Below are 55,543 nucleotides of genomic sequence, written 5' to 3'. Positions count from 1 at the left end.
TGATCCCCATTGCCTGGTACCGCCAGCAGGTCGCGGTGAGTTCGCGCCTGGCCGGCGTGAGCCTTGATCCGCTGGAGCGTTCCTACCGGGTCGCCTCGATGAGGTGGAGCGCATGAACAAGACCCGCACTGCATGGGCCGGCATCCTGCTGCGCCGTGCCATCCAGATCGTCGCGCTCGGCCTGCTGGTGGGGGCCGTGTGCTTCTTCATGGCGCGATCGCTGCCCGGCGACATGGCCACCCGCATCGCCGCGGGACGCTATGGCTACGACCTCGTGAACAACGCCGCCGCCGATGCCGTGCGCATCGAACTCGGGCTCGACCGGCCCCTGTGGCTCGCGCTGCTGGCATGGTGGGGCGACATCGCACGCCTGGACCTCGGCACTTCGCTGGTGACCGGCGCTTCGGTGTGGCGCGAAGTGGCGCATCAGCTGGGCGCGACCATCGACCTGGCGGTTGCGTCGGTGTTCATCGCAGCCATCGTCGGCTTGCCGCTGGGCATCTGGTCGGGCCTGCATGCGGGCGGCTGGATCGACCGGCTCACCTTGGCGCTGGCCGTGGTGTTGCGCGCGCTGCCGCCGTTCCTGCTCGCCGTGCTGCTGATGGTGCTGGTCGCGGTGCGGCTCGGAGCCTTGCCGGTCGCCGGCGACGACCATGCGGCCGGCCTGCTCCTGCCGGCGCTGACGCTCGGGCTGGGTCTGGCGGCGGGGCTGGCGCGCGTCGCCCGGGCTGCCATGCGTGAAGCGGCGGCATCGGCATCTTTTGAATTTGCCCGCACGAAAGGGCTGTCGGACCGGCAGGCGCTGCTGCGCCACGGCCTGCGCCAGGCAGCGGCACCGGTGGTGGCGTACCTGGGCGTGCATGCGGTCTTTCTTGTGGAGGGCGCGGTGGTGGTCGAAACCTTGTTCGCCTGGCCGGGGATCGGCCATGCGCTGGTGCATGCGGTGTTCGGGCGCGACGTGCCGATGATCCAGGGCACCGCGCTCTGCATGGGCCTGTTGTTCGTGGTGTTCAACCTGCTGGTGGATGCGGCCTGCCTCGCGCTCGATCCGCGCCGTCGCATGGGGGTGGACGCATGAACGGCACGCTGCTCGACATCCCGATGCGCACGGCCCGGGAATCGCGGCGCGCGGAAGTGCGCCGTCGCACGGGCCTCGCCATCCTCGCGATGGTGGCGATGTTTTCGCTGTTCGGCCCCGCGGCGATCGGCATCGACCCCGCACGCCAGACGCTGGCCGACTCCCTGCTGCCGCCAGGCGCGGCGCACTGGCTCGGCACGGACGTGCTGGGCCGCAGCGTGCTCTCGCGCCTGGCGCATGCGGCGCAGCTCTCGCTGGGGCTTGCCTTGCTCGCCGCCGTGACCGCGGCGGTTCCCGGCGTGCTGCTGGGCGTTGCGGCCAGCTGGCGTGGCGGTCGGATCGAACGGGGCTTGGTCATGCTGGGCGATGCGGTGCTCTCGGTGCCGGGCCTGCTGCTGGTGCTGCTTTTCGCCGCGCTGGCGCCGGGGCGGTACTGGGCGCTGTACATCGGTCTCTCGCTGTCGCTGTGGGTCGAGTACTTCCGCGTGGCCCGCACGGCCAGCCGGCCGGTGCTGGCGGGCGATGCGGTGCAGGCTTCGCGCCTGCTGGGCTTCGGCCCGGCCTATGTGCTGCGCCGGCATCTGCTGCCCGCGCTTGCGCCGGTGCTGGGAACCTTGCTGGCTTTCAGCGTCGCGCAGGCCGTGCTGGCGCTGGCCGCGCTGGGCTTCATCGGCGTGGGGCTGCAGCCGCCGACACCCGAACTGGGGCTGATGATGATCGAGTTCCTTCCTCACTACGAGGAGGCGCCGTGGCTCATCGCGGCACCGGTGGCGCTGCTGATGCTGCTGGTGCTCGGGATGATGCTGCTTGCCGCGGACGGGGAGACGGCATGAGCGCCTCTGTCCTGCTCGCGGTCGAGAACCTCTCCGTGCATGTAGACGCCAGGCCGCTGCTGCGCGATGTGTCTTTCAGCCTGCGGCCCGGTGAAGCGCTGACGCTGCTCGGTGAAAGCGGTGCCGGCAAGTCGCTCCTGGCGCAGGCCGTGATGGGCAACCTGCCCGCGGCATTGCGTGCCGGCGGCCGTGTCGTGCTCGATGGCGTCGAAAGCCGCGCCGAGGATGCGCGGGCGCGGCGGCCGCGTTGGGGACGCACGCTCGCCCTGCTGCCCCAGGAGCCCGCCCTGGCGCTGGACCCGTTGATGCGCATTGCGCCCCAGCTGTCCGAAACGCACGAACTGGTCCGGGGCGCCGCCTTCGAGGAGGCCGAGTCGGCGGCGCTGAGAGACCTCGGCACCGCAGGCCTGGCCGCTTCGGCGCGGCAGTATCCGTGGCAGCTCTCCGGCGGCATGGCGCAACGCGCCGCCGCGGCCGTGGCCTGCGCGGGCGGCGCACGCATCCTGTTGGCGGACGAGCCCACCAAGGGCCTCGACGGCCATTGGCGCGACCACGCCGTGGCGATGCTCCAGGCGGTGCAGCGCGCCGGCGGTTGCGTCGTCGTCATCACGCACGACCTGCGCGTGGCGGAGGCGCTCGGCGGACAGCTGATCGTGCTGCGCCATGGCGAAGTGGTGGAGCAGGGCGATGCCCGCACCGTTCTCGCGAACCCGCGGCATGCGTTCACGCGGCGGCTGGTCGCGGCCGATCCGGCGCATTGGCCTCGGCGTCGGACGGCAGTGGCGGGCGCGCCTGTGCTGAGCGCGCAAGGCCTGTCGAAGGGCTTCGGCGGCAAGCCGCTGTTCGACGGCATCGATCTTCAGATCCGCGCCGGCGAGCGTTTCGTGGTGCAAGGCCCGAGCGGAACGGGCAAGAGCACGCTGGGCAATGTGCTGCTGGGCCTGCTGCCGGCCGACCGCGGCATGGTGCGGCGTGCCGAAGGGCTGTTGCCGACCGCCTTCCAGAAGCTCTACCAGGACCCGGTCGCGTCTTTCGCACCCCGCATCAGCCTGGCGCAGTCGCTGCGCGACGTGGCTGCGCGCCATCGCTGCGCCTGGCCGGCCGTGCTGCAGCAGCTCGACCGCTTGGGCATGCCTGCCGACCTGCTGGCGCGCCGGCCCGCCGAGGTGTCCGGGGGCGAGCTGCAGCGCATCGCGCTCGCGCGCGTGCTCACCGTGCAGCCTGCCCTGGTGTTTGCCGACGAACCGACTTCAAGGCTGGATCCGGTGTCGCAGCAGGAGGCCATGGGCGTGCTGCTCGATGCGCTGGACGAGCGTGGCGCTGCGCTGATGCTGGTGACGCACGACGACGACATCGCGAATGCCGTTGCCACGAATCGCTGGAGCTTTGCGGGGGCTTGACGGGAGAACAGCAGTCGGGGCGCACGGGCCTGGAAGCGGCCGTGACTGACTACTGAAGTGCGGCGGTCGCCGGCGTTGTCGACGGAAACACCGCCGGGCCCACAAGCTGCAGATCGCGCGGCTCGCACGGCGCGGAAATCCACTTGCCGTCGAACCTCACCCGGACGTGCTTGTGGTTGGCGCTGGCGACCGTGCCTAGGCGGCCTTCGCAGAAGACGCGATCGCCCCGCTGGAACGATGCGCCGAACCGATTCTTGATGTCCTTGAAGCTCATACCCGGCCCGTGGAGATTGAAGGTCGCCATGGTCGTGTCGGCCCGGAAGTCCTGTTGTAGGCCGCCCCGCCGCAAAAGGTAGGACGTTCTGCTTACATCGGGAAGGACGGCGCCGGGCAAGAAAAAGCCCGCACGAGGCGGGCAAGGGCAGCCCCGAGAAGGGGAGGAGGGAGAAAACAGAGGCTGCCGAAGTGAAGTCTAACGTATTACTGTTTGCGGGGCGAGTGAGGCATGTCCCGATTGCAGCATCGGGCGAAACACCCGCCGGCCGGGGTCAGCGACGGACCTTGCCGTCTTCCGTGAGCATCGACAGCTCGACGTAGTTCGACGCCTTGTGGTCGCGGGCGCTGAAGTCGACGTGGAAGCCGCCGAAGTCGATGCTCTGCATCGATTCGAGCCCGGCGACCAGCGAGTCCCGCGTGGCCGGCTTGCCGGCGCGCTTGAGGCCTTCGGCGAACACCTTGGCCGCCACGTAGCCTTCCATGCTCGAGTAGTTCGGCTTGGCGTCGCCGCCGGCCTTGCGCACGGCTTCTGCGTACTCGCGCGAGATCGCCATGCTCGTCGAGAACGGCGAAGGCATGACCTGGCTGATCACGATGCCGCGGGCGTCCTTGCCGAGTTCGTCGGCCAGTGCCTGGGTGCCGACGAACGACACGTTGAAGAAAGTGCCGCCGTAGCCGGCCTTGCGCGCTTCGCGGATGAACGCCGCGCACGCCTTGTAGGCGCCCACCTGGATCACGGCGGCGGGGCTTGCGGCCATGATGTCCTTCACCGCCTTGGCCACGTTGACCGAGTTGCGCTCGACCGTGCCGACCGCGACGGGTGCCAGGCCGATGGGCTTGAGTGCATGGAGCACACCGGCGAGGCCGGCCTGTCCGTAAGCGTCGTTCTGGTGGAACACCGCGATCTTCTGGATGCCGAGCGAGGTCAGCTGCTTGACGATCAGCGCGGTCTCGTCGTCGTACGAAGCGCGCACATGGAACACGTTCTTGCGGAACGGATCGCGCAGTGCCTCTGCACCGGTGAACGGGCCGAAGAACGGGATCTTGGCCGCATCGACCAGCGGCATCGCGGCCATGCAGGTGGGCGTGCCGACATAGCCGAAGAGGGCGAAGACGTCGTCCTTGATGAGCTTGTCGGTGTTCGCCTTGCAGCGCTCCGGCTCGTAGCCGTCGTCCAGCGTGCGCAGCTCGATGGTGCGGCCGTTGACGCCGCCGGTGGCGTTGAGCGCATCGAAGTAGATGCGCGCGCCCTGGTTCATCTGCAGGCCCAACTGCTCGGCCGGGCCGCTGAATGCGGCGGACTGTCCGAGCACGATGCGTGCGGGTTGGGCGAAGGCGGGGAGCGCGACCGCGGCGCCGGCGGCGGCAAAGCGCTTGATCGCATCTCTGCGATGAAGAGGGGTTTTCAGGAAAGGCATTGGATGGATGTCGAGCGGTCGAAGCGCCGGCGGAAACTGACAGGACTTCGCCATTCTTGTAAGAAGGTAAAGCAGTGTAACCGCGTGTTCGGGTAAACCCTTGGGTTTGGCCGGCTATCGCACCCCGAACAGACCCGCCGCATTCCCCCACGCCACGCGCTGCGCCACGGCCGGCGGCAGGTCGCCGAGCCAGTTGCGGTAGCCCTGCATGATCTCGTCGTACGAACTCCAGCGCTGGTTGACCCAGGTGTCCGAACCCACGATGAACCGGTCGGGAAACGCGAGGATCAGCTCGCGCCACGGCGCGCACAGCCTGCCGCCTTCGCAGGTGAGCCCGGGGCGGTACGAGAGTTCGCCCATCAGCTTCGGATAGCGCTCCAGCATCTGCCGCACCCGTGCCACCGGCGCGCCGCCGATGCCGGTGTGCGCCCAGATCAGCCGCAGTTCGCGGCCCTGGGTGGGCGAGTGCGCCATCAGCAGGTCGACCGCCTCGTCGTCCACGTGCGCGAGCACGGCGAGCTGGCGCTGTTCGGCCAGCACCATGAGCTTTTTCGCGACGGGGCCGTTGGCGTTGGCGCTCTCGTACAGGTGGAATTCGCCGATGCCGCGGTAGGGGCCGCTCGCAGTGCCGCGCGTGAGCTCGGCCTGCACCATCTCGTGGATGGTCTCGTCGCGGAACCAGTTGGTGTAGTCGGCGCGATTGCGGTAGAGGCGCACGAAGGGCACGACCGTGACGCCGGCCTCACGTGTTTCCCGAAGGGCCGCGAGCGTGCGCGTGCCTTCGTTGGGCCGCGAGTTGCCGACGATGGCGCGCACGCCGTTGCGCTGCATGCGCGCGAGCGCCTCGGCCGGCGGAAACGGGCCGCTGCTGCCGTTCCATGCCTCCTCGTTGTAGTGGAGATGGGCGTCGAAGATCGGCCCGGTGTAGTCGGCCGCGTGGGCTGCGATGGCGAAGACTGCACCGCAGGCCAGCAGCGCAACACGGGAGACGGAGAAGGGAGCCATGGGTGTTCCTTGCGAGAGTGCCCGATCGTCGATGCAGAATCCATTTCGATCAACGGAGCCTTCCCCGATGCCTGCTGCACCAGACCCCCGATACCGCACGCCGTTCGAAACCGGCAACAGCAACCAGACCACCACCTGGGCCGAATGCGTCGCCTTCTACGAACGGCTCGCGAAGGACTTTCCCTCGGTGCTGCGATGGCAGCAGATCGGCACCTCGGACAACGGCATCCCGATCCACGCCGGCATCGTCACAGCCGATGCGCAGTTCGACCGCGAAGCCCTGCAGCACCAGGGCCGACCGGTCTTCTTCAACAACAACGGCATCCATCCGGGTGAGCCCGAGGGCACCGACGCCTGCATGGCGCTGGTGCGCGATTTCTGCACGCAGCCCGCGCGGCTTTCCGCATTGGGCGGCACGGTCTTTCTGTTCATCCCGGTCTACAACGTCGACGGTTGCCTCAACCGGCAGAGCACCTCGCGCGTGAACCAGCTGGGACCGGAATCGTTCGGCTTCCGAGGCAACGCACGGCATCTGGACCTGAACCGCGACTTCATCAAGTGCGACAGCCTCGCCGCGCAGGTGTTCAACCGCTTCTTCACCGCATGGGACCCGGACGTGATGGTCGACACCCACACCTCCAACGGCGCCGACTACGCCTACACGATGACGCTGATCCCGACCCAGCCCGACAAGCTCGGCGGCGGGCTCGGGCAGTTCCTGCGCAGCCGCATGCTGCCGGCGATCTACGGCGGCATGGACGCGCGCGGATGGCCCACCTGCCCCTACGTGAACTGCGTGGCCGAGACGCCCGATGACGGCATCGCCGACTTCCTCGACACCCCGCGCTTTTCGACCGGCTACGCGGCGTTGCACCACACCATCGGCTTCATGCCCGAGACCCACATGCTCAAGCCCTACGCCGACCGGGTGGCGGCAATGCGCACGCTGGTCGAAGTGGTGCTCGATTTCACCGTCGTGCATGCGGCGCAGATCCAGGCGCTGCGGCGCGAGGCCAGGGCCGGTGGCGCGCAGCAGGCGCACTGGCCGCTTTCGTGGCGTTCGGACCAGAGCCGGCCGAACAGCTTTCGCTTCAAGGGGTACGAAGCGATCCATTCGCCCAGCGGCCTGGGCAATTACCAGCGCCTCGCCTACGACCGCAGCCAGCCTTGGGAGAAAGACATTCCGTACTTCGACCGCTGCGTGGAAGACGCAACCGTCGCCGCACCCAGGGCCTATCTGGTCCCGCAGGCCTGGCGCGAGGTGATCGAGCGGCTGGAATGGAACGGCGTGGCGCTGCGCCGGCTCGAGAAAGACCAGGTCTTCGAGAACGCCCGGGTGTACCGCATCGAACGCGTCGCCCCGCGCCCCGGGCCGTACGAGGGCCATATGTTCCATGACGAAGTCGAACTCGCCGCGCACACCGAAAGCGTTCAGGCGCGCGCCGGCGACGTGTGGGTGCCGCTCGACCAGCCGAAGGCCCGCTACATCGTCGAGACGCTCGAACCCGCAGCCCACGACAGCTTCTTCCGCTGGGGCTTCTTCAACAGCGTGCTCGAAAAGAAGGAGGCCTTCTCGGCCTATGTGTTCGAAGACACGGCGCACCGGATGCTGGAAGACGAGCCCGACCTGAAGGCCGGCTTCGAAGCGTGGAAGCTGCGCAATCCCGACAAGCTCGGCGACCCGCAGGCCGTGCTCGGCTACATCTTTGCGCACGGACGGCGCCATGCGGAGCACGGCTGGCGGCGCTACCCGGTGGCGGGGCTCGGCTAGCCGAATCTCAGCGGGGCGCAGCCCCCGCCGCATTCGGCCGCGACGACGGCTCCCACGAATCCGGCGTGGTCGCGACCAGCCCCTTGAAGTCCTTCCACGGTCGCGCCCCCGGCACGGTGCGCCCGCCGACCACCACGACCTTCGCATACGCCACCATGCGCTCGCGCAGGTAGCGCCGGTCCGGCTCGGGCCAGGTCTCGATCGAGTGCGGCCCGCGCGCCAGCACGATCTCCTTCACGCCGCGGATGCGGTTGTAGGCCGCGACGGTGCCTTCGAGCGTTTCCGCGCGGTCCCACAGGCCCTTGCCGAAGAAGGCCGCGGGCCAGCGGTCCATGCCCGCGAGCGTGGCCGAGTTCGGATAGAAGACGATGTGATGGTCCGCCGCCATGCCGCCGAGAAACAGGTTGCGGTCCGCGAGATCGGGCGCGTCGCCCACGTAGCCCGCGCCGGCCGCGAACGACGACAGCAGGATGGCGCCACGGATGTTCCGCAGCCCCCGGGGCTTGGCGCAGTTGACCTCCGGCAGGTCGAAGCTGCAGGTGGCGACGTAGTTGGTGGTCATCGCCCATGCGGTCGACATCGAGCCGCGCGAGTAGCCGCCCAGCACCAGCGGAATCTCGTCGGCCTTCATGCCCGCGAGCAGCCGGCCGCGCGCGGCGGTGCCTTCGAGCACCTCGCCCGAAGGCGTGAGCATGCGCAGGCCGCGGCCGTCCTGCAACTGGCCGAGCGTGCGGAACACGTCCTCGCCTTGCTCCAGCGTGTTGGTGTCGCTGAACCCGCCCGAGAGGCCTTCGCCGCGGCGGTCGTAGGCCAGCACATCGAAGCCGGCCTGGTTCAGCGCATGCAGGTTCTCGCGCCACCAGCGCTGGCCCATGGTCTCGGTGGTGGCGTTCGGAAACTTGACCGGCGTGGTCTTGCCCGTCTTCTCGTCGGTGCGGTAGGCGACTTCGTCGGGATGCTGGATCGCCGTGAGCTGCCCGCCGCCGCCCGGCGCCATGATCGCCAGCGCGCGCACCTTGCGGCCCTTGCCGTCGTCCACGCCAGCGCCCTCGATGTACCAGCCGCGCAGCTTGATGTCGGCGGTCTTCTTCAGGTCGATTCGCTCGAAGGCATCGGGCGGCACGGTGAATTCGACCGTGTAGGTGCGGCTCTCCGCTTCGGCAATGCCTTCGCGGTAGGGCGCCTTCGCGAAGAAGGCCGGCCGGCGGATCTGACGGAGGTCGACCTGCCCCTCGGGATCGATCTTTCCGGACGGATCGACCACGCCGGTCGCGCGCGTGGCGCGTTCCTTGTTCGGCGGCAGCCAGCGCTGCATCTGCGCATCGATGCGCTTGAAGCAGGCCGGGTCTTCCTTGCAGGCGCGCCACCGGGCCTTGAGCTTCTCGTCGGTGAATTCGCTGATGTGATAGTCGCCGCCGCCATAGCTGGCCGGCGTGGGGTTGGCCGTGAGCAGCAGCGGCACGCACACCGTGCCGCCCGCGCCCTTGGCGCCCTGGGGCAGCAGGTAGCCGGGCAGCATCGCGTTGCGGTCGGTGCCGACCCAGGCGGTGCAATCGGTGGGCGGCGGCGTGCTGTTGTCCGCCTGCCGCTTGGCCTCGGTGGTGCCCGTGCAGGCCGAGAGCGCGAACAGTGCGCCGAGGCCAATCGCGCAGAGACTTCGTTCGAGGCGAGGCGACAGGGTTCTCGACATGGATTCCGGTTCTTTGAGGTGTGTGCGGGAAGGGGCAGGCGCGTGCGGAGGCTATCGCCACCGCCGAGCCATTCTGCGGGGAGGGCGTGACGAATGGCCGGGGCGCGGAGCGCGTTGTCGTGCGGGAGTGCTCCTACCGCAGAAGCTGCTTTCCGGCGCCTGCGACCTGCGACGACGGTGCCGCCGCAGCGGCAGCGGTCGGCGAATGCTGCAGCGCGGCGGGCAGCCGGTTGTCCAGCCAGTCCATGCGCCAGGCCAGCACAAGCAGCGCCAGAGCGAGCACCACTGCCGCCGCTACGCCGGTCGTGCCGTGCCGCTCCCGGTAGGGATCGCGCGCCACCCGCCGCGCGCCCGGCGGCACATGCGCGGTCTGCGAGAGCAGGCCGCCCAGCCGCACGTTGACCTTCATGCGTCCGTTGATCGCCCAGCCGCTGGCATCCAGGATCGGCCCGAGGCTGCGCTGGCGCAACTTGAGCCAGGCGATCAACATGCTCGGGCCGGAGATCGCCGCCACGATGCCGATCAGCGCCACCGGTATCCACTGCCCCAGGTCGATGAACTTGCCGAAGATCGCAACCAGCACCGCGCTGATGCTCCCCAGCGCCACGCCGATCGCGGCGACCGTGCCGACGTCCACGCGGCCCGCGGGGCGGCCCGGTGCGGCGGGCGCCTTGGCGGTGCCGGGGGCCTGGTCGGCCGTCGTTAGCTTCGTCGCGAAGCCGGTCAGCGTGCCCTGGCCCACCGCCTCGCTGGCGGCGGCGCGCTTGGCGACCTGCTCCTCGATCACCCGCACGAATTTCTTGTAGGGCGAGAAGAAGGCCTGCGCCACGCTGGTCGGGTTCTCGATCAGCTTGGTGATGGTGGCGTCCCAGTCGCGGCCCTGGCGGTCGTAGAACAGGCCGTTGCGGCCCACGAAAAGAAAATCGATGTCGCCCGCGGTGAACGCCGCGACGATGCTCATCTTCTGCCCTTGGCGCGTGCAGTCGCAGTACGCAAGGCAGGTCTTCGCGAGGCCCGCCAGCACGGCGTGCCTGGCCGTGTCCTGCACCTGCACCGTGAGCTCGCAGCTGCGGCCGTCGAGGTACAGCGTGCCGGCCTGGAAGATCGCGCCCTCGCGCCGGTAGAAGGCCTTGAACGACACGAAGTTGTTGAGCAGCACCACCAGGTCGCGCTGCAGCCGGATCAGCTTTTCGAGGTCCACGAGCAGCTTGTTGTGCGTCTCGGCGGCTTCGTCGTCATGGAGCAGGGCGAACAGCGCCTCGCGGGTCTGGAGAAAAGCGTCGAGCTGCGCGAGCGACAGCGAAGCCGCTGCGTTGTCCGGGCGCTCGGCCATCAGCGCCTGCAACGGCGCGAGCTGCTGCTTGATGGCCAGCCATTCGGTTTCCGCGAGTTCGTCGCGCGCGCCCTGCAACGGCGCGACGGTGCGCTCGGCGAACACGGCAATGTCTGGGGTCCACGCGGGGTTGATGCGGTTGCCGTGCAAGGGCAGCACGCAGCGCGGCGTCACGGGTGCGAGCGGCAGGTCGGCAATGGGGTCGGCACGCAGGTCGAGCGTGTTTGCGCCGAGCGCGTCGTAGGCTTCGGGCGAAGGGTTCAGCGCCGCCACGGCCTGCACGTCGAAGGCGGCAACGCGGCAGCGCGCAAAGAAGTCGTCGAGCTTGGCCTGCACCTTGCGCGTGGCATCGGCGGCGGCCAGGGTGGGTTCGCCGAGCGGCATCAGCGTCCTGTCGTTCGCATTCGCCTTGGCGTGCCAGTCGCGCGCGGCCTTCACTTCGGCGAAGAAGGCTTCGATGCGCGGACGGTCCACGCCGGGCGTGGCCTTGTGCCGGTCGGGCACGCTGCCGTGGGTGCGCATGATCTCCTGGACCGTCGCGCGCACCGCGTCGTCCTGCGTCGTCTCCGGCGTGATGACGCCGTCGCCGTTGAAGCGCATCGCGGACAGCAGCTCGCCGCGGTCGGCGATGTCGGCCAGCGTGAGCGTGGCGGCGTCGGGCTTGCCCTGGATCTGCAGCAGCCGATGCGCTTCCTCGCGCAGGCGCGCTCCGTCGGCGTTGCCGGTGTCCAGATCGTCCAGCGCCAGCACATCGCTGCCCTCGAGCAGCACGTCCGGATTGCGCAGACGTGCGCACACCCACTCGCAGGCCGCGACCACCTCGGGCGGCCGCACGCGGCCATCGCCATCGGCATCGATGAGATCGAGGGTGCGCGCATCGAAGTCGATGCCGCGCGTCGGGCAGGCGAGGGCGACCCACAGCTTCTGGTCGAGCTCTCGCAGGCGGGCAATGTCCTCGCCGGAGCGAAAGATGACCTGGTCGGCACCTCCGACCCGGATGAATTGCCAGCGGTGCGGCGCCTGTGTGTTCGTCGGCGGCGCTGCACTCATCAGGAAACTGCAACCTTCTTGTGTTCTCCGAGGTTCTTCGGCGGCTCGCCGGTCACGGCCGCCTTGGCCATCTTGAACAGCTGGACCATCTTGCTGTCGTCCACGTCCCAGTATTCGGCGCGCAGCACGCTCACGGCCAGAAGGCCCAGGTTGGTGTCGGTCGGCCCCTCGGGGAACCAGGCCTTGGCCATCGTGGTGAACAGGGCTTCCTTCTTTGCCGGGTCTTCGAGCAGCACCGCGTGGCCCGAGATGGAGACGTAGCTGTCGTCGTCGGTATTCGCGTAGGAGACGTTCACGGTCGGATCGGTGGCCACGTGGCGCGCGATGTCGCCGTCCTTCGGAACGAAGAAGTAGAGCGTGGCGCCTTCATCGACGTCCTTGTTCTGCGTGGTCAGCGGATGGCTGTGCAACTGGCCGTCGTCGTGGCGGTGCGTGAGCATGCCGAAGCGGGTGTCCTTGATGAGCTCCCAGAGCTTGCTGGTGTTTCCGGTGGTGGCGGTCATGGTGGTTCTCCGTTGGTTGGTGAGTAGAGGCACCACCGTAGGGGAAGGCGCGGAGCCCGCGTGAGGACACACGGCGCGCCGCCATGTCGTCCGGCGCCGACACCCGCGCGCCGGACGACGTGGTGGCTCAGGCCGGCTCGCCCATCAGTTCGGCCATCAGCTCTTCCTTGCGTGCCGCAAGCTGTTCGCGCATGGCGACCAGGTCCAGCTTGGTGGCGCGCGCCTTGGGGAACATCTCGTTGCGCTCTTCCTTGACGTGGTGATCGATGTATTCGCCGAGCACCTTCACCTTGGCATCGAACATCTCGTCGACCTCGGTGGCGTCCTGGATCTGTGCGATGAGATCCTTGGCGGTGGCATGCTCCACCTCGGCTTCGTCGAGCAGGTCGGTTTCCTTGATCGCTTCGCGCACGGCGGGATAGAAGATTTCTTCCTCGATCTGCGCATGAACCGTCAGTTCCATGCAGATCTGGTTGGCGAGTTCGCGCTTCTTGTCGGTGGCGCTGGCGGCCTTGGACTCCATGAGTTCTTCGTAGGCGGTGAACATCTTCTTGACGTTCTTGTGGTCGGTGTCGAGAAGGCTGCATGCATCAGGTTGTGCGCGCTTGGTGGTGGGCATCGTGGGCTCCTGGTTGGGTGGTGGGGAAGGCAAAGATGCGCAGCGCCGCACAGGAGCGGCGTAGGAAATTTCCGCGTGCGCATGCAAGGCGCGGGGCAAGGGGCCTGCTCAACCTTCTTCGGTCTTGAAGAGCCCCCGCACGTTCAGCGCCGCGAGGCACACCTGCAGCGCGATCAATGCCCACGCCTGCGTGTGCACGCCCCACACGACCCACAGCACATTGCTGGCCAGGAAGACCCAGAAGCCGACGTTGCGCCGCCCCTTCGCGTTCGATGCCACCAGCCAGGCGGCGGTCACCGAGGCGGCGAAGGCCGGCCATTGAATGAAAGAAAGGATGTCCATGCTGGGCGTGCTTGTATGTGGATGTTCGGGGACCGTAGCGCAGCAAGCCACCCTCGATCAGTGCTTCTTGCCGACGCACGACGTGGGCCGGTTCTCACACGCATCCGTCCGCGAGCGCCGCAGATTGAAGGCGTTCACAAGGAAAGACAGGTCCCCATGGAAGCCACATCACCGCCGTTCGACGAGCGCATCGTCACGTTCACCTACCGAGGCTGGATGTTCCTCTGCCGCGCCGAGCGCAGCGACAACCTGACCTACAGGCCCGTGGTGCGCTGCCAGGGCCGCTCGGACAGTCCGGAAGACATCGAGCTGCCCAACGACACGGACGAGATCGCCTACGGCACCGAGGTAGAGGCGCTGCGCCATGCCGAGCAGCAGGCGGTGCGCTGGGTGCACGACCGCACCAGCGACGGGCAGGGGCAGATGTAGAGAGCTTAGGGGCGGGTCAGCCCCTGCCGTGGACCAGGCGTTCGAACACGTCCTCGGTGCCCATCTGGCCGCCCTTGAGCATGATCTCCATGCCGTCGAGCCGGGCGTCGTCGCTGTGCACGCGGCACAGCGAGGCACCGGCGCCCATGTCGGCGACGTAGGAGAGGCCCCAGGCATCGAGCGCTTGCACACCATGGCTGGAGGTGTCGCCACCGGCCACGCCCACGCGGCGCAGCGGAATTTGCGCCAATACCCGGACCAGCAGTTCGCCACCGGCGTGTGCGAGCGCTTGCGCGTTGACGTCCGGTGAGGGCGATACCTGCTCGGGTGGACGGGTGCAGGCGAGGACGTTGTGGCCCCGAGCGAGCGCCTGTGCGATCTCGAGGGCATGGCGCTCCAGGGTCGGCGCGTCGCGCTGTGCGAGCCGTGGGGCGTCGAGCCACACGATGTCGAATGAAGGCGCTGCTGCCATTTGTCGCGCCGTGACCGGCGAGAGGCTGCCCGCAAGTACCAGCACGGGGCCTGTCGCCGGCGCCACGACAGGCTGCGTCGTTTGCGCATCGGCGCGCGTGCCGAGCGCGCTGGCCAGCGCATCGACCACGCTGCTCGGGCCCACTGCCAGCAATTTCTCGCGTTGGGCGTACGCCCACAGCACCTCGCCGATGGCTGCCAGTTGCACCGCATCGGCCACGTCGAACAACACGGCCTCGGGCGGTGTTGCGGGCAAGGGCGGGCGCAGAGTGCGCTGCAGCGCTTCGCCAAGCGCATCGCCGCCCTTCGACGCGACCGTGAAAGGAATGGAGCGCACGTCGGCCATGCCCTGCCCGGCCAGATGCACGCGCAGGTCGGCCTCGTGCATCGGCGTCACCGGGTGCCGGCTCATCGTCGGATGGCGGTCGATGCGGAACACCTCGCCGCCTGCGCCCGCCGCGGCGAACAGGTTTCCGAACAGGCAATGCCGGCCGAGGTTCGGTTGCCCACCCACGATGGCCGTCCACGGCTGCTCGACCGCACCGCGCAATGCACGCACGGCGGCACCGATGGAGCCGATATGCGGCGCGCTGTCGAAGGTCGAGCAGGTCTTGTAGTGCAGCACGCGCGCGCCGAGCGAGCGGAACAGCGCGGCGACGGGTGCGAGTTCGGCCTGCATCGCTTCGGGCGTCATGGCGCGCGCTGCGCCAGCGATGCCCAGCACGTCGAGCAGGCCGGCGCGTTCGAGGCGCGCGGCATCGGGCGTTTCCAGGAACAGCAGGGCCCGGAGCCCGGCGCGAGCCGCGGTGCCCAGCGTGTCGGTCGCGCCGGTGAAATCGTCGCCGTAGTAGACGACGGCCGGAGCGTGCGTCATGGGTTGCCGAAGAAGGCGAGGGCGCGCGCGAGTTCGGGGGCGTGCTTCGCGGCGTCTGACAACGACGTGCCTGTGCGCGCGGCCGACCAGGCCTGGCGGATGCTGGTCACGCCCGCTTCCGCGCCGTCCGGGTGCGCGAGGATGCCGCCACCGGCCATGAAGAGCAGGTCGTCGCTGCCGATGGCGGCCCAGGTGGCGGGCACGGTGCCGGCCCACTGGCCCGAAGAGAACGCGGGCATCACGCAATCGTCTGCTGCATCGGTCAGCGGCGTGAAGCAGTCGCGCGCCGATTCGATGACTTCGCTGTCGGGTTGCGAGAACTTGCCCTGCAGGCCGTGCACATGCATGTGGTCCACGCCAGCGAGGCGCCAGAGCGTCTGGTACGCCTGGAACGAGATGCCCAGCAGCGGATGCCGCGACAGCGCGCCATACCCATTGCGGTGGCCGTGCAGCGCGAGACCCGTGTGGCGCCGCAGCGTCTGGATGCCCGAATGCCCGCACCAGTTGACGCTGGCCATCACGCAGGAGCCGCCTTCGCGTTCCACGAGATCGGCATGCCGCTTCATCGCATCGGTCTCGTCGGTGATGTTGAAGGCCGCCATCACGTGCTTGCCGGTGCGCTCCTGGTGGGCGCGCAGGACCGCCATCACGGCGGGCACGCGCTCGGCGAGCGGGGCATGCGCGGGGTCGGCGCAGACCTCGTCGTCCTTGATGAAATCCACGCCCGCGGCGCAGAGCCTCGCGACCAGCGCAGCGGTCTCCGCCGCCGAGAGCCCCACGTTAGGCTTGATGATCGTTCCGACCAGCGCGCCGCTCGCCACCCCGGTGGCGCGCCGTGTGCCCGCGATGCCGACGCGCGGCATCTCGAACTGCGCACGGTACGCGGCCGGCACCTGCAGCGATTCGAGCCGCAGGCCCGTCACTTCGCCCAGGTCGTACAGGTTGCCCGACACCGTCGCGGCGAGCGTCGGCAGATTGGCGCCGATGTTCGCCACGGGGAACGAAATATCGACATGCGCGCGCCGCCACGGGCCATGTGTGCCCTTGCGTTCGAGCAGTGCGTTCGGCAGGCTCGGCGATGAGGCCGGCTCCAGCTCGGTGATCGCCTCGACCGTCGCACGCGCACGTTCGCGCAGCGCATCGGTCTCGCCCTCGACCCGCGTGAAGGTGCCGCACGATTGCTCGCCGGCCATCACCTCGGCGACGGCGACCGGGTCCACCGGCGTCTCGATGAGATAGCGCGCGCGGATGCGTTCGGTCACGGTCACAGCTTGCTCAGGTCGGGGAAGGGCCGCACAGGCTCGCTGCCGTCCCAGCCTTCGGAGGCGCTGCGGATCAGGTCGAACATCTTGCCCTTCGGCCCCGCCACTTCGGACAGCTCGATCACCGTGCCCGGGTGGTACTCGGTGTCGAAGTAGATGAAGCGGCCGCGCTCGCCCACTTCGCCGCTCATCACCGGCTTGAAGCCCTGCGCGGTGAGGCGTGCGAGATCGGCGTCGTAGTCGGCCGTCCAGTAGGCGACGTGCTGCAGGCCGGTGCGGCCGGCCTGGAGGAAGTCGCGGTACATCGAGGGCACGTCGTTGCGCGTCTGGATCAGCTCGACCTGCACATAGCCCGAGTTGGCCAGCGCCACCGAGTTGTGCGGCTCGTGCGCCTTGCCGTTGTAGCGGTAGTTCTTGATGGGCACCTTGGGGTTGTAGAACCACGGGCCCACGCCCAGCTTGGTGCTCCAGTAGTCCATGGCGGCTTCGATGTCGTGCACGACATAGCCCAGCTGGCGGATCTCGCCGAGGAATCGACTCATTGCGGTTGGCTCCGGTGATGTGAGTGTGTTGTTGTGATCAGAACTTGAGGAAGCCGGTCGAGAACCACGGGAAGGCGGCCACGATGACCAAGCCCACCAGCATCGCGGCGATGTAGCCCCATATGTGCTTGATGCCTTCGTCGGGGTTGACCTTGCTTACGGCGCAGGCGCCGTAGTAGCCGACGCCGAAGGGCGGCGCGAAGAGGCCGATGCCCATCGAGAAGATCACGACCATGGCGTAGTGCACCTCGTGCACGCCGGCCGCCTTGGCGATGGGGAAGAGGAGCGGCCCGAACAGCACGATGGCCGGAATGCCTTCGAGCACGCTGCCCAGCACGATGAAGGCAACGATCGATACGGCCAGGAAACCATATGCGCCGCCCGGCAGCGCGCCCATGATGCGCGCCAGGTCCTGCGAGAAGCCCGATTGCGTGAGGCCCCAGGCCATGGCCGTGGCGCAGCCGACGATGAAGATGATGGCGCCCGAGAGCGAGGCGGTGTCGATCAGCATCGGCTTCAGCCGCTTCCAGTCGAACTGCCGGTACACGAACAGGCCGACCAGCGCCGAATACACGATGCCGATGGTCGACACCTCGGTGGCCGTGGCCACGCCCTCGACCACCGCGGCGCGGATCACGAAGGGCAGCAGCACCGCGGGCAGCGCGACCATCAGCAGCTTGCCGATTTCGCGCTTGCTGTAGCGCTGCACGCCGCTCAGGTCTTCGCGGCGGTAGCGCCACCACACGACCACGCACAGCGCCGCGCCCAGCACCACGGCCGGCAGCAGCCCGCCGGTGAACAGCGCGGCGATCGAGATGCCCGTGACCGAGCCGATGGTGATGAGCACGATCGACGGCGGAATGGTCTCGGTCTGCGCCCCGGTGGCCGAGAGCAGCGCCACCAGGTCGCCGGGCTTGGCGCCGCGCTTGACCATCTCGGGAAAGAGAACAGGCGCAATGGCCGCCATGTCGGCGATCTTGGAGCCCGAGATGCCCGACACCAGGTACATCGCGCCGATCAGCACGTACGAGAGGCCGCCGCGCACATGGCCCAGCAGGCTTGCGAGGAACTGGATCATGGCGCGCGCCATGCCCGTCATCTCGATCAGCGCCCCCAGGAAGATGAAGAGCGGCACCGCGAGCAGGATCAGGTGCGACATGCCTTCATCGAGCCGCCCCACCATCACCAGCAGCGGCGTGCGCGTGGTGAGCGCGAGGTAGCCGAAGGTGGCGAGCGCGAACGAGAACGCGATGGGCACGCCCGACAGCACGGTGGCGGCCACCACGACCACGAAGAAGATCACCAGGTTGAACTTGCCCAGCGTCGCGAAGAGCGGCGCCGCGAGCCAGAAGACGGCCACCAGCGCGGCCATGCCGAGCACCGCGACGGCGATCTGCCGGCCGGTGCACACGCGCACGAGGCGCAGCATCGCCATCACCAGCATGATGCCGATGCCCGCCGGAATGGCCGCGGCGCGCCAGGCGTTGCTGATCTCCAGCGCGGGCGTGACGATGAACGACTCCTCGTGCGCGTAGTCGATCGAAGGCCAGATGATGAGCACCAGGAATGCGACCGACGCCGCGATGGCAAACGCATCGAGCATGGCGCGCGTCGAAGGCGTCACCTTCTGCAGCAGCGCCGTCATGCGCATATGCTCGCCGCGCCGCAGCGCCACCACGGCGCCCAGCATCGAGAGCCAGAGGAAGAGGATCGATGCGAGCTCGTCCGACCACACCAGCGGCGCATGGAACACATAGCGCGACACCACGCCCGCGAACAGCACGCAGATCTCGGCCAGCACCAGCAGCGCGGCCACGGCCTCGACGGCGCCGCCGATCACGCGGTCGGCGCGCCCGGCGATGCCGCTCAGCGCATTGGCCGAAGGGCCGGCACCGGTGAAAGGCGCCGCCTCGAAAGTGGATTCATGCACCATGGCCGCTCAGGCCAGCTTGCCGACGGTGCCTTCGAGCAGCGCCCAGGCCTCGGGGCCGAAGCGGCCCTTCCATTCGTCGTAGAAGCCCGATTCGCGCAGCTTCGCGCGGAAGCTGTCGGCAGTCGGGCGGTTGATGGTGAGGCCCTTGGCCTGCAGGTCGCCGACGACCGATTCGTTGAGCTTCTTGATGTCTTCACGCTGCTGCATGCCGGCATCGTTGATGGCGCGCGCGACGATGGTCTTCAGGTCGTCGGGCAGCGCGTCCCATGCGCGGCCATTGACGATGAACCAGTAGCCGTCCCAGATGTGGTTGGTGAGCGAGCAGAACTTCTGCACCTCGAAGAGCTTGGCGACCTGGATGATCGGCAGCGGGTTCTCCTGTGCATCGACGATCTTCGTCTGCAGCGCGGAGTACACCTCGCTGAACTGCAGGCTCGCGGGCGCGGCGCCCAGACCCTTGAACATCGAGATCGACAGCGGGCTCACCGGCACGCGGATCTTCAGGCCGTCCATGTCCTTGGCGGTGGACACCGCGGCCTTGCTGCTGGTGGTCTGGCGAAAGCCGTTGTCCCACATCTTCTCGAAGGCGTAGAGGCGCGACTTGGCGATGGCGCCGCGCACATGCGCGCCCACCTTGCCGTCCATCGCGGCCCACACCTGGCCGTAGTCGTTGAACGCGAAGCCCACCGCATTGATGGCCGCCACCGGCACCAGCGTGGCGATGACGAGCGCCGAGGGCGTGAAGAATTCGATGCCGCCCGAGCGCACCTGCGCGAGCATGTCGGTGTCGCCGCCCAGTTGGTTGTTCGGGAAGATCTTGATCTCGACCCGGCCCTTGGTTTCCTTGGCGATGCGGTCCGCGGCTTCCTGCGCGCGCACGTTCAGCGGATGGCTCAGCGGGAGGTTGTTGCCGTACTTGTACGAGAACTCCGCGGCGCGCGCGATGCGCGGCACGGCCGACACGATGCCGGCGGCGGGGAGGGCGGAAAGCGTGCGCAGGGCACTGCGGCGGGTCAGCGAGTTCATGTTTTGTCTCCAGGATCTTCGGAATGCGGTTGATGCAATCTGATGCATCAGTGGATTCGGGCCACAGCGAAGATAAAAGCATGCATCATCCGGGTCAAACTTGATCCTGATGGTTTTTGATGTATGCGGGATAACCCTTCACCTCCTTCCGATGCACGTCGCGCGCGCGTGGTGGACATCGCGCGTGCGGCGCAGGTGTCCACTGCCACCGTCGATCGCGTGCTCAACCGCCGTCCCGGCGTGCGCGACGCCACGGTGCAGCGCGTGCTCAAGGCCGCGGGCGAGCTCGACTACCTGCCGGGGCCCGAGCTCTATGCGGCGCTGACGCCGCCGCCGCTGCGGCTGGTGTTCCTGCTGCCTGCGGGCACCAACCGCTTCATCCGCATGCTGGGCGACATGGTGGGTTACTCGCAGGAGCACTGGGCGCCGTTCAACGTGCAGTGCCGCACGGTGTTCATCGAGAGCTTCAACCCGCATGAGCTGGCGGATGCGTTGCGCAAGCACGGCCAGCGTTGCGATGGCATTGCGATGATGGCGCTGGAGCATCCGGCGGTGCGCGAAGCGGTGGCTGCACTGGCGGCGCGAGGGCTGCCGGTGGTCACGCTGATCTCGGACCTGTCGAACTCCGGGCGCGCGGCGTTCGTGGGGCTCGACAACCGGGCCGCGGGCCGCACGGCCGGCTATCTCATCGGCCGCTTCATCGGCGCGCGCGCCGCGAAGGTCGCGCTCATCGCGGGCAGCCTGAGCTACAAGGCGCACGAGGAGCGCGAGGCCGGCTTCCTGCACGTCATCGAGGAGATGTTCCCGCGGCTCGAAGTCGTGGGCCTGCGCGAAGGCCAGGACGACGCGGGCAAGAACTACCGGCAGACCCGCGCGCTGCTGGAGCAATACCCGGACATGGGCGGCATCTACAACATCGGCGGCGCATCGGACGGCGTGGCGCGTGCTTTGAAGGAGGCGGGGCGCGAGCAGAAGGTGGTGTTCATCGGCCATGGCCTCACGCCGGACACGCGCGCGCTGCTGATCGACGGCAGCATGGACGCGGTCATCACGCAGAGCCCGCACACCACGCTGATGAGCTGCGTGCGCATCTTCACCAACCTGCGCGACAAGCGCGAGGCACTGAGCGGGGTGGAGACCACGCGCAGCCAGGTGATCTTTCGCGAGAACCTGCCCTGAGCCTTCAGCTGGGCGCCGTCATGCGCTGCAGCAGCGGCTGGCGCGCCAGCACTTCGTCCCGCGGCCCATGGTCGAGCACGCGGCCGGCTTCCATCAGCAGCACGGTGTCGAAGCGCTCGAGCAGGCTCAGGCGATGGATCGATGCGATCACGCAGGCGTTGGGGAAGGCATTGGCGATGCGTTCGAGCACGCGCGCTTCGGTGTTGGCATCGAGCGCGCTGGTCGGCTCGTCGAGCAGCAGCAGCGAACTGCCCTCGGCCGCGAGCACGCCGCGTGCGAGGCACAGGCGCTGGCGCTGTCCGCCTGAGAGGTTGAAGCCGCGCTCCGACACGGCCGTGTCGAGGTCGCCGTGGTTCGCCTTCAGCACCTCGTCGAAGGTGCTGGTGTGCAGTGCGGCGAGCAGCCGCGCATCGTCCGTGGGCTGGCCGAAGGCGAGGTTCTCGCGCACGCTGGCCTCGAAGAGTTCGGTCTCCTGCGGGATCAGCGTGGCGAGCCGGCGCAGCTGTGGCCAGTCGACCGGCTGGCCATCGAGCGTGAGCGTGCCGGCGTGCGGCGCGTAGAGGCCGGCGAGCACGCGCAGCAGCGTGCTCTTGCCGCCGCCGCTCGGGCCGACGAGGGCCACGCGCTGGCCGCGGCGCAGGGTGAGGGCGACGTTGTGCAGGCCGCTGCGTGGCGGCTCGGCCGCATCGGCGACCGGCTCGCCGCGCGGCGCGTACTTCCACTGCAGCGCATCGACGCCGAGTTGCGCCCAGGTTGCATCGGCGTCGATGCGCTCGCGCTCGGGCACCTGCTCCGGAGAGGTCGCGAGCACATCGCCCGACGGGGCCTGCCATATCGGCTCGGCGCTCGAATAGTCGGTGTGCATGCGGGCGAAGAAGCTGAAGTTGGCGGCCACTGAAGTCACCACGCCGGCCGCCTGCTGCGCGTACTGGTAGATCATGAACACCGCGCCCAGCATCACCGCCTGCCCCGGGGTGCGCGCCTGCCACACGTAGATGACGACCAGTCCCCAGGTCAGCGCCAGTCCCATCAGGTCGACCGCGAACCACTTGCCTTCGTTCAGCACCACCGTGCGCTTGAGCGGCAGCGAAATCGCCGCCATGCGGCGGCGCAGCAAGAGGCGCGACGCACCTTGAAGCCGCAGGCCGATCACGGTCGATGCGTTGCCCAGGAAGTCGAGCAGCTCCGACACATAGCGCCGGTCGGCATCGTTCTCGGCGCGCGCGAGCTTCATCAGCGCGCGGTCGATGCGCACGATCACCAGGCCGATCAGCACGTAGCCCACGAGGGCCGTCGCGCCGCTGGTGCGCGACAGCAGCGCCAGCGCCACCAGCGGCCCGACGAAGTTGACCGCGTTGGTGAGCCAGATGAACTGGTTCTGCGCGAAGTCCGCGAGCGCGCGGCTGGCCTGGTGCACGCGGTGCTGCAGCTCGCCCGAATGGTGGCCGTCGTGCCAGGCCAGCGGCGCGGCGGCGATGCGCGCATAGAGCTCGTCGGCCAGCCGCTCGCGCACCTTCAGGCCCACGTTGCGCTCCAGGATGCGGCCCGGCCCGTGCAGTGCCCAGGCGCCCACGTACACCGCGGCCAGCGTGCCGATCCAGCGGCCCGCGCCAGTGAAGTCGCTGCGCTGCAGCGCGTTGATGGCCTGGCCCGCAAGATAAGGCAGCGTGAGGCGGATCAGTTGCGAGGAGGCGAGCAGGGCGGTGGCGGCGAGCAGTTGCCCGCGTGCGCCGGCCGCGAAGTGCCACAAGGCGGCGTAGAGCGCGCGGATGGCGTTGCCGGGGTCGTTGGTTTCTGTCGCCGTCTTCTGCATGCGTGGTCAGCCCGCCTTGCGGAACGTGAGGTTGATGCGCAGGCTGCCGAGGGCGGGATGAGGCTGGTCCTTGAGCGGCAGCACGCCGTGATAGCGCAGCCGGTCTTCACCGCCCCAGACCACGACGTCGCCATGCTGCAGCGGGATGCGCGCGGCCTTGTCGCCGCGCTCGTGCCCGCCGAACAGGAACACGGCGGGCATGCCGAGCGATACAGACACGATGGGCGCGCCGTAGTCATGCTCGTCCTTGTCCTGGTGCAGCGAGAGGCGCGCGCCGGGTTCGTAGCGGTTGACGAGGCATGCATCGGGCACGAAGCCCTCGAAGCCCGCGGCCGAGGCGGCCTCGCGGGCGAGGCGCAGGAACGATTGGGGCATGGCAGGCCACGGCTTGCCGGTGTCGGGATCGGTGGCGCTGTAGCGGTAGCCGCGGCGATCGCTGGTCCAGCCCAGCGCGCCGCAGTTGGTGAGCGCGACGGACATGGTGAACCCGCCGGGGGTGACGAGGTGGCGGAAGGGGGCGTCCTCTGCAATCGCCTTGACCGCGGAGAGCAGCTCGTCGGCAAAGGGCAATGCGAAACCGGGGAGGACGAAGGCGCCGGGTCCGAGGGGTTCGCGCGCTTCGCGGGGCGGGTCGTCGAACAGGTCGAGCGTCATGCGGCAGGCCGGCCCGGGCGGGCCGGCGAGAAAACGCCTAGCGAACCGTCGACATCACCGTCGCCCGGCACCGCGGCTGGTCGCGGGGCGCGAGCAGGTTGCAGTTGTTCAGTGCACGCTCCTGCATGTCGCTGAGCTTCGGGCGTTCCTGTTGGTACTGCGGCTGGCGCTGGTACTCGGGCACATAGACCGGGGCGGGCTCCTGCCAGCGCTGGCGGCTTTCGTATTCGCGGCGTTGTTCGTACTCGCGCCGCTCGTACTCGCGGCGGTCTTGCCGCTCGCGGTCGTTCCGCAGACGCCGCATGCATGAGTTGAAGTCGAGGCCCGACTGTCCGCTGGCGCAGTAGCGGCGGTCGTTTTCATGGACGTAGTCGCCTTGCGCCATGGCGGGGACAGAGGTCATGAGACCGAGGAATGCCAGGAGAGCGAGTTTTTTCATGATGCGTGGCCTGTCTGTGATGCCGTTTGTCTGGTCAGTATGAGCGGTCTGCCGTGGGCTGAATGTAGCCGGTCGTCCTGCGCGCACGTAGGGTCGAAGGTGCCTGCGTTCGCGCGTTGCATGCTTAACGCCTGGACGCCGCGGCCGGTCGACGTGCCTGATCGGCCCGGCCGGCGATCTGGCGCCGCCGCGTGGGTGTACGCATAACTTTGTGCCTATTCGCATCCCATGAAGACGTGAAGTAGCCCTAAGGGATTCACTTATTGAAACAACTGGCGAATTCCCTATGGTCGAGGCCATCATGGACACCGTTCGCCTCGACATTCGTGTGCCAGCAGGCTGGGCGTGCTGGTTCGAGCTCGCCCGCACGCCCCGCGGCACGTATGCGGGGCTCGCGGAGCTGAGCCACCAGGGCATTGCGCAATGCGTCCTGGTGATCACCCAGCAGCTGTCGTCCGAGGCGGCGGTGCAGCGCGCGACGGTGCGGGCGGACCACTTCGTGCGGCAATGGATGCCGCAGCGCGGCCAGGTGCCCGACGCCTCCGGCCCGACCGTTCCCGGCAGCGCCTGAGCGACGCGCGCGGCGGGCCGCGCTCATGGTAGAAACCGCGAGCCGCGGAGGTCCTCCGTTCCGCCTCGTGCGCCTGCCACTCCTTTCTCGCTTTCATGTCCCACATCCCTGACCGGGCTGAAAAACCGCGCCCCCGATGGCTGGCGTGGTTGTTCGCCTGCTTCGCAGCGCTCTGCATGGCCGGTTGCGCCGGCCTTCCCACCGACGTGCAGCGCAAGCCCTCGGTGGCGATTGCCGACGGTGCGGACACCATGCTCGGCCGCCTCGTTCAAGCGGCCGCGCCGCCCGGCGAACCGCTCAGCGGGTTCCGCCTGCTGCCGATGCCGCAGTTCTCGCTGCATGCGCGTATCGAGCTCGCGCGCCGCGCGCAGCGCTCCATCGACGTGCAGTACTACCTGGTGCAGAACGACGAGACCGGCCGCTACCTGCTGCGTGCGCTGCGCGATGCGGCGGACCGCGGCGTGCGCGTGCGCCTGCTGGTGGACGACCTCTACACCGCGGGTGCCGACCCGCTGTTCACCAGCTTCGCCTCGCATCCGAACGTCGAGGTGCGCCTCTTCAATCCGTTCCCGGCCGGACGCGACCGCCTGGGCACGCGCTGGGCCGCATCGCTCTTCGACTTCGACCGGGTGCACCGCCGCATGCACAACAAGCTGTACGTGGTGGACAACACGATGGCGGTCATGGGCGGGCGCAACATCGCCAACGAGTATTTCCTGCGCGACGGGGGTTCGAACTTCATCGACATCGACACGCTGGTCGCGGGCGCGGTGGTGCCCCGGCTGTCGTCGCTGTTCGACATGTACTGGAACAGCCCCTACGTGTACCCCATCGAATCGCTGGTGCCCAGGGGCAACGAGTCGCAGGAGGAGCTGCGCGCGCTGTTCGACCGGCTCACCAGCGGACCCGAGACGCTGCATCCCGAGGAACCCGGCTCCACCGACCTGCTGGGCAACAACCCGCTGGCCAGGGACCTGGATGCCGGCACCCTGAAGCTCACCTGGGCACGCGCCGAGGCCTATGCCGACCCGCCGGCCAAGGCGCTCGCTCCCACGCCGGAGGGGCGCGGACTGCCGGCCGACCAGGCGACGGACAGCGTGCTCTACAACGTGCGCCGGTATCTGCGCGGGGCGCAGAGCGAGATCATGCAGACCACGCCCTACCTGATTCCAGGGCGCGGCGGCATGGAGTCGATCCGCATCATCCGCGGCAACGGCGTGAGCTACAGCATCGTGACCAATTCGCTGGCCGCCACCGACGAGTCGCTGGTGCACATCGGCTACCGGCGCTACCGTGCGCAGATGCTGCGGCTGGGCGTGGAGCTCTACGAGCTCAGCCCCAAGCGGGTGGAGGAGACCAGGCGCTTCGGCATGTACGGCTCGGCAAGCGGACGGCTGCATGGCAAGTCGGCCGTGATCGACCGCAAGACGGTGTTCATCGGCTCGATGAATTTCGACCCGCGTTCGGAGCTGCACAACACCGAGATCGGCATCTTCATCTTCAGCCCGCAGATCGCGCAGCAGCTCACCAGCCTGATCGGGTTCATCCGCCTGGATGGCGCCTACCAGCTGCAGCTGGGGCCCAGGGGCGGCATCGAATGGGTGAGCCCGGCATCAGGGGATGCGGCCGACACCATCCTTCACACGGAACCGGAAACGCATTTCTGGTCGCGCTGGAAGCTGGAACTGATGGCACCGCTGGTGCCGGAGAGCCTGCTCTAGCGAGGCTGGGCGAGGCGGAGGAAGGCCCGCGCCTACTGCTGCAGGCGCCCGTTGAGGTAAGGCTCGGGATCGACGGCGGTGCCGTTCTTGCGGATCTCGAAGTGCACCTTCGCGCGATCGTTGTCGCGGCCCATCTCGGCGATCTTCTCGCCCTGGCGCACGACCGCGTTTTCCTTCACGAGGATGGTCTGCGCGTGGGCGTATGCGGTGAGGAAGGTGTCGTTGTGCTTGACGATGACCATGTTGCCGTAGGAGCGGAGTTCGCTGCCCACGTACACCACGCGGCCGTCGGCCGAAGCGACGATCGGGTCACCGACGTTGCCCGCGATGTCGAGCCCCTTGTTGCGCACGCCGTCGAAGCGGGCGATGGTGGTGCCGCTGGCGGGACGAATGAAGAGCGCCTGTTTCGCCGGGGGCGGCGTGACGGTTTGGCCGGGCCGTGCCGGCGCCAGGGGCGTGGTGTCGCAGCCGGCGAGGGCTGCGGCAATCAGTGCTGCGACACCGGTGCGGAAAAGAAGAGTCTTGATTTGCATGGCGCTGTTGGAACGGGTTCGTTGCGGAGGGTTCCTGCGAACTGGCACGCCGGGCGCGCCACGCGGACGATGCTAGCAAACTCGTACGCACCTTCCGGAAGAGCGGAATGCGCGAAGGACTTATCGCTATTTGAGCGGGATCGGCGTGCCGCGATCGATGGGCACCGCGGTCACGCTGTTCTTCGGCGAGCCGTCGATCAGCAAGTCGGAGTAAGTGAGGTAGACCAGCGTGTTGCGCTTGGCATCGACCATGCGCACCACGCGCAGGCGCTTGAAGAGCACCGAGAGCCGCTCGCTGTACACCTCCTCGCGCTTGGGCAGCGGCTGCGTGATGCTGACCGGGCCGACCTGGCGGCAGGCGATGGAGGCCTCGGCCTTGTCTTCTGCCACGCCGAAGGCGCCGGCAATGCCCCCAGTCTTCGAGCGCGAGACATAACAGGTGACGCCATTGACCTTGGGGTCGTCGTAGGCCTCGATCACGATCTTGTGGTCGGGACCGATGAGCTTGAAGGCGGTGTCGACTTCGCCCACCGTCTCTGCCCTGGCCGCCGAGGCCGCCAACGCAAAGCCGAGGCTGGCGCCACAGAGGAGGGTGGCGCGGAGTGTCTTTTTCATGGGCTGTGGTGTGTCAAACGATGCTGAGTTCGTGCACGCGGTCGAAGCTGCCGCGGCGGCGGTCTTCGAAGAAGTGTTCCAGCGCCTCGCGCACGGTGCGAAAGGCGATTTCGTCCCAGGGGATCTCTTCCTCGGTGAAGAGCTTCGCCTCGATGGTTTCGTGGCCGGGGTCGAACTTGTCGTCCAGCAGCCGGGCGCGGTAGAAGAGATGAACCTGCCCCACGCGCACCACGCTGATCACCGCGAACAGGCCCTGCATCTCGAAGTTCGCGCCGGCCTCTTCGTCGGTCTCGCGCGCAGCGCCCTGGGCGGTGCTCTCCTCGAGCTCCATGAAGCCCGCGGGCAGCGTCCACTTGCCCCAGCGCGGCTCGATGTTGCGCTTGCACAGCAGCACCTTGTCGCCCAGGACCGGGATGGTGCCCACCACGTTCAGCGGGTTCTCGTAGTGGATCGTGTGGCAGGCCGGGCAGACGGCGCGCGGCTTGGTGTCGCCGTCGTCCGGGATGCGGTAGACCACCGCGGTGCCGCAGTTCTTGCAATGCTTGATGGGGACGCGCAGGAGCATGGGCGGTGCTGCCGTCTTCAGGCGATCTTGACGGTCAGCGTCGGCAGGCCGGCGACCTTGCCGACGAGCGTGTCGCCCGAGACCACGGCCGCCACGCCTTCGGGCGTGCCGCTGTAGATCAGGTCGCCGGGTTGCAGCTCCCAGGCGGCCGACAGGTGCTCGATGGTCTCGGCCACGTTCCAGATCAGCTTGCTCACGGTGCTGCGCTGGCGGTCGGTGCCGTTGACCTGCAAGGAGATTTCGGCGTTCTCGGCATCGCCGGCCTGGGCCACCGGCACGATCGGGCCGATGGGCGCGCTCTGCTCGAAGCCCTTGCCGATGTCCCAGGGGCGGCCCTGCTTCTTCATTTCGCCCTGCAGGTCGCGGCGCGTCATGTCCAGGCCGACGGCGTAGCCGTAGATGTGCTTGTGCGCATCGGCCGCCTTGATGTTTTTACCGCCGGTGCCGATGGCAACCACGAGTTCGATCTCGTGATGCAGGTTCTTGGTGAGCGAGGGGTAGGCCATGATGCCGGTCTGGCCTTCGTCGACCACCACCAGCGCGTCGGTGGGCTTCATGAAGAAGAAGGGCGGTTCGCGGCCGGTGAACCCCATTTCCTTGGCGTGATCTTCGTAGTTGCGGCCCACGCAGTAGATGCGGTGCACCGGAAAGCGGGCCGGCTGTCCGGCCACCGGAACCGAAACGGTGGCGGGCGGGGCGAAAACAAACTCGGAAGCCATTGCGAGGTGTCCTTTTCAGCGAAACGGGAGGGAGACCGGCAGTGTGCCAGAGGCTGCGCGCGGTTGCCGGGGCGCCGGACCCGGGATTTGGGGGCGGCTCACAATAGGCGCCTCGCGTTTTTCCGGATCTTTCCGCCACATCATGCCCATCCGAATAGGCAAAGCCGGCAAAGCCACGGCCCTCAACGAACTCGGCCGCCGGCGCGACGACGAGGGCGACCAGGACGGCGCCCTGGAGGCCTATGCCCAGGCAAGCGCGATCCATCCGGGTTGGGCGGTCCCCTGGTACAACGCCGGCCTCATCCACAAGTACCGCGGCGAATGGGCGGCCTCGCTGCAGGCCAATGCCCGGGCCGTGCAATGCGAGCCAGGCAACGAGGGCGCGCTGTGGAACCTGGGCATCGCCGCCACCGCGCTGGGCGACTGGGCCACGGCGCGCCGTGCATGGCGCCAGTACGGCATCGGCATTCCGGACGGCGAGGGGCCGGTCGACTACTTCGTCGGACTCACGCCGATCCGCGTGCACGGTGACGAGGGCACCGAGGTGGTCTGGGCCGACCGCATCGATCCGGCGCGCGCCATCCTGCGCAACGTGCCCACACCTGCCTGCGGCCACCGCTATGGCGATCTCGTGCTGCACGACGGCGCGCCCAACGGCTACCGGCTGAGCGGCGAGCGCGAGATGGCGGTGTTCGATGCGCTGGAGCTGATCGCACCGTCGGAGCATTCGACCTACGAGGTCTCGGTGGAAGGCGCGACCTCGGAAGACATCGAGGCGCTGGTTCAGCGCTTCAAGGCCGCGGATGGCTTCGCCGAGAACTGGACCGGCAGCATGCAGATGCTCTGCCGCGCCTGCTCCGAAGGACGGCCCTACGGCGAGGGCCGGCACAACCACGGCGCCGACGAGGCGCCCGGCACGCTAGGGCCGTGGCGCCTGGGCATCGCCTCCCGCGACGAGGCCAGTGCCCGACGCATCCTCGACGAATGGCGAGCCGCGACCTCATCGAAGCCCGAACTGCACGACTTCCGCTGCGTGCTGCCGGCCACACCACGTTCGTAGCTCGGCGCTATCCTTGGAAAACCATGAAGCTGCATAACTATTTCCGCTCCTCCTCCTCGTTCCGCGTGCGCATCGCCCTCAGCCTGAAGGGCCTCGACTACGAGTACGTTCCCGTGCACATTGCGCGCGGCGACCACCGCACCGGCCCGTACGCCGCTCTCTCGGCCGACAAGCTGGTGCCGATGCTCGAAGACGAGGGCGAGCGCTTCTCGCAGTCGATGGCCATCATCGAATACCTGGACGAGACGCACCCCGAACCGCCGCTGCTGCCGAGCGACCCCGTGGGCCGCGCCCATGTGCGCGCGCTGGCGCAATCCATTGCCTGCGAGATCCATCCGCTCAACAACCTGCGCGTGCTCAAGTACCTCGTGAAGGACCTCAAGCTCGACGACGCAGCCAAGACCGCCTGGTACCGCCATTGGGTGCGCGATGGCATGGAGGCCTTCGAGCGGCAGCTCGCGCTGTATCCGGGCAGCACCTTCTGCTATGGCAACACGCCGACGCTCGCCGACTGCTGCCTGGTGCCGCAGGTCTTCAACGGCCGCCGCTTCGACTGCGATTTCAGCGGCCTGCCGCGCAGCATGGCCGCCTTCGAGGCCTGCATGGCGCTCGACGCCTTCCAGCGCGCGCAGCCTTCGCAAGCACCCGACGCGGAAGCCTGAGATTGAACGCTGCCGTCATCGATCCGCGCTGGCTCGTGCCCGACTGGCCCGCACCGGCGAACGTGCGGGCCGTGTGCACCACGCGCGAAGGCGGTGTTTCACGCGGCCGCTACGAGAGCCTGAACCTCGGCGATCACGTGGGCGACCTGGCGGCCGATGTCGCCGGGAACCGCCGTCGCCTCGGGCAGGCGATTGCTGCGCGGCCGGTGTTCCTGCAGCAGGTGCACGGCACGGGTGTCGTGACGCTCGATGCCGAATCGGACCTCGTGCGCGATGCCGCGGTGGCCGATGCCTGCACTGCCACGGCGGTCGGACTGGCCTGCACGATCATGGTGGCCGACTGCCTGCCCGTGCTTTTCACCGACGAGTCGGGCCAAAGGGTGGCGGCCGCGCATGCGGGCTGGCGCGGCCTTGCGGGCGGCGTGCTCGAGGAAACGGCCCGGTGCTTTGCGCCCGAGCCGCAGGCGGGGCCGGCGCATGGCACCGGCACGGTCATCGCATGGCTCGGCCCGTGCATCGGCCCGAAAGCCTTCGAGGTCGGTGCGGAAGTCAAGGCTGCATTCGAGGCGCATGCGCCGGAAGCTGCAGACTGTTTCAAGCCTGCGGGCGCGCCGGGCAAATGGCTGGCGGACCTGCCCGCGCTCGCGCGTCAGCGGCTGCGCGCGGCCGGTGTCGACGCGGTGTATGGCAACGACGGCGGCGATGCGTGGTGCACCGTCAGCAATCCGTCACGTTTCTTTTCGCACCGGCGGGACGGCATCAGCGGGCGCTTCGCCGCGCTGGTCTGGAAGGCCTGAGCCGTCCTTCGCCGCCTTCTCGCTGGCCGCGCGGCGCGCTGCTTCCTGCGCCTGGGCCTCGCGCTCCTTGATCGCGCGGCGCCGCCCTGGCGCCCCCATCAGGTAAACCACCAGTGCCACGGGCGCCAAACCGTACAAAAGAAATGTGAAGATGGCGCCCAGCACGGTGCCCGTGGTGTTGGTGGCTTCGGCCACCGACATCATCACGACGACGTAGAGCCAGCCGATCACGATCAGATGAATGAACACTGGAAGTTTCAGTCGGTAAGAGAAAAGAGCGGCGTTGTCGGTGCCGTGCGAATGCAGGATACTCAAAACACGCACCCATCCGGATTCGATTCAGGCGAGGACCAGGAGACATGATGAAGCAACAAGCGACGGGGGCGGATGCATTCGCGCCCTTCCAGCAGGCACTTTCAGAGGGATGGACCCAGGCGCTGGCATCGTTCCAGCAGTCCCTCACGAAGGGGGGCTCGGCCTTCGATGTCGGCGGCACGCCGCTGTGGCAAATGCCGCAGGGCGCAAAGATGCCCGATCTGCCGAAGATCGCCATCGACCCGCAGAAGCTCCAATCCATCCAGCAGCAATATGTTGCGGAGGCCACGGCGCTCTGGGGCCAGGGTTTCCAGGCCAAGCCCGAAGGCGACAAGCGCTTCGCCTCCGAGGCCTGGGGCAGCAACCCGCTTGCCGCCTTCTCGGCGGCCGTTTACCTGCTCAACGGCCGCACCATGCTCAGCATGGCCGAGGCCATCGATGCCGACGAAAAGACCAAGGCGCGCCTGCGCTTCGCGGTCGAGCAATGGATGGCGGCCTCGTCGCCCAGCAACTCGCTCGCCTTCAATGCCGAGGCCCAGAAGAAGGCCATCGACTCGCAGGGCGAGAGCATTGCCAAGGGCATCCAGAACCTGCTCAACGACGTCAAGCAGGGGCACATGAGCATGACCGACGAGAGCGCCTTCGAAGTGGGGCGCAACGTCGCCACCACCGAGGGCGCGGTGGTGTTCGAGAACGAGTTCTTCCAGCTGCTCGAATACAAGCCGCTCACGGCCAAGGTCTACGAGCGGCCCTTCCTGCTGGTGCCGCCGTGCATCAACAAGTTCTACATCCTCGATCTGCAGCCCGAAAACTCGCTGATCCGCTATGCGAACGAGCAGGGCCACCGCGTGTTCGTGGTGAGCTGGCGCAACCCCGACGAATCGCTCGCCAAGGCCACCTGGGACGACTACATCGAGAACGCCGCGATCCAGGCGATCCACACGGTGCAGGACATCAGCGGGAGCAAGCAGATCAATGCGCTCGGCTTCTGCGTGGGCGGCACCATCCTGAGCACCGCGCTGGCCGTGCTCGCGGGTCGCGGCGAGAAGCCCGCCGCATCGGTCACGCTGCTCACCACCTTCCTCGACTTCAGCGACACCGGCATCCTCGACATCTTCGTGGACGAGCCGATGGTCGCGTACCGCGAAATGCAGCTGGGCAAGGGCGGCCTGCTGCCCGGCGGCGACTTGGCTTCCACCTTCAGTTTTTTGCGCCCCAACGACCTCGTGTGGAACTACGTGGTCGGCAACTACCTCAAGGGCGAAACGCCGCCGCCCTTCGACCTGCTCTACTGGAACAGCGACGCCACCAACCTGCCGGGCCCGTTCTATGCCTGGTACCTGCGCAACACGTACCACGAGAACAAGCTCGCCAAGCCGAATGCGCTCACGGTCTGCGGCCAGAAGATCGACCTGGGCAAGATCGACATCCCGGCCTACATCTACGGCTCGCGCGAAGACCACATCGTGCCGATTGGCGGCGCGTATGCCTCCACGCAGCTGCTGCCGGGCAAGAAGCGCTTCGTCATGGGCGCCTCGGGCCACATCGCCGGCGTGATCAATCCGCCCGCCAAGAAAAAGCGCAGCCACTGGATTCGCGAAGACGGCAAGTTTCCGAAGACGCAGGCTGAATGGCTCACCGGCGCGACGGAGCACCCCGGCAGCTGGTGGACCGACTGGGCACAATGGCTCAAGGGCCATGGGGGCAAGCAGATCGCCGCGCCCAAGGGCTACGGCAACGGCAAGGTCTACAAGGCCATCGAGCCGGCACCGGGACGCTACGTCAAGGCAAGAGCCTGACCCGGCAACACCCACTTCAAATCACCTCAACGGAGAACTCCATGGAAGACATCGTCATCGTTTCGGCTGCCCGCACGCCGGTCGGCAAGTTCGGCGGCTCGCTCGCCGGCATCTCGGCCACCGAGCTGGGCGCCCTCGTGATCAAGGAAGTGCTGGCACGCGCCAACCTCACGGCCGACCAGGTCGGCGAGGCCATCATGGGCCAGGTGCTGGCGGCCGGTGCCGGCCAGAACCCCGCGCGCCAGGCGTGGCTCAAGAGCGGCGGCGCCAAGGAAACCCCGGCGCTCACTATCAACGCCGTCTGCGGCTCGGGCCTGAAGGCCGTGATGCTCGCGGCCCAGGCCGTGGCCACGGGCGACAGCGAAATCGTGATCGCCGGCGGGCAGGAAAACATGAGCGCCGCGCCCCACGTGCTGCCCAACTCGCGCAACGGCCAGCGCATGGGCGACTGGAAGCTGGTCGACACCATGATCGTGGACGGCCTGTGGGACGTCTACAACCAGTACCACATGGGCATCACCGCCGAGAACGTCGCCAAGAAGTACGGCATCGACCGCGCCGCGCAGGACGAGCTGGCACTCGGCAGCCAGACCAAGGCCGCGGCCGCGCAGGATGCCGGCAAGTTCAAGGACGAGATCGTTCCCGTGAGCATTGCGCAGAAGAAAGGCGACCCGATCATTTTCGACAAGGACGAGTTCATCAACCGCAAGACCAACGCCGAAGGCCTGGCAGGCCTGCGCCCCGCCTTCGACAAGGCCGGCGGCGTGACCGCGGGCAATGCCTCGGGTCTGAACGATGGCGCCGCTGCCGTGATGGTGATGACGGCCAAGAAGGCCGCCGCCCTCGGCCTGAAGCCGCTCGGCCGCATCGCCAGCTACGCCACCGCCGGCCTCGATCCGGCCATCATGGGCATGGGCCCGGTGCCCGCATCGACCAAGGCGCTGCAGCGCGCCGGCTGGAAGGCCGCCGACCTCGACCTGCTCGAGATCAACGAAGCCTTCGCCGCACAGGCCTGCGCGGTGAACCGCGAAATGGGCTGGGACGTGAACAAGGTCAACGTGAACGGCGGCGCCATTGCCATCGGCCACCCGATCGGCGCATCGGGCTGCCGCATCCTGGTGACGCTGCTGCACGAAATGCAGCGCCAGAACGCCAAGAAGGGTATTGCCTCGCTGTGCATCGGCGGCGGCATGGGCGTGGCGCTGACGATCGAACGCTGAGAAGGCGCGAATAAACCTGCTGCGCACCCCGATCTCGCATCTGCGGTCCTCACCGTACCTGGGTACGGTTCCGGTCCTCGATGCGACCTCGGGGCGCTCGCGACGGTTTCTTCGCACCTTCTCCAGGCCGCTCAGCGCGACATCGACGGCCGCTCGCCCATCGCAGCGCGCCAGCGCACGAGCTCTGGGTGCTGCTCCCCGGGCTTGACCCGCACGATGCGCGCGAAATCCACCGCCACCACGGCGGTGATGTCGGCCAGGCTGAACCGGTCGGTGGCGATGAAATCGCGGCCGGCCAATCGCTCGTTCAGCGTCTCGAAAAAATGCTGCACGCGCGCGAGCCCGCGTTGCGCCAGCTCCGGAATCTGCGCGTAGTTCACCGGCCCGGGCAGCGCTCTGTCGGCCATGGCGGCCGAGCCGTTGCGCAGCGTCTCGGCAATGGCCAGCAGCCCCTCGAACTCGATGCGCCAGTTCCAGCTGGCGATCTCCGCTTTTTCGGCGGGCGTGCGGCCCATCAGCGGTGGCTCGGGGTAGCGCGCCTCCAGCCAGGCCGCGATGGCGGCGTTGTCGGTGAGCAGGCCGTCTTCTTCGGTGTGCAGTGCCGGCACCGTGCATTGCGGATTGATCGCGCGGTAGGCCTCGCCCAATTGCTCACCACGAACCAGATCGACCTGCACCGTCTCGTGGGCAATGCCCTTCTCTGCAAGCAGGATGCGCGTGCGGCGCGGACTCGGCGCCGTGGCGCAGTCATAGAGAATGATCATCGTCTGTCCAACTCCCGGAATTCATTGCATGAATGGCACGACCGCCTACACGCCGCCCACCGTCTGGTCCTGGAACAAGGAAAGCGGCGGCCGCTTCGCGAACATCAATCGCCCGATCGCAGGTGCCACCCATGAGAAAGACCTGCCGGTGGGCAAGCACCCGCTGCAACTCTATTCGCTGGCGACGCCCAACGGCGTGAAAGTGACGGTGATGCTCGAGGAGTTGCTCGCGCTGGGCCACACGGGCGCCGAGTACGACGCCTGGCTGATCCGCATCAGCGAGGGCGCCCAGTTCGGCAGCGGCTTCGTGGCGGTGAACCCGAACTCCAAGATCCCCGCGCTGATGGACCGCAGCGGCGCCACGCCGATCCGGGTGTTCGAGTCCGGCGCGATCCTGCAGTACCTGGCCGAGAAGTTCGATAGCGCGTTTCTTCCGACCGAGCGTGCGCCGCGCGCCGAATGCCTCTCGTGGCTGTTCTGGCAGATGGGCAGCGCCCCGTACCTGGGCGGCGGGTTCGGGCACTTCTATGCCTATGCGCCGACGAAGATCGAATACGCCATCGACCGCTTCGCGATGGAGGTGAAACGCCAGCTCGACGTGCTCGATCGCCGCCTGGCCGAAAGCCGCTACCTTGGCGGTGACGATTACACGATTGCCGACATCGCCGTCTGGCCCTGGTATGGCGCGCTCGCCAAGGGGCAGCTCTACGAATCGGGCGAGTTCCTGCAGGTGAGCGAATACAAGAACGTGCTGCGCTGGAATGACGAGATCGCGAAGCGCCCCGCGGTGCAGCGCGGCCGCATGGTCAACCGCGCCTGGGGCCAGCCCGAGAGCCAGCTGCACGAGCGCCACGACGCCGGCGACTTCGAGACGCGGACGCAGGACAAGCTCGGGGCTGCGAGCTGAGCGCCGCGCCAGTTGTTCACCGCCTGATTTTTAAGCAAAGTGTGGAATCTCGTTATAAAACAACGAGTTAAATTCGTTTTACAAGGCTCCACATGACTTGTCCCCAAAGTTGTGCACAGAAAATGGGGATGAGATCGCGGGCCTGAGATACCGCCTGCAAGTTGGCGCAATAACACAGGAAAAGGCTTTTTCAGGCGTTCGCCGAAGCCGTTTCGCCCGCCGCATAGTGCCGGCACAGCGTGTCCACCAGCGCCTGCGCATAGATCGGCAGCGCCGCCCGGCTGCGCACCAGCAGATAGCGCTCGCGCACGCACCACGCATCGCTCAGGTCGATCAGCGCGAGCTGCATGCTCTCCTGGTTGCGCCGCGCCGCCGATTCGGGCACCACGCCGATGCCCACGCCGCTGCCGATCATCCGGCACATCGCATCGAAGCTGCCCAGCTGGATGCGCAGCTTCTGGCGCTTGCCGAGGTTGTCGGTGATCTGCGCCAGAAAGGTCTGCAACGTGCTGCCCTGCTGCATGCCGATGGCGTCTTCGTCCAGCGTCTCGACGAATGAAATCTTTCGGCGCTTGGCGAAGCGGTGCTTGCGCGAAGTGACGAGCACCAGCCGGTCGGTGCTGAAGTGGATCGCCTCCAGGCCCAGCGTGTCGACGCGGCCCGCGACGATGCCGATGTCGGCGCGGCCGTCGAGCACGCCGCGCGGGATCTGAGCATTCGGTTTTTCCTGAAGGTCGACGTTGATGCGCGGGTTGCGCGCGAGGAAGCCGGGCAGGATCTCGGGCAGGAAATCGGTCACCGCCGTGGTGTTGGCGAACACGCGCAGGTGGCCGCGCAGGCCGCCGCCGTATTCGAGCAGGTCGTCGCGCAGCTGCTCGGTCTGGTGCAGCATGAGGCGGGCATGGTGAAGAAAGGCTTCTCCCGGGGGCAGCAGACGCACGCCGCGCGCTTCGCGCTGCAGCAATTGCAGGCCCGCCTGCGTTTCGAGCGCCTTGATGCGCGCGCTGGCCGCGGCGAGCGACAGGTGCTGCCGCTCTGCCGCCCGCGTGAGGTTGCCGAGCTCGGCGGTGGCGACGAAAAGGCGCAGGTCGGTCAGGTCGAAAAGCATGGGGCATCGTAGCCAAGCCTTCGGAAATCCAGAAGCCTGGGTTCCGAAATCGCAGATTGCGCGCGGTGCCATGGCGCACGACCATGCGGCCATGGAGACAAAGACGATGACATTCCGCGCCCTCGCGCTTCTTTCGCTCGCCGCCGCAGCCACGCTGATCGCCGCGAGTCCTGCAACCGCACAGCCCTATCCCTCGCGTCCCATCACGCTCGTCGTGCCGCAGGCGGCCGGCGGCACCAACGACATCGTCGGCCGCCTTGTCGGCCAGAAGCTCGGCGAGGTGATGAACAACGCCAGCGTGGTCGTCGACAACCGGCCCGGCGCGGGCGGCAACATCGGCACGCAACTCGTCGCGAAAGGCCCGAAGGACGGCTACACGCTGCTCATGACCATCAGCAGCAGCCAGGCCATCAACCCGGCCCTCTACAAGAACCCGGGCTTCGATCCGGTGAAGGACTTCAAGCCCGTGGGCCTCGTCGGCGCTGTGCCCAACGTGCTGCTTGTCAACCCTTCATTCCCCGCCAGGGATTTCAACGAATTCCTGAAGCTCGCACGAGCCAAGGGCGCCAACTACCAGTACGCCTCGGCCGGCAACGGCACGCTCAACCACCTGCTCGGCGAAATGCTCAACAGCATGGCCGGCATCTCGATGCAGCACGTGCCCTACAAGGGCGTGGCGCCGGCACTCAACGACGTGCTGGGCGGTCAGTTGCCGATCGTGTTCGCGAGCCTGCCTTCGGCGCTCTCGCACATCAAGGCCGGCAAGCTGCGCGCGCTGGCGGTGAGCGGCGACAAGCGTTCGGCGGTGCTGCCCGACGTACCCACCATCGCCGAGGCGGTGCCGGGCTACAACGGCACGCTGTGGATCGGTCTGTTCGCGCCCACGGGTGTGCCGGCCGACGTGCTCGCCACGCTGCAGGACGCGACGCGCAAGGCGCTGGCCGCCAAGGACCTGCGCGACAAGCTCGACCAGCAAGGCGTCGAGATCGCGGCGCCGACCACGCCCGAGCAATTTTCGAAACTGCTGCAGGACGATCTCGTCAAGTGGGCGCGGATCGTCAAGGCCTCTGGCGCTGCGGTCGACTGAATGAAGAATCCATGAATTCTGAAAACCCCACCCCTTCGATCGACGCCAACGCGCTCGCAGAGCTCCAGGCCTGGCAAGGCCGCAGCGAAACGCTGGCCGACGAGATCACCGCCGCGCCGGTCCGCGCGCTCTCCGCCACGCTCGACCGCGACGATGCGCCGCCCGCAACCGGCACGCGCCTGCCCGCGCTCTGGCATTGGCTTTACTTCCTGCCGCACCACCGTCAGTCCGAGATCGGCGAAGACGGCCATGCCAGGCGCGGCGGCTTCGTGCCGCCCGTGCCGCTGCCGCGCCGCATGTGGGCGGGCGGGCGGTTGAGCTGGGAGACGGGCAATCCGCTGACGGTGGGCGACAGCATCGAGCGCACCTCGACCATCGCCTCGGTCACTCACAAGGCCGGCCGCACCGGCGAACTGGTGTTCGTGCTCGTGCGCCACAAGGTGCGCAACGAACGCGGCCTCGCGCTGACCGAGGAGCACGACATCGTCTACCGCGCCGCTGCCGCGCCCGGCGAGAAGGCGCCGCCGCCCACGCCCGCGCCGCAGGACGCCGTCTTCAGCCGCGAGATCGTGCCCGACGACGTGCTGCTGTTCCGCTACTCGGCGCTGACCTTCAACGGCCACCGCATCCACTACGACCGGCGCTATGTGACCGAGGTCGAGGGCTATCCGGGCCTGATCGTGCACGGCCCGCTGATCGCCACGCTGCTGGTCGACCTGCTGCGGCGCAACGTGCCGGGCGCGCAGCTCGCGCGCTTCGAGTTCCGCGCCGTGCGGCCGACCTTCGACATCGCGCCGTTCCGCGTGCACGGGAAGCCGGGCGTCGATGGCAAGACCTTCAGCCTCTGGGGCGAAGACGCCGATGGCTGGCTCACGATGCAGGCCACGGCCGTGCTCGCCTGAGGAACATCCATATGACAAGACCCCTCGACGGCATCACCGTCATCTCGCTCGAACACGCCATTGCTGCGCCGTTCTGCACCCGGCAACTGGCGGACCTCGGCGCCCGCGTCATCAAGGTGGAGCGCCCCGAGGTGGGCGACTTCGCACGCGCCTACGACGGCCGCGTGGGCGGCGAAGCCTCGCACTTCGTCTGGGTGAACCGCTCGAAGGAAAGCCTCACGCTGGACCTGAAGCAACCCGCCGCGCTCGCGGTGCTGCAGGAGTTGGTCGCCGATGCCGACGTGCTGGTGCAGAACCTCGCACCGGGCGCGGCCGCGCGCATGGGGCTCGGCGCCGAAGTGCTGCAGGCGAAGCATCCGCGCCTCATCGTCTGCGACATCTCGGGCTATGGCGAAGACGGCCCGTACCGCGACAAGAAGGCCTACGACCTCTTGATCCAGAGCGAAGCGGGTTTTCTGTCGGTCACCGGCACGCCCGAAGACCCGTGCAAGTCCGGCAACTCCATCGCCGACATCGCGGCCGGCATGTACGCATACACCGGCATCCTCGCGGCGCTGCTTCAGCGCAGCAAGACCGGCAAGGGCTCGCACATCGACGTGTCGATGCTCGAATCGCTCGCCGAGTGGATGGGCTACCCGATGTACTACGCCTACGAAGGCGCGCCGCCGCCGCCGCGCAGCGCCGCGTCGCACGCCACCATCTATCCCTACGGCCCGTTCCCCGCGGGCGACGGCGGCACGGTGATGCTGGGCCTGCAGAACGAGCGCGAGTGGCGCGCCTTCTGCGAGAAGGTGCTGCTGCAGGCGGGGCTCGCGAGCGATGCGCGCTTCGACAGCAACGCGCGCCGCAACGAACACCGCGAGGCCTTGCGCGCCATCATCGTGGAGACCTTCGGCGCGCTGAGCACGGCGCAGGTGCTCGAACGCCTCGACGCCGCTCAGATCGCCAACGCCCGCATGAACGACATGGCCGGGCTCTGGGCGCATCCGCAGCTGCAGGCCCGCGATCGCTGGCGGCAGGTGGGCTCGCCGGCCGGCGACATTCCGGCGCTGCTGCCGGCCGGACGGCAGAGCGCCTTCGACTACCGCATGGATGCGATCCCGGCCGTCGGCGAGCACACCGAGGCGATCCTGCGCGGGCTCGGGCGCAGCGATGCGGACATCGCGGCGCTGCGCGAGGCGAGGGCGGTTTGAAGACGCCGCTCGCGCTGGCGCGCACCTTTCTCTTCGTGCCGGCCGACCGGCCCGAGCGCCACGCGCGGGCGCTGGCCATCGGCACGGGCGGGGTGATCGTCGACCTGGAGGATGCGGTCGCGCCCGAGCGCAAGGCGTCGGCGCGCGACGGCCTCACGGCTTCGTTCGCCGCATTGCCCGAAGCCGACCGTCAGCGCCTGCTGGTGCGCATCAACGCCAGCGGCACGCCATGGCACGACGACGACCGCACGGCGGTGGCTGCGCTGGTTGCGCAAGGGCTGATCGCAGGCGTGGTGCTGCCCAAGGCGGAGCGTGCCGGCGACCTGCGGCGGCTGGCAGATGCCATTGGCCCGGATGGCCTGCTCGTGCCGCTCATCGAGTCGGCGGCGGGACTTGCAGCAGTGGATGAACTCGCAGCGGCGCCGCAGGTACTCCGGCTCGCTTTCGGCAACCTGGATTTCCAGGCCGACCTCGGCCTCGCCTGCGATGCGGACGAAGCCGAACTGGTGCCGGTGCGATTGGCACTGCTGCTGGCCACGCGCCGCGCCGGCCTGCCCGCGCCCATCGACGGCGTGACAGCCGATTGGCGCAACGCGCAACGCCTCGCCGCCGACACGGCGCGCGCGCGTCGCGGCGGCTTCGGCGCCAAGCTGTGCATCCATCCCGACCAGGTCGCACCGGTGCACGCCGCGCTCGGCCCGAGCGCCGACGAGCTCGCATGGGCGCGCCGCGTGATCGACGCGATCCAGTCCGCGGGCGGCGGCGTGGTCAGCCTCGATGGCCGCATGGTCGATGCGCCGGTGGTGCGCCTGGCCGAACGCCTGCTCGCGCTCGATGCGCAGTCGCCGCCCTGATTCCGAACGAAGAAGACAGATCCAACGACCTAGGAGACAAAAAGTGAACCTGAAGAAGAACTGGAAAACACGAACCCTGCTGGCAGCATCGCTGGGCGCCTGCCTCATGGCCGCGCAATCGCCCGCCACCGCGCAGGCCCCTGGCCCGACAAGCCCATCACCATGGTCGTGCCGTACTCGGCCGGCGGCCCCACCGACGTGGTGGCGCGCATGCTGGCCATTCCCATGGGCAAGTCGCTGGGCCAGACGGTGATCGTCGAGAACACCGTGGGCGCGGGCGGCACCATCGCGCCGGCGCGCGTGGCCCGCGCGGCGCCGAACGGCTACACCATCCTCATCCACCACATGGGCATGGCCACCGCGCCCGCGCTCTACAAGAAGCTCAACTACGACCCGCTGAAGGACTTCGAGTACATCGGCCAGGTGCTCGACGTGCCGATGACGCTGCTCTCGCGCAAGGACTTTCCGGCCAGCAACTACCCCGAACTGCTGGCCTATGTGAAGGCCAACAAGGACAAGGTCACGCTGGCCAATGCGGGCGTGGGCGCGGTGTCGCAACTGTGCGGGCTGCTGTTCATGAACCAGATCGGCGTGCAGCTGACGACGGTTCCGTACAAGGGCGCGGGCCCGGCGCTCAACGACCTCATGGGCGGGCAGGTCGACCTGCTGTGCGACCAGACCACGCAGACCGCGCCGGTCATCAAGGACGGCAATCGCGTGAAGGTGTTCGGCGTGACCACGCCCAGGCGGCTGTCGAGCATGCCCGACATCCCGACGCTCGACGAACAGGGCCTGAAGGGCTTCGACGTGCGGGTGTGGCATGGCATGTATGCCCCCAAGGGCACGCCGCCGGCCGTGGTCGAGAAGCTGAATGTCGCCCTGCGCGCCGCGCTGCAGGACGACATGGTCAAGCACCGCCTGGCCGAACTCAGCTCGGAGATCGTGCCGCTGGACAAGCAGACGCCCGATAGCCTGCGCACGCACCTCGCGGCGGAGGTGGAGAAGTGGGGCAAGGTGATCAAGGCCGCCGGCGTGCAGGCGGACTGAGGTTCAGGTCGGCCCGTGGGCGGCTGGCGCCTGCAGCGTTTCATCGAAGAGCTGCAGCAACTGCCGCGCGAACACGTCCATGTTCCTCGGCCGGTCGGTGTCACCGTTCTCGATGGTCCGACTCACGGTGATTGCGCCCACGACTGCCACGCACACGTGCCCTGGCGCATCGCCGTAGGGGCTCCCCGAAGGCCCGGCCGCGCCGCTCTCGCAGATGCCCCAGGTCGCGCGATGGCTCTCGCGGATGCGGGCTGCGATGAATCGGGCGTAGGGCTCGGTCTCACCGCGCATGTCGCCGATGTCTTCGCGCGTCAGCCCCAGCAGCGCCTTTCCGGCACGCCGCGAATAGACGACCGCGCCACCGAGAAAGAATGCCGACGCGCCGGGAATCGCGAGCAGGGCGGCCGACACGAGGCCGCCGGCCGAAGACTCGGCGACCGCCACCGTTTGCCGCCGTTCGCGCAGCGTCGCGCCGACGCGGGCTGCGATCACGGCGAGCGGCTCCAGTTCGAGCGAAGGCGCCGTGCTCACGCGGTCTTTCGCAGCGTGCCGCCCGGCTGCCGCACATAGGCCGGCGCGCGCTCATGGCTCGCCGTGCTGCCGTAGACCGTGTCCGCCGGGTAGTACTCGGCCTGCAACTGCACCTTGGCGGCGGCTTCCTCGCCGGCCGTGTGGGCGATGAAGGCGAGCATCAGGTCGGTGCCCGCGGAAACGCCGGCCGAGGTCCACACGTCGCCGTCCTGCACGAAACGCTGCTCGACCACCTTCACGTCGCCCAGCGCGCGCAGGCGATCGAGCGAACCCCAGTGGGTGGTGGCCGTCTTGCCGGAGAGCAGGCCCGCCGCATGCAGCACGAAGGCGCCGGTGCACACCGACAGCAGCGCCTTGCATCCCGGCGCCTGCGCGGCCAGGAACTGCACCATCGCGGGGTTGTCGACCTCGCGCCGCGTGCCCATGCCGCCGGGCACGAGCAGGTAGTCGAGCGGTGGGCAGTCGGCGAACGACACGTGCGGATTGACCGAAAGGCCCTTGGCACAGACCACCGGCTCGCGCTTCTCGGCGACGATCAGGCAGTTCTGCGGGCCCGCGGCGAGCTTGCTCCACATGGTGAGCATTTCCCAAGGCCCGACGAAATCGAGTTCCTCGACGTCGGGGAATACGATGATCCCGAAATTCATACTTTCGAACTCCTTGAGGGCAATGCGTGAGCAAGAGCGTACAGAGCTGAGCATATAGGTTGCACCTGCGCACCGCTTCGTGACAGCTGGTTGCAAGCCTGGCTCAGTGTTTTCCTCAGAGGTCGATGGCGTGAAAATGGCTAGAGTGAAGGCGGCCGTTCAGGCTTTTGCCAAGCAAACATCAAGGAAATTTCATGAGCAAGAAAGTTGCATATGTCACCGGGGGCATGGGTGGCATCGGAACAGCCATCTGCCAGCGTCTGCACAGAGACGGATTCACCGTGATCGCCGGTTGCGGTCCCACGCGCGACCATGCCAAGTGGCTGGCCGAACAGAAAGCCGAAGGCTTCGAGTTCCACGCCTCGGTCGGCAATGTCGGCGACTGGCAATCCACCGTCGAGGCTTTTTCCGCTGCCAAGGCAGCGCACGGCCCCATCGACGTGCTGGTCAACAACGCAGGCATCACGCGCGACCGCATGTTCCTCAAGATGACGCCCGAGGACTGGAGCGCGGTCATCGAGACCAACCTCAACAGCATGTTCAACGTCACCAAGCAGGTGGTGGGCGACATGGTCGAGAAGGGCTGGGGCCGCATCATCAACATCAGCTCGGTCAACGGCGCCAAGGGCCAGGCGGGCCAGACCAACTATTCGGCGGCCAAGGCCGGCATGCACGGCTTCACGATGGCGCTGGCGCAGGAGCTGGCGAACAAGGGCGTGACGGTCAACACCGTGAGCCCGGGCTACATCGGCACCGACATGGTCAAGGCCATCCGCCAGGAAGTGCTCGACAAGATCGTGGCCACCATCCCGGTCAAGCGCCTGGGCGAGCCGAGCGAGATCGCCTCGATCATCTCGTGGCTGGCGACCGACGAAGGCGGCTACTCCACCGGGGCCGACTTCTCGGTCAACGGCGGCCTGCACATGCATTGAGCATGCTGACCGCAACCTGATCGAAGAGCCCGCCTCGGCGGGTTTTTTTGTTCCCGCGATGTGGCTTTTACGAATGGAAAACACCCGATACGAGCCTACAGTTCTCAACCCTTCCGGAGGCAAGTCATGGAACACACAACAAACACACCCGCCAAGAAGCTCCCGCTGTACCGCTCCCTCTACGTGCAGGTGATCACCGCGGTGGTCATCGGCGTGCTGCTGGGCTATTTCTATCCCGCAATCGGCGAGAGCATGAAGCCGCTGGGCGATGGCTTCATCAAGCTCATCAAGATGATCATCGCGCCGATCATCTTCTGCACGGTGGTGGTCGGCATCGCCGGCATGGAAGACATGAAGAAGGTCGGCAAGACGGGCGGGCTGGCGCTGCTGTACTTCGAGATCGTGAGTTCCATCGCGCTGCTGGTCGGCCTCGTGCTGGTCAATGTGCTCAAGCCCGGCGTGGGCATGAACATCGACCCGACCACGCTGGACACCAAGGCCATCGCCGCGTACACCGGCCCGGGCAAGATGACCGGCACGGTCGACTTCCTGCTCAACATCATTCCCAGCACCATCGTCGATGCCTTCGCCAAGGGCGAGATCCTGCAGGTGCTGCTGATCGCGGTGCTGTTCGGCTTTGCGCTGCACCGCTTCGGCGGCCGCGGTACGCTGGTGTTCGACGTGATCGAGAAGGGCTCGCACGTGCTCTTCGTGATCGTGGGCTACATCATGAAGCTCGCACCCATCGGTGCCTTCGGCGCCATGGCCTTCACCATCGGCAAGTACGGCGTTGGCAGCCTGTTCTCCCTCGGCAAGCTGATGGGCACCTTCTACCTGACGTGCCTGTTGTTCATCTTCGTGGTGCTCGGGCTCATTGCGCGCTTCCACGGCTTCAGCATCTGGAAGTTCATCAAGTACATCAAGGAAGAACTGCTGATCGTGCTGGGCACGTCCTCCAGCGAATCGGTGCTGCCGCGCATGATGGAGAAGATGGAGAACCTGGGCGCCAACAAGACCTGCGTGGGCCTGGTGATCCCGACCGGCTATTCGTTCAACCTCGACGGCACCTCGATCTACCTGACGATGGCCGCGGTGTTCATCGCGCAGGCCACCAACACGCCCATGACGCTGGTGCAGGAGATCACCTTGCTCGCGGTGCTGCTGCTGACCTCCAAGGGCGCGGCGGGCGTTACCGGCAGCGGCTTCATCGTGCTGGCGGCCACGCTCTCGGCGGTGGGCCATGTGCCGGTGGCGGGGTTGGCGCTCATCCTGGGCATCGACCGCTTCATGTCCGAGGCACGCGCCTTGACCAACCTGATCGGCAACGGCGTGGCCACCATCGTGGTGGCCAAGTGGACCAACGAGCTCGACACCGAGCGGCTGCAGGCGGGCTTGAACAACGAGAGCTGGGTCGAATCGCAAGAGCCCGAAGTGCTGGAGAACACTCGCGACAGCAAGATGGCGGGCTGACCCAGACTCGATCGATCCGGTCGCGCAACGACAGCGTGCCCGAGTGCACAGGGCATCGGGTGCTCCCCGCAGCGAAATCAAGGGGGAGGCCGCAGGCCGGAGGACATTCGCGGAGGGGAGCACCCGGTGGCCTGTGCACCCGCCCCGAATGCCTCTGAACGCTTCCCCCAAGAAGGCCGTGTGAAATAAAAGGACAGGCATCGTTCCTGCAAAATGCAGCGATGCCGCACAGCGTTTCCCTCATCAACACCATTGCCGCCGGCCTCGGCCTGGCGCTGGTGTTCGGTTTCCTGGCGGCCAAGCTGCGGCTGCCGGCGCTCGTCGGCTACCTCCTGGCGGGCGTGATCATCGGCCCGTTCACTCCCGGCTTCGTGGCCGATGCAAGCATTGCCGCGCAGCTCGCCGAAATCGGCGTGATGCTGCTGATGTTCGGCGTCGGCCTCCACTTTTCCCTCGACGACCTCCTGGCCGTGCGCAAGATCGCACTGCCCGGCGCGCTCGCGCAGATCGCCGTGGCCACGCTGCTCGGCGGCGGCCTTGCCTTGTGGTGGGGCTGGAGTCCCGGCGCTGCGCTGGTGTTCGGCCTGGCGCTCTCGGTCGCCAGCACGGTCGTGTTGCTGCGCGCGCTCGAGAGCCTGGGCATCCTCGATTCATTCACCGGCCGCATCGCCATCGGCTGGCTCGTCGTCGAGGACCTGGCCATGGTGCTGGTGCTGGTGCTGATGCCGCCCTTGGCCGGCGCGCTCGGCGGCACGCCCGACAACGGCGGCGGCCCCGCAGACCCGCTGTGGCAGACCCTCGGTCTCACGCTGCTGCAGGTCGGCGGCTTCGTCGCACTGATGCTGGTGGTGGGGCGGCGGGTGTTCCCGTGGATCCTCTGGCAGGTGACCCGCACCGGCTCGCGCGAGCTGTTCACGCTGTGCGTGGTGGCCGCCGCGGTCAGCATCGCCTTCGCCTCGGCGGCGCTCTTCGGCGTGTCGTTCGCGCTCGGTGCCTTCTTCGCTGGCATGGTCATGCGCGAGTCGCAGTTCAGCCACCGGGCGGCACAGGAATCGCTGCCGCTGCGCGATGCCTTCGCGGTGCTGTTCTTCGTGTCGGTGGGCATGCTGTTCGACCCCTCGGTGCTGATCGACCGTCCCCTGCAGGTGCTCGCGGTGGTGGGGGTGATCGTGCTGGGCAAGTCGCTCGCGGCCTGCGCGCTGGTGCTGGTGTTCCGCTATCCGCTGGGCACGGCACTCACGGTGAGCGCCAGCCTGGCGCAGATCGGCGAGTTCTCGTTCATCCTGGCGGGGCTGGGCGTGTCGCTCGGCCTCTTGCCGGTGGAAGGGCAGAGCCTGGTGCTGGCCGGCGCGCTCATCTCCATCGCCACCAACCCGCTGTGGTTCAGCCTCATCGCACCGATGCAGAAGTGGCTGCATGCCCATTCTTCGTTCGCACGGGGGCTGGAGTCGCGCGACGACCCGCTGGCTGAGCTGCCGATGAGCACCGAGGCGAAGTACCTCTCCAGGCAGGTGGTGCTGGTCGGCTACGGCCGTGTGGGGCGCCGCATCGCCGCCGAGCTGGAGGCGAACGACATTCCCTTCGTGGTGGCCGAGCAGAACCGAGAACTGGTCGAGAAGCTGCGCGAAGCCGGCGTCGCGGCCGTGTGGGGCGATGCGGCCGATCCGGCGGTGCTGATCCAGGCGCACATTGCCCGCGCCCGCGTGCTGGTTGTGGCCACGCCCGACACCATGAACGTGCGCCAGATGATCGAGACCGCCCGCACGCTCAACCCCACGATCCAGACCGTGATCCGCAGCCACAACGAGCAGGAAGCGCGCCTGCTCACGCAGGAGGCGGCCGTCACCGTCTTCCTCGGCGAGCACGAGCTGGCGCAGGCGATGGCGCGCGACGTGGTCCAGCGCGCCGTGTCGATGGCCGTGCCGGCTTGAGCGCCGGCGCGGCTTCAGAGGTCTTCGATGACCAGCGTGCGGTAGCGCTGGGCGATCGAGTAGGGGACGGTACGCACCAGTTCCATCAGCTGGTTTGCGGCCGCTTCGTCCTTCGTCCTGACCAGGAGGCCCGTGTGCCCTTCGCGCGCGAGCTTGGTGTAGGCGCGCACCGTGGCGCCTTCGGTGCCCGCGGAGGGCAGGGGGTTGTCGGCATCGCTCACGGTCGGCGTGATTTCCGCGAGCACCGTGGCGGCGGTAAGCAGGTAGACCTCGTCGCCGCTCACGCCGTTCTCGATCAACCGGTGGCCGATGCGGTCGGCGTCCTCGGCGCTCGGGAACATCACCATCGAATAGCCGGTCGGATAGAACGCGCCGCCGATGCTTGCCCGCATGTTGGATTCAAGAGTGAAGTGCTTCATGTTGTTGCCTCCGGGTTTTGATGAAGGTCCCTGAAGCCAACATTAGGTCGCGCCAACCGCAAGCTCTGTAGGAGAAGCCCGGGAGCTCGGGAAGCTGTCAACCTTGCCCGCCGCCCATCCATTGACGGAAACACACTGCATGAGCCACCTTCGCATGTCCCCCACCCGAAACATCGCACTCACCGTCCATGAACTGGAGGTGGGCGAGTTCTACTGGGTGCTCATGGAAGAAGCGGCGGACGGCGATGCGGCTGGCGACCAGCGCCATGTCTACCTGCCGCTGGAGGCTGCGCACGACCCCTATGCCAGCTACTCGAATGCACTGGTGGCCGGCGTCGCGGTGATGCGGCGGCTCTTCGGCGCAGAAGGAAAACCCGGCTGAGATCCCGGGGCGCGCGCCGAGGGGCGCTACCTATAATCCCGACCGTCGGGTTTTGTAAGCTTTTCCTAGCAACACCACCCACACGGTTCGAAGGTGCCCTGCATGCCACTCTGTGGCCTGGGGGTTAAACGGGAAGCAGGTGCGCTGCGTCTTCACGGACGCATCCATTCCTGCGCTGCCCCCGCAACGGTCAGCGGATTTGGAAAACCTCGCGTCGATGTTCCTCGCGGCATCGGCAGCCACTGCGCTTCGGCGTGGGAAGGCGAGGGTTTCGGCTTCGATGCGCACGCACAGTGCCATCGGAGCGCTCCGCAAGCCCGGATACCGGCCTTCGCCACCGCCATCGGACGCTGCGGGAGTGCGGGTCCGGGCATGCCGCTTCAGCCCTTGCGCGATCGGCCCGCCCGCTTGCCGCCTCCCTCGACGCCCTCATTCGGTCAGGAGCCTGCGGGGACGCAGGTCGCGAGGAGAAGTCACATGGGTCAAGCATCGCCGGCGCGCGATCGCGTGGGCGCGCCGTTGCAATGGTCGCGCCTTTCGGGTCTTTCACTGGGCTTGGGACTGGCCTTCGGCTCGGGCGGCGCCCTGGCGCAATCGGATGAGGCGACGGGCAACGGCAGCAACGACAAGAGCCTCGCGCCGGTGCAGGTAGAGGCCAGCCGCCACACGCCGCTGGCTCTTCAATGCCGCGCACAGCCTCGACTTTCCGTGGCCCATCCAATACCGCCCTGCCTGGGACATCGTCGTGTGGCTGCTGTCGATCATCGGCATGGTCGCCTCGGCGAGCGGCGTGGTGATCGGCTGGCGCCGGCTGCGGCCCAAGCCCAGGAAACCCAAGGTGTCGTCCGTGCCGGCAGCGCAGCGTGCGCTCCAACGTTCATGACGGCGCTTGCGCGATCCACCCCCATCCACCAACAATCAACTTTCGCACTTCGGTGCAATACAGGAGGTGCCCGATGCACATCGAACCAGGTCTAGTCGACGGATCCAAGATTTTCCTCAGCTACGCGACGGCAGCCGCCGCGCTGGCCTACACAGGCAAGGTGGCCTTCGACACCCTCATGAAGGACGGCCCCGCCGCCCTGGCGCTGCGCTCGGCCATTGCCGTGGCGCTGGTGTTCTGCTTCTTCGAAGTGCTGCCGCATCATCCCGTGGGTGTCTCGGAGGTGCATCTGATCCTCGGCACGACTTTGCTGTTGGTGTTTGGGCTTGCACCTGCGGCCATCGGCCTGGCGGGCGGGTTGCTCATCCAGGGCCTGTTCTTCGAGCCGCAGGACCTGCCGCAGTTCGGCATGAACGTCACCACCTTGCTGGTGCCCCTGTTCGCGACGGCCGCGTTGGCGCAGCGGATCATTCCAAAGAATGTGGCCTACGTGGACCTGAGCTATCGGCAGGCCTTCAAGCTGTCGGTCGCCTACCAGGGCGGCATCGTGGTCTGGGTCGGCTTCTGGGCGCTCTACGGACGCGGCACGGGCCTGGAGAACCTGGGCCAGATCGCCAGCTTCGGCGCTGCCTACATGACCGTCGTGCTAGTCGAGCCGCTGGTCGACCTGGGCGTGCTGGCCGCCGCGAAGGGCTGGCGCCGTCTGCAGGGCACGGTCTTCGTCGAGCGCCGTTTGTACGGCGGCGTTTGATCCTCGCCTGTCGCGGTGCCCTCGAGCACGTCTCGGGGGGCTGCCGCCTGCTCGCCTTTTCGGCATCCATTCCCGCGCCACCGGCGCCTGAAAGAATTTCTCCATGACTCCCAGCAACGCCAAGATCCCCGTCACCATCGTCACCGGCTTCCTCGGCAGCGGCAAGACCACGCTGCTGCGGCACATCCTCGGCAATGCCGAAGGCCGCCGCATCGCGGTGATCGTCAACGAGTTCGGCGAGCTCGGCATCGACGGCGAAATCCTCCGCGGCTGCGGCATCGGCTGCGAGGATGAGAACAGCGAAGGCAACGATCGCGAAGTCGCGCTCTACGAGCTGGCCAACGGCTGCGTCTGCTGCACCGTGCAGGAAGAGTTTCTGCCCGTGATGCTGCAACTGGCCGAGCGCCGCGGCGACATCGACGCGGTGATCATCGAGACCTCGGGCCTCGCGCTGCCCAAGCCGCTGGTGCAGGCCTTCCAGTGGCCGGACATCGCGAACATCTTCACCGTCGATTCGGTGGTCACCGTGGTCGATGGCCCCGCCGCCGCCTCGGGCCAGTTTGCCGCGAACCCGCAGGAAGTCGATGCGCAGCGCCGTGCCGACCCCAACCTCGATCACGAATCGCCGCTGCACGAACTCTTCGAAGACCAGCTCTCGGCCGCCGACCTCGTGGTGCTCAACAAGACCGACCTGATGGACGACGCCACGCGCGCGCAGGTCGAGGCGCTGGTGCGTGAAGAGCTGCCGCCCGAAGTGAAGATCGTCGCCGCCACTGAAGGCCGGCTGCCGCTCGCGCTGCTGCTGGGCCAGGGCCGTGCGGCCGAAGCCACCATCCACCTGCGCGAAAGCCACCACGACCACGAGGAAGACCACGACCACGACGAGTTCGACTCGCTCGTGATCGATCTGCCGCCGGTGGACCGCGACGTTCTCCTGGCTGCGCTCGCGGCGCTGGTCGAGCAGCACACCATCTACCGCGTGAAGGGCTTCGTCGCGATTCCGGGCAAGCCGATGCGCCTGCTGGTGCAGGGCGTGGGCCGCCGCTTCGACCACCACTTCGACCGCCGCTGGCGCGATGACGAAGCGCAGCGCACGCGCCTCGTGTTCATCGGCGAAGACCTCGATGAAGGCGCGCTGCGCAAGGCACTCGAAGGCGTGGCCGCCGTGGCAGCCTGACCGCATGCACCTGCTGAGCACCCAGCCCGGACGCTTCGTCGAAGACGACAGCGTCGTCACCCGGCTCGACCAGACGCCGGGCGACATCGTGGTGCTCAGTTCGGCCGACACCACGCTCGCGCTGCTCGCCGCCGCGCGCACCGCGTTGGCGGCCACCGATCCCGGCTATCCGTCGCTGCGGCTGGCCAACCTCATGTACCTGCGGCAGCCAGCCTCGCTCGACCTGTACATCGACGAGGTGCTGCAGCATGCGCGCGTGGTGGTGGTCGATCACCTGGGCGCCGAATCGGCCTGGGCCTACGGGCTGCAGCAGCTGGAGAAGCTCGCCCGGCGCAAGGGCCAGCAGCTCGCGATGTTCTCGGGCGACCTGCAGGAAGACGAAGACCTGCTCGCGCGCAGCACCGCGCCGCGTGCCGTGAGCCGCCGGCTCTGGCAGTACATGCGTTCGGGCGGTGCGGGCAATGCGATGCAGTTCCTGCGTGCGGTGGCCTTCCATGGCCTCGGCCATGGCGAAGCGCCGTTGCCACCGCGCAGCCTGCCGCAGGTGGCGCTGCACGTGCCGCGCGGCATGGATGCTGCGCACACCGTCGCCGGCGTCGACGACCTGCGCGCCGGCTGGCATTCGGATGCGCCGGTGGTGGCGCTGGTGTTCTACCGGTCGCACCTGCTGTCGGGCAACACGGCGGCTTTCGATGCGCTCGCTGCTGCGCTGCATGCCGAAGGGTTGAACGCATTGCCGGTCGCGCTCGATTCGTTGAAAGACTCGCTGTGCCTGTCCGCATTCCGGGGTCTCTGCAGCGAGCACGACGTGCAGCTGGTGCTCAACACGACCGCCTTCGCCGCACTGGGGCAAGGCGCGCAGAACGACGAAGGCGAGGCCATCGCGCTGGCCGGCGATGCGCCGGTGCTGCAGGTGATCGTGAGCGGCGGCAACCGCGAAGACTGGCTGGCCGACAGCCAGGGCCTGCGCCCGCGCGACATCGCGATGCAGATCGCCTTGCCCGAGATGGACGGCCGCATCATCACGCGCGCCGTGAGCTTCAAGGGCCTGTCGCACCGCTGCGAACTCACGCAGACCGAGGTGGTGAACTACCAGCCCGAGCCGGATCGCATCGCCTTCGTGGCCGAGCTGGCGCGGCGCTGGTGCCGGCTGCGCAGTCTGAAGGCCGCCGACAAGCGCATCGCGTTGATCCTCGCGAACTACCCCGGCAGCGAAGGCCGCATCGGCAGCGGGGTGGGGCTCGACACGCCGGCCTCAATGATCGCCATCCTGCGTGCGATGCAGGCCGAGGGCTACGTGCTCGGCGATGCGATCCCGACCGATGGCGATGCGCTGATGCGGAAGCTGCAGGAGAGCATTGCGAACGATCCGGCGCAATGGGCCGCGCGCCCCGCCTGGCAAAGCTACGCGCTCGCCGATTACCGCGCGCGGCTCGCGGCCTTGCCCGAAGGCATGGCCGCCGCCATCGATGCGCGATGGGGTAAGCCCGAGCAGGACCCGATGCTGCGCCAAGGCCGCTTCATGATCGCGGGCTTGCGGCTGGGCCGTGTGTTTGTCGGCATCCAGCCCGCACGCGCACTCGGCACCCTGGGCACCGCCGACTACGCGAGCTACCACGACGCCGAACTGGTGCCGCCGCACAGCTATCTCGCGTTCTACTTCTGGCTGCGCGATGTGTTCGCCATCGATGCGGTCGTGCATGTCGGCAAGCACGGCAACCTCGAGTGGCTGCCGGGCAAGAGCATCGCGCTGTCGCAGACCTGCTGGCCCGATGCGATCCTCGGGCCGCTGCCGAACGTCTACCCCTTCATCGTCAACGACCCGGGCGAGGGCGCGCAGGCCAAGCGCCGCACGCAGGCGGTGATCGTCGATCACCTGATGCCGCCGCTCACGCGCGCCGAGAACCACGGCCCGCTGCAGGATCTGGAGCGGCAGGTGGACGAGTATTACGACGCGCTGCTGGTCGATGCGCGGCGCGCGAAGGTGCTGCGTGCGCAGATCCTCGCTGCCGTGCGTGCGCAGCACCTGGTCGAGGAACTGGGCATGCCGGGCGCGGAAGACGATGCGGTGCTGGCGCGCGTCGATGCCTACCTGTGCGAGCTCAAGGAAACGCAGATACGCGACGGGCTGCATGTGTTCGGCGCTTCGCCAGAGGCGCGGCTGCGGCGCGACACGCTGCTCGCGCTCGCGCGCTATCCGTCTGCGGACGGCGCAGGTGCGAATGCCGGGTTGCTGGGCGCGATGGCGCAAGACCTGCTGCCGGGCGAAGCCTTCGACCCGCTCGACATCGAAGCGGCCAAGCCATGGCAGGGCGCGCGGCCGGCGCTGCTGCAATCGGTGAGTGCCGATGCATGGCGGCATCACGGCGACACGCGCGAACGGCTGGAGCTTCTTGCGCAGCGCTTGCTGGAAGAGAACGCCTGCCCGTACTACATGCCGCATACCGCAGCCGTGATGCGCCGCGTCGAACAAAGCCTCGCACCCGCGCTCGACGCCTGCGGTGCTCAGGAACTGCATCAACTTTCGCGCGCGCTGCAAGGCCGCTTCGTGCCGCCCGGCCCGAGCGGGTCGCCGTCGCGTGGTCGGCCTGATGTGCTGCCGACCGGCCGCAACTTCTACGCGGTCGACACGCGCGCCATCCCCACGCCCACGGCCTGGATGCTCGGCCTCAAGTCCGCCGCGCAGCTGGTCGAGCGGCACATGCAGGAGCACGGTGACTACCCGGTGGCGATGGGCCTCTCGGTGTGGGGCACGGCCACGATGCGCACCGGCGGCGACGACCTCGCGCAGGCCTTCGCGCTCATCGGCGTACGGCCCAAATGGGCGCCGGGCAGCCAGCGCGTGGTCGATTTCGAAGTGCTGCCCACGGTGGGGCTCGGGCGTCCCCGCATCGATGTGACGCTGCGCATCTCGGGCTTCTTCCGCGATGCTTTTCCCAACGCCGTGCAGATGTTCGACGCCGCGGTGCAGGCCGTCGCGTCACAGGAAGACGAAGACGCCGAGCGCAACCCGATCCGCGCCCGCATCCTTCGCGAGACCGCAGCGCTCGAAGCACAAGGCCTCGCCCCCGAGGCCGCGCGCACGCAAGCCGGCTGGCGCGTGTTCGGCTCCGCGCCGGGCGCCTACGGCTCCGGCTTGCAACCGCTGTTCGATCACGGCGACTGGCAGACCGACAACGACCTCTCCGACGCCTATGTCGGCGGCAGTGCCCATGCCTACGGCCAGGGCAGCGACGGCGTGCCGGCGGCCGATGCACTCGTGCGGCGCCTGCGCGCCATGAACGTCGTGCTGCAGAACCAGGACAGCCGCGAGCACGACCTGCTCGACTCCAACGACTACTACCAGTTCCAGGGCGGCATGGCCGCCGCCGTGCGCCACCTGAGCGGCCGGCAGCCCGCGATGTACCACGGCGACCACGGCAACCCGCAGGCGCCGCGCGTGCGCACGCTGAAGGAAGAAATCAGCCGTGTGATCCGCGCGCGCGTGGTCAATCCGAAGTGGATAGCCGGCGTGAAGCGCCACGGCTACAAGGGCGCCTTCGAGATGGCAGCGACCGTCGACTACCTCTTCGGCTTCGACGCCACGGCGCGCGTGGTCGGCGACCACCAGTACGCGATGGTGGCCGACGCCTATGTGCTCGATGCTGACACCCGCGACTTCGTGAACGAACACAATCCGCGTGCGCTGCACGACATGCTCAGCCGCCTGCTCGAAGCCATGCAGCGCGGCCTGTGGCAGTCGCCCGGCGACTACCAGACCCAATTGGAAAACCTGCTGCTCGACCACGAGCAGCAGATGGAAGGATCCCTCCGATGACCACTGCCGCTCCGATGCCGGTGCCTTTTCCCTTCGCCGCCATCACGGGCCAGCCGCAGCTGCGCCAGGCGCTGCTGCTGGCCGCAGTCGATCCGGGCCTGGGCGGTGTGCTGATCGAAGGCCCGCGCGGCACGGCCAAGACCACCGCGGCGCGTGCGTTGGCCGAGCTGCTGCCGGGCGCGCCGTTCGTGACGCTGCCGCTGGGCGCGAGCCTCGAAAGCCTC

At 67.9% G+C, this 55,543-nt stretch carries 54 protein-coding genes, 1 pseudogene and 1 riboswitch (2 of these 56 running past the window's edge); of the genes and pseudogenes, 29 read left to right on the top strand and 26 right to left on the bottom strand.

Annotated elements, in window-relative coordinates:
* The 4 genes in view from M2282_RS02980 to M2282_RS02965 are tightly spaced (each overlapping or abutting the next) and all read left to right on the top strand, a layout consistent with a single transcriptional unit that may run on beyond the window.
* On the top strand, positions 1-116 hold the 3' end of the coding sequence (locus M2282_RS02980; RefSeq protein WP_280807293.1) for an ABC transporter substrate-binding protein. It extends 1,441 nt beyond the left edge of the window; the window shows 116 of its 1,557 coding nt (coding positions 1,442-1,557); its start codon lies off the left edge, out of view; it ends in the stop codon at positions 114-116.
* Positions 113-1,078 carry an ABC transporter permease gene (locus M2282_RS02975; RefSeq protein WP_280807292.1) on the top strand — a complete coding sequence of 322 codons (966 nt, stop codon included), beginning with the start codon at positions 113-115 and terminating at the stop codon, positions 1,076-1,078. The genes M2282_RS02980 and M2282_RS02975 overlap by 4 nt, the downstream gene beginning before the upstream one ends.
* Complete coding sequence (locus tag M2282_RS02970; RefSeq protein ID WP_280807291.1) at positions 1,075-1,911, top strand: ABC transporter permease; 837 nt, start codon at positions 1,075-1,077, stop codon at positions 1,909-1,911. The genes M2282_RS02975 and M2282_RS02970 overlap by 4 nt, the downstream gene beginning before the upstream one ends.
* Positions 1,908-3,311 (top strand): ABC transporter ATP-binding protein, encoded by a 1,404-nt coding sequence (locus M2282_RS02965; RefSeq protein WP_280807290.1) that lies wholly within the window; start codon positions 1,908-1,910, stop codon positions 3,309-3,311. Before M2282_RS02970 ends, M2282_RS02965 begins: the two co-directional genes overlap by 4 nt.
* A gap of 49 nt (positions 3,312-3,360) precedes the next feature.
* On the opposite strand, the gene M2282_RS02960 is transcribed toward M2282_RS02965, so the two are convergent.
* The 3 genes from M2282_RS02960 to M2282_RS02950 all read right to left on the bottom strand — a co-directional run bounded on the left by M2282_RS02960 (position 3,361) and on the right by M2282_RS02950 (position 6,010).
* A complete protein-coding gene (locus M2282_RS02960; RefSeq protein ID WP_280807289.1) occupies positions 3,361-3,615 on the bottom strand; it encodes a hypothetical protein in 255 nt (84 codons plus the stop codon).
* 244 nt (positions 3,616-3,859) lie between these two features.
* Complete coding sequence (locus M2282_RS02955; RefSeq protein ID WP_280807288.1) at positions 3,860-5,005, bottom strand: ABC transporter substrate-binding protein; 1,146 nt, start codon at positions 5,003-5,005, stop codon at positions 3,860-3,862.
* Positions 5,006-5,119: 114 nt separating this feature from the next.
* On the bottom strand, positions 5,120-6,010 hold the full coding sequence (locus M2282_RS02950; protein WP_280807287.1) for an amidohydrolase family protein: 891 nt from the start codon (positions 6,008-6,010) through the stop codon (positions 5,120-5,122).
* A gap of 67 nt (positions 6,011-6,077) precedes the next feature.
* Between M2282_RS02950 and M2282_RS02945 the strand changes: the two genes are divergently transcribed.
* On the top strand, positions 6,078-7,781 hold the full coding sequence (locus M2282_RS02945; protein WP_280807286.1) for a M14 family zinc carboxypeptidase: 1,704 nt from the start codon (positions 6,078-6,080) through the stop codon (positions 7,779-7,781).
* Positions 7,782-7,788: 7 nt separating this feature from the next.
* Here M2282_RS02945 and M2282_RS02940 read toward each other — a convergent pair whose 3' ends face one another.
* The 5 genes from M2282_RS02940 to M2282_RS02920 all read right to left on the bottom strand — a co-directional run bounded on the left by M2282_RS02940 (position 7,789) and on the right by M2282_RS02920 (position 13,318).
* Positions 7,789-9,471 (bottom strand): alpha/beta fold hydrolase, encoded by a 1,683-nt coding sequence (locus M2282_RS02940; RefSeq protein WP_280807285.1) that lies wholly within the window; start codon positions 9,469-9,471, stop codon positions 7,789-7,791.
* Between the two features lie 133 nt (positions 9,472-9,604).
* On the bottom strand, positions 9,605-11,854 hold the full coding sequence (locus M2282_RS02935; RefSeq protein ID WP_280807284.1) for a hypothetical protein: 2,250 nt from the start codon (positions 11,852-11,854) through the stop codon (positions 9,605-9,607).
* Positions 11,854-12,357 (bottom strand): pyridoxamine 5'-phosphate oxidase family protein, encoded by a 504-nt coding sequence (locus M2282_RS02930; RefSeq protein WP_280807283.1) that lies wholly within the window; start codon positions 12,355-12,357, stop codon positions 11,854-11,856. Before M2282_RS02930 ends, M2282_RS02935 begins: the two co-directional genes overlap by 1 nt.
* A 127-nt stretch (positions 12,358-12,484) precedes the next feature.
* Positions 12,485-12,976: a hemerythrin domain-containing protein gene (locus M2282_RS02925; protein WP_280807282.1), complete on the bottom strand. Its 492-nt coding sequence runs from the start codon at positions 12,974-12,976 to the stop codon at positions 12,485-12,487.
* Between the two features lie 108 nt (positions 12,977-13,084).
* The gene (locus tag M2282_RS02920; RefSeq protein ID WP_280807281.1) at positions 13,085-13,318 is read right to left on the bottom strand and encodes a hypothetical protein; all 234 of its coding nucleotides are present in this window, start codon (positions 13,316-13,318) and stop codon (positions 13,085-13,087) included.
* Between the two features lie 156 nt (positions 13,319-13,474).
* Between M2282_RS02920 and M2282_RS02915 the strand changes: the two genes are divergently transcribed.
* Complete coding sequence (locus M2282_RS02915; protein ID WP_280807280.1) at positions 13,475-13,747, top strand: hypothetical protein; 273 nt, start codon at positions 13,475-13,477, stop codon at positions 13,745-13,747.
* Positions 13,748-13,763: 16 nt separating this feature from the next.
* Here M2282_RS02915 and M2282_RS02910 read toward each other — a convergent pair whose 3' ends face one another.
* From M2282_RS02910 to M2282_RS02890, 5 genes are read right to left on the bottom strand one after another with little or no spacing between them, the layout of a single operon-like run.
* Positions 13,764-15,092 carry a four-carbon acid sugar kinase family protein gene (locus tag M2282_RS02910; protein WP_280807279.1) on the bottom strand — a complete coding sequence of 443 codons (1,329 nt, stop codon included), beginning with the start codon at positions 15,090-15,092 and terminating at the stop codon, positions 13,764-13,766.
* A complete protein-coding gene (locus tag M2282_RS02905; RefSeq protein WP_280807278.1) occupies positions 15,089-16,360 on the bottom strand; it encodes a ribulose-bisphosphate carboxylase large subunit family protein in 1,272 nt (423 codons plus the stop codon). Before M2282_RS02905 ends, M2282_RS02910 begins: the two co-directional genes overlap by 4 nt.
* Complete coding sequence (locus M2282_RS02900; protein WP_280807277.1) at positions 16,357-16,896, bottom strand: VOC family protein; 540 nt, start codon at positions 16,894-16,896, stop codon at positions 16,357-16,359. Before M2282_RS02900 ends, M2282_RS02905 begins: the two co-directional genes overlap by 4 nt.
* A 37-nt stretch (positions 16,897-16,933) precedes the next feature.
* On the bottom strand, positions 16,934-18,829 hold the full coding sequence (locus M2282_RS02895; protein WP_280807276.1) for a TRAP transporter large permease subunit: 1,896 nt from the start codon (positions 18,827-18,829) through the stop codon (positions 16,934-16,936).
* A 6-nt stretch (positions 18,830-18,835) separates the two neighbouring features.
* On the bottom strand, positions 18,836-19,855 hold the full coding sequence (locus M2282_RS02890) for a TRAP transporter substrate-binding protein (RefSeq protein ID WP_280807275.1): 1,020 nt from the start codon (positions 19,853-19,855) through the stop codon (positions 18,836-18,838).
* A gap of 123 nt (positions 19,856-19,978) precedes the next feature.
* Between M2282_RS02890 and M2282_RS02885 the strand changes: the two genes are divergently transcribed.
* Positions 19,979-21,034, top strand: coding sequence for a LacI family DNA-binding transcriptional regulator (locus tag M2282_RS02885; RefSeq protein WP_280807274.1), 1,056 nt, complete (start codon positions 19,979-19,981; stop codon positions 21,032-21,034).
* 4 nt (positions 21,035-21,038) lie between these two features.
* Here the strand turns inward: M2282_RS02885 and M2282_RS02880 are convergent, their stop codons facing one another.
* Genes M2282_RS02880 through M2282_RS02870 form a run of 3 tightly spaced genes read right to left on the bottom strand, consistent with a single transcriptional unit; the run spans position 21,039 to position 23,940 of the window.
* Positions 21,039-22,847: an ABC transporter ATP-binding protein gene (locus M2282_RS02880; RefSeq protein WP_280807273.1), complete on the bottom strand. Its 1,809-nt coding sequence runs from the start codon at positions 22,845-22,847 to the stop codon at positions 21,039-21,041.
* 6 nt (positions 22,848-22,853) lie between these two features.
* Positions 22,854-23,501, bottom strand: a complete 648-nt coding sequence (alkB, locus tag M2282_RS02875; protein WP_280807272.1) for a DNA oxidative demethylase AlkB — start codon at positions 23,499-23,501, stop codon at positions 22,854-22,856.
* A 37-nt stretch (positions 23,502-23,538) separates the two neighbouring features.
* The gene (locus tag M2282_RS02870) at positions 23,539-23,940 is read right to left on the bottom strand and encodes a hypothetical protein (RefSeq protein ID WP_280807271.1); all 402 of its coding nucleotides are present in this window, start codon (positions 23,938-23,940) and stop codon (positions 23,539-23,541) included.
* 301 nt (positions 23,941-24,241) lie between these two features.
* On the opposite strand from M2282_RS02870, the gene M2282_RS02865 reads away from it, so the two are divergent.
* Both M2282_RS02865 and M2282_RS02860 read left to right on the top strand, forming a co-directional pair.
* A complete protein-coding gene (locus tag M2282_RS02865) occupies positions 24,242-24,511 on the top strand; it encodes a hypothetical protein (protein WP_280807270.1) in 270 nt (89 codons plus the stop codon).
* A 95-nt stretch (positions 24,512-24,606) separates the two neighbouring features.
* Complete coding sequence (locus tag M2282_RS02860; RefSeq protein WP_280807269.1) at positions 24,607-26,232, top strand: phospholipase D family protein; 1,626 nt, start codon at positions 24,607-24,609, stop codon at positions 26,230-26,232.
* 32 nt (positions 26,233-26,264) lie between these two features.
* On the opposite strand, the gene M2282_RS02855 is transcribed toward M2282_RS02860, so the two are convergent.
* From M2282_RS02855 to M2282_RS02840, 4 genes are all read right to left on the bottom strand, one after another.
* Positions 26,265-26,765, bottom strand: coding sequence for a murein hydrolase activator EnvC family protein (locus M2282_RS02855; protein WP_432422860.1), 501 nt, complete (start codon positions 26,763-26,765; stop codon positions 26,265-26,267).
* Between the two features lie 126 nt (positions 26,766-26,891).
* Positions 26,892-27,380, bottom strand: coding sequence for a CreA family protein (locus M2282_RS02850; protein ID WP_280807268.1), 489 nt, complete (start codon positions 27,378-27,380; stop codon positions 26,892-26,894).
* Positions 27,381-27,393: 13 nt separating this feature from the next.
* Positions 27,394-27,945 carry an NUDIX hydrolase gene (locus M2282_RS02845; RefSeq protein ID WP_013542278.1) on the bottom strand — a complete coding sequence of 184 codons (552 nt, stop codon included), beginning with the start codon at positions 27,943-27,945 and terminating at the stop codon, positions 27,394-27,396.
* A gap of 17 nt (positions 27,946-27,962) precedes the next feature.
* Entirely contained in the window at positions 27,963-28,664 is a 702-nt protein-coding gene (locus M2282_RS02840; protein ID WP_280807267.1) for a fumarylacetoacetate hydrolase family protein, read from the bottom strand.
* 142 nt (positions 28,665-28,806) lie between these two features.
* Between M2282_RS02840 and M2282_RS02835 the strand changes: the two genes are divergently transcribed.
* The 3 genes from M2282_RS02835 to pgeF are packed head-to-tail and all read left to right on the top strand — an operon-like array spanning position 28,807 to position 31,183.
* Positions 28,807-29,724: a tetratricopeptide repeat protein gene (locus tag M2282_RS02835; protein WP_280807266.1), complete on the top strand. Its 918-nt coding sequence runs from the start codon at positions 28,807-28,809 to the stop codon at positions 29,722-29,724.
* Between the two features lie 23 nt (positions 29,725-29,747).
* Complete coding sequence (gene maiA, locus M2282_RS02830; RefSeq protein WP_280807265.1) at positions 29,748-30,386, top strand: maleylacetoacetate isomerase; 639 nt, start codon at positions 29,748-29,750, stop codon at positions 30,384-30,386.
* Positions 30,387-30,388: 2 nt separating this feature from the next.
* Positions 30,389-31,183: a peptidoglycan editing factor PgeF gene (gene pgeF, locus M2282_RS02825; RefSeq protein ID WP_280807264.1), complete on the top strand. Its 795-nt coding sequence runs from the start codon at positions 30,389-30,391 to the stop codon at positions 31,181-31,183.
* Here pgeF and M2282_RS02820 read toward each other — a convergent pair.
* On the bottom strand, positions 31,115-31,432 hold the full coding sequence (locus M2282_RS02820; protein WP_280807263.1) for a hypothetical protein: 318 nt from the start codon (positions 31,430-31,432) through the stop codon (positions 31,115-31,117). The two genes, pgeF and M2282_RS02820, sit on opposite strands and share 69 nt — an antisense overlap.
* Before the next feature lie 113 nt (positions 31,433-31,545).
* Between M2282_RS02820 and phaC the strand changes: the two genes are divergently transcribed.
* Both phaC and M2282_RS02810 read left to right on the top strand, forming a co-directional pair.
* Positions 31,546-33,297, top strand: coding sequence for a class I poly(R)-hydroxyalkanoic acid synthase (phaC, locus tag M2282_RS02815; protein WP_280807262.1), 1,752 nt, complete (start codon positions 31,546-31,548; stop codon positions 33,295-33,297).
* A 41-nt stretch (positions 33,298-33,338) separates the two neighbouring features.
* Entirely contained in the window at positions 33,339-34,517 is a 1,179-nt protein-coding gene (locus M2282_RS02810) for an acetyl-CoA C-acetyltransferase (protein ID WP_348541718.1), read from the top strand.
* A 131-nt stretch (positions 34,518-34,648) separates the two neighbouring features.
* On the opposite strand, the gene M2282_RS02805 is transcribed toward M2282_RS02810, so the two are convergent.
* The gene (locus tag M2282_RS02805) at positions 34,649-35,281 is read right to left on the bottom strand and encodes a glutathione S-transferase family protein (RefSeq protein ID WP_280807260.1); all 633 of its coding nucleotides are present in this window, start codon (positions 35,279-35,281) and stop codon (positions 34,649-34,651) included.
* 28 nt (positions 35,282-35,309) lie between these two features.
* Here M2282_RS02805 and yghU point away from each other — a divergent pair, with 28 nt between their 5' ends.
* Positions 35,310-36,188 (top strand): glutathione-dependent disulfide-bond oxidoreductase, encoded by an 879-nt coding sequence (gene yghU, locus M2282_RS02800; RefSeq protein WP_280807259.1) that lies wholly within the window; start codon positions 35,310-35,312, stop codon positions 36,186-36,188.
* A 190-nt stretch (positions 36,189-36,378) separates the two neighbouring features.
* On the opposite strand, the gene M2282_RS02795 is transcribed toward yghU, so the two are convergent.
* Positions 36,379-37,296, bottom strand: a complete 918-nt coding sequence (locus tag M2282_RS02795) for a LysR family transcriptional regulator (protein WP_280807258.1) — start codon at positions 37,294-37,296, stop codon at positions 36,379-36,381.
* Between the two features lie 106 nt (positions 37,297-37,402).
* Here M2282_RS02795 and M2282_RS02790 point away from each other — a divergent pair, with 106 nt between their 5' ends.
* The 5 genes and pseudogenes from M2282_RS02790 (at position 37,403) to M2282_RS02770 (ending at position 42,379) form a co-directional block, all read left to right on the top strand.
* On the top strand, positions 37,403-38,383 hold the full coding sequence (locus M2282_RS02790; protein WP_280807257.1) for a tripartite tricarboxylate transporter substrate binding protein: 981 nt from the start codon (positions 37,403-37,405) through the stop codon (positions 38,381-38,383).
* Positions 38,384-38,394: 11 nt separating this feature from the next.
* Complete coding sequence (locus M2282_RS02785) at positions 38,395-39,285, top strand: FAS1-like dehydratase domain-containing protein (protein WP_280807256.1); 891 nt, start codon at positions 38,395-38,397, stop codon at positions 39,283-39,285.
* An 11-nt stretch (positions 39,286-39,296) separates the two neighbouring features.
* On the top strand, positions 39,297-40,478 hold the full coding sequence (locus M2282_RS02780; protein ID WP_280807255.1) for a CaiB/BaiF CoA transferase family protein: 1,182 nt from the start codon (positions 39,297-39,299) through the stop codon (positions 40,476-40,478).
* Positions 40,475-41,332: an HpcH/HpaI aldolase/citrate lyase family protein gene (locus M2282_RS02775; RefSeq protein WP_280807254.1), complete on the top strand. Its 858-nt coding sequence runs from the start codon at positions 40,475-40,477 to the stop codon at positions 41,330-41,332. Before M2282_RS02780 ends, M2282_RS02775 begins: the two co-directional genes overlap by 4 nt.
* Before the next feature lie 43 nt (positions 41,333-41,375).
* A pseudogene (locus M2282_RS02770) lies at positions 41,376-42,379 on the top strand (tripartite tricarboxylate transporter substrate-binding protein).
* Between the two features lie 3 nt (positions 42,380-42,382).
* On the opposite strand, the gene M2282_RS02765 reads toward M2282_RS02770, so the two are convergent.
* Both M2282_RS02765 and M2282_RS02760 read right to left on the bottom strand, forming a co-directional pair.
* A complete protein-coding gene (locus tag M2282_RS02765; protein ID WP_280807253.1) occupies positions 42,383-42,910 on the bottom strand; it encodes a CinA family protein in 528 nt (175 codons plus the stop codon).
* On the bottom strand, positions 42,907-43,557 hold the full coding sequence (locus tag M2282_RS02760; protein WP_280807252.1) for a DJ-1/PfpI family protein: 651 nt from the start codon (positions 43,555-43,557) through the stop codon (positions 42,907-42,909). Before M2282_RS02760 ends, M2282_RS02765 begins: the two co-directional genes overlap by 4 nt.
* Positions 43,558-43,751: 194 nt before the next feature.
* Here M2282_RS02760 and phbB point away from each other — a divergent pair, with 194 nt between their 5' ends.
* The 3 genes from phbB to ybaL all read left to right on the top strand — a co-directional run bounded on the left by phbB (position 43,752) and on the right by ybaL (position 47,890).
* Entirely contained in the window at positions 43,752-44,489 is a 738-nt protein-coding gene (phbB, locus tag M2282_RS02755; RefSeq protein ID WP_280807251.1) for an acetoacetyl-CoA reductase, read from the top strand.
* A gap of 126 nt (positions 44,490-44,615) precedes the next feature.
* Positions 44,616-45,959, top strand: coding sequence for a dicarboxylate/amino acid:cation symporter (locus tag M2282_RS02750; RefSeq protein WP_280807250.1), 1,344 nt, complete (start codon positions 44,616-44,618; stop codon positions 45,957-45,959).
* A gap of 221 nt (positions 45,960-46,180) precedes the next feature.
* Positions 46,181-47,890 (top strand): YbaL family putative K(+) efflux transporter, encoded by a 1,710-nt coding sequence (gene ybaL / locus M2282_RS02745; protein ID WP_280807249.1) that lies wholly within the window; start codon positions 46,181-46,183, stop codon positions 47,888-47,890.
* A gap of 14 nt (positions 47,891-47,904) precedes the next feature.
* On the opposite strand, the gene M2282_RS02740 is transcribed toward ybaL, so the two are convergent.
* Positions 47,905-48,309: a hypothetical protein gene (locus M2282_RS02740; RefSeq protein WP_280807248.1), complete on the bottom strand. Its 405-nt coding sequence runs from the start codon at positions 48,307-48,309 to the stop codon at positions 47,905-47,907.
* A 154-nt stretch (positions 48,310-48,463) separates the two neighbouring features.
* Here M2282_RS02740 and M2282_RS02735 point away from each other — a divergent pair, with 154 nt between their 5' ends.
* The 6 genes from M2282_RS02735 to M2282_RS02710 all read left to right on the top strand — a co-directional run.
* Positions 48,464-48,691: a hypothetical protein gene (locus tag M2282_RS02735; RefSeq protein WP_280807247.1), complete on the top strand. Its 228-nt coding sequence runs from the start codon at positions 48,464-48,466 to the stop codon at positions 48,689-48,691.
* A 75-nt stretch (positions 48,692-48,766) separates the two neighbouring features.
* A riboswitch (cobalamin riboswitch) is annotated at positions 48,767-49,038 on the top strand.
* 398 nt (positions 49,039-49,436) lie between these two features.
* Positions 49,437-49,574: a hypothetical protein gene (locus M2282_RS02730; protein ID WP_280807246.1), complete on the top strand. Its 138-nt coding sequence runs from the start codon at positions 49,437-49,439 to the stop codon at positions 49,572-49,574.
* A 73-nt stretch (positions 49,575-49,647) separates the two neighbouring features.
* Complete coding sequence (locus tag M2282_RS02725; RefSeq protein ID WP_280807245.1) at positions 49,648-50,325, top strand: energy-coupling factor ABC transporter permease; 678 nt, start codon at positions 49,648-49,650, stop codon at positions 50,323-50,325.
* A 103-nt stretch (positions 50,326-50,428) separates the two neighbouring features.
* Positions 50,429-51,502 (top strand): cobalamin biosynthesis protein CobW, encoded by a 1,074-nt coding sequence (gene cobW / locus M2282_RS02720; protein ID WP_280807244.1) that lies wholly within the window; start codon positions 50,429-50,431, stop codon positions 51,500-51,502.
* Positions 51,503-51,506: 4 nt separating this feature from the next.
* Positions 51,507-55,319, top strand: coding sequence for a cobaltochelatase subunit CobN (cobN, locus tag M2282_RS02715; RefSeq protein WP_280807243.1), 3,813 nt, complete (start codon positions 51,507-51,509; stop codon positions 55,317-55,319).
* A protein-coding gene (locus M2282_RS02710; RefSeq protein ID WP_280807242.1) for an ATP-binding protein crosses the window boundary here: on the top strand, positions 55,316-55,543 show its start. Its footprint extends 849 nt past the window's final position; only the first 228 of its 1,077 coding nucleotides appear in the window; it begins with the start codon at positions 55,316-55,318; its stop codon lies off the right edge, out of view. Before cobN ends, M2282_RS02710 begins: the two co-directional genes overlap by 4 nt.

It is taken from the genome of Variovorax boronicumulans (assembly GCF_029892485.1).
GTDB classification, from domain to species: Bacteria; Pseudomonadota; Gammaproteobacteria; order Burkholderiales; family Burkholderiaceae_C; genus Variovorax; species Variovorax boronicumulans_B.
The sequence above is the reverse complement of the archived record's forward strand: the minus strand, read 5'-3'. Positions and strand labels throughout refer to the sequence as shown.

Coding starts and splice junctions, on each gene's coding strand:
- M2282_RS02975 (WP_280807292.1), top strand. CDS start 113: ATGAACAAGACCCGCACTGCATGGGCCGGCATCCTGCTGCGCCGTGCC.
- M2282_RS02970 (WP_280807291.1), top strand. CDS start 1,075: ATGAACGGCACGCTGCTCGACATCCCGATGCGCACGGCCCGGGAATCG.
- M2282_RS02965 (WP_280807290.1), top strand. CDS start 1,908: ATGAGCGCCTCTGTCCTGCTCGCGGTCGAGAACCTCTCCGTGCATGTA.
- M2282_RS02960 (WP_280807289.1), bottom strand. CDS start 3,615: ATGGCGACCTTCAATCTCCACGGGCCGGGTATGAGCTTCAAGGACATC.
- M2282_RS02955 (WP_280807288.1), bottom strand. CDS start 5,005: ATGCCTTTCCTGAAAACCCCTCTTCATCGCAGAGATGCGATCAAGCGC.
- M2282_RS02950 (WP_280807287.1), bottom strand. CDS start 6,010: ATGGCTCCCTTCTCCGTCTCCCGTGTTGCGCTGCTGGCCTGCGGTGCA.
- M2282_RS02945 (WP_280807286.1), top strand. CDS start 6,078: ATGCCTGCTGCACCAGACCCCCGATACCGCACGCCGTTCGAAACCGGC.
- M2282_RS02940 (WP_280807285.1), bottom strand. CDS start 9,471: ATGTCGAGAACCCTGTCGCCTCGCCTCGAACGAAGTCTCTGCGCGATT.
- M2282_RS02935 (WP_280807284.1), bottom strand. CDS start 11,854: ATGAGTGCAGCGCCGCCGACGAACACACAGGCGCCGCACCGCTGGCAA.
- M2282_RS02930 (WP_280807283.1), bottom strand. CDS start 12,357: ATGACCGCCACCACCGGAAACACCAGCAAGCTCTGGGAGCTCATCAAG.
- M2282_RS02925 (WP_280807282.1), bottom strand. CDS start 12,976: ATGCCCACCACCAAGCGCGCACAACCTGATGCATGCAGCCTTCTCGAC.
- M2282_RS02920 (WP_280807281.1), bottom strand. CDS start 13,318: ATGGACATCCTTTCTTTCATTCAATGGCCGGCCTTCGCCGCCTCGGTG.
- M2282_RS02915 (WP_280807280.1), top strand. CDS start 13,475: ATGGAAGCCACATCACCGCCGTTCGACGAGCGCATCGTCACGTTCACC.
- M2282_RS02910 (WP_280807279.1), bottom strand. CDS start 15,092: ATGACGCACGCTCCGGCCGTCGTCTACTACGGCGACGATTTCACCGGC.
- M2282_RS02900 (WP_280807277.1), bottom strand. CDS start 16,896: ATGAGTCGATTCCTCGGCGAGATCCGCCAGCTGGGCTATGTCGTGCAC.
- M2282_RS02895 (WP_280807276.1), bottom strand. CDS start 18,829: ATGGTGCATGAATCCACTTTCGAGGCGGCGCCTTTCACCGGTGCCGGC.
- M2282_RS02890 (WP_280807275.1), bottom strand. CDS start 19,855: ATGAACTCGCTGACCCGCCGCAGTGCCCTGCGCACGCTTTCCGCCCTC.
- M2282_RS02885 (WP_280807274.1), top strand. CDS start 19,979: ATGCGGGATAACCCTTCACCTCCTTCCGATGCACGTCGCGCGCGCGTG.
- M2282_RS02880 (WP_280807273.1), bottom strand. CDS start 22,847: ATGCAGAAGACGGCGACAGAAACCAACGACCCCGGCAACGCCATCCGC.
- alkB (WP_280807272.1), bottom strand. CDS start 23,501: ATGACGCTCGACCTGTTCGACGACCCGCCCCGCGAAGCGCGCGAACCC.
- M2282_RS02870 (WP_280807271.1), bottom strand. CDS start 23,940: ATGAAAAAACTCGCTCTCCTGGCATTCCTCGGTCTCATGACCTCTGTC.
- M2282_RS02865 (WP_280807270.1), top strand. CDS start 24,242: ATGGACACCGTTCGCCTCGACATTCGTGTGCCAGCAGGCTGGGCGTGC.
- M2282_RS02860 (WP_280807269.1), top strand. CDS start 24,607: ATGTCCCACATCCCTGACCGGGCTGAAAAACCGCGCCCCCGATGGCTG.
- M2282_RS02855 (WP_432422860.1), bottom strand. CDS start 26,765: ATGCAAATCAAGACTCTTCTTTTCCGCACCGGTGTCGCAGCACTGATT.
- M2282_RS02850 (WP_280807268.1), bottom strand. CDS start 27,380: ATGAAAAAGACACTCCGCGCCACCCTCCTCTGTGGCGCCAGCCTCGGC.
- M2282_RS02845 (WP_013542278.1), bottom strand. CDS start 27,945: ATGCTCCTGCGCGTCCCCATCAAGCATTGCAAGAACTGCGGCACCGCG.
- M2282_RS02840 (WP_280807267.1), bottom strand. CDS start 28,664: ATGGCTTCCGAGTTTGTTTTCGCCCCGCCCGCCACCGTTTCGGTTCCG.
- M2282_RS02835 (WP_280807266.1), top strand. CDS start 28,807: ATGCCCATCCGAATAGGCAAAGCCGGCAAAGCCACGGCCCTCAACGAA.
- maiA (WP_280807265.1), top strand. CDS start 29,748: ATGAAGCTGCATAACTATTTCCGCTCCTCCTCCTCGTTCCGCGTGCGC.
- phaC (WP_280807262.1), top strand. CDS start 31,546: ATGAAGCAACAAGCGACGGGGGCGGATGCATTCGCGCCCTTCCAGCAG.
- M2282_RS02810 (WP_348541718.1), top strand. CDS start 33,339: ATGGAAGACATCGTCATCGTTTCGGCTGCCCGCACGCCGGTCGGCAAG.
- M2282_RS02805 (WP_280807260.1), bottom strand. CDS start 35,281: ATGATCATTCTCTATGACTGCGCCACGGCGCCGAGTCCGCGCCGCACG.
- yghU (WP_280807259.1), top strand. CDS start 35,310: ATGAATGGCACGACCGCCTACACGCCGCCCACCGTCTGGTCCTGGAAC.
- M2282_RS02795 (WP_280807258.1), bottom strand. CDS start 37,296: ATGCTTTTCGACCTGACCGACCTGCGCCTTTTCGTCGCCACCGCCGAG.
- M2282_RS02790 (WP_280807257.1), top strand. CDS start 37,403: ATGACATTCCGCGCCCTCGCGCTTCTTTCGCTCGCCGCCGCAGCCACG.
- M2282_RS02785 (WP_280807256.1), top strand. CDS start 38,395: ATGAATTCTGAAAACCCCACCCCTTCGATCGACGCCAACGCGCTCGCA.
- M2282_RS02780 (WP_280807255.1), top strand. CDS start 39,297: ATGACAAGACCCCTCGACGGCATCACCGTCATCTCGCTCGAACACGCC.
- M2282_RS02760 (WP_280807252.1), bottom strand. CDS start 43,557: ATGAATTTCGGGATCATCGTATTCCCCGACGTCGAGGAACTCGATTTC.
- phbB (WP_280807251.1), top strand. CDS start 43,752: ATGAGCAAGAAAGTTGCATATGTCACCGGGGGCATGGGTGGCATCGGA.
- M2282_RS02750 (WP_280807250.1), top strand. CDS start 44,616: ATGGAACACACAACAAACACACCCGCCAAGAAGCTCCCGCTGTACCGC.
- ybaL (WP_280807249.1), top strand. CDS start 46,181: ATGCCGCACAGCGTTTCCCTCATCAACACCATTGCCGCCGGCCTCGGC.
- M2282_RS02740 (WP_280807248.1), bottom strand. CDS start 48,309: ATGAAGCACTTCACTCTTGAATCCAACATGCGGGCAAGCATCGGCGGC.
- M2282_RS02735 (WP_280807247.1), top strand. CDS start 48,464: ATGTCCCCCACCCGAAACATCGCACTCACCGTCCATGAACTGGAGGTG.
- M2282_RS02725 (WP_280807245.1), top strand. CDS start 49,648: ATGCACATCGAACCAGGTCTAGTCGACGGATCCAAGATTTTCCTCAGC.
- cobW (WP_280807244.1), top strand. CDS start 50,429: ATGACTCCCAGCAACGCCAAGATCCCCGTCACCATCGTCACCGGCTTC.
- cobN (WP_280807243.1), top strand. CDS start 51,507: ATGCACCTGCTGAGCACCCAGCCCGGACGCTTCGTCGAAGACGACAGC.